Raw genomic sequence first — 53,524 nt, forward strand, 5'->3', positions numbered from 1 at the left:
AGGGCGTGCCTCCTGGATCGCGGGCGGGGCCGCGGAGTCGCGGGACCTGCTCCGGGAGACCCCGTCTAGTGGCACCGTGTGAACTCGTCGAGGCGCCGGACCATCACCGCCAGCATGAGCGGGAACATCGCGATGTGCGTGGCCATCATCAGCCCGCCGGCGTCGATGACGCCCAGCCAGAGCATGGGGTAGAGCGGCACGATCGGCGCGAACATGGCTCCGCACATCTCCAGCGTGCTCGCCCACCCGTGGCCGCGGTAGCGCATGATGGCGATCATTCCGATGGACATGTTCACGGCCATGATCAGATAGCCGAGTTCGGGCTGTTCCCGATGGTCGATGTCGAGACCGGCGAAGGACTGGAGCGCGCCGAGCGCGAACATCCCGATGAACATTTCGATGTAGTGCCGGGCGAAGCGGCGCCAGTCGCGGCGCGGGGACGCGGGGTGGGAGGTGGTCGTCCGGGTCATGGTGTTAGTCATGTACCGAGAGTCCTCGCGCGCCGACCGTACGGCCAGACAAGGAGAACCCATTGGTCTGGATACTTGGGAAGCCTGTCATTTTGACATAGGATGCTTCCCATGGACCGGCGGAGGACGATCGTCGTCGGCTACGACGCGGCGGAGCTGCTCGACATCGCGTGTGTGACCACCAGCCTGATCGTGGCGAACGCACACGGCGCGGCGCCGTCCTACGACGTGCGGTTGGCCACGCCCGGCGGTCATCCGATCACCTGCGGCACGGGGCTGACCCTGCAGGCGCACGAGGGACTGGAACGGATCATCGGACCGGTCGACACACTGGTGGTCTCGGGCGGGATCGGCCACGAAGCCGCCGCGGACAACACGCTGATCGTGGGGCACGTTCGCCGTCTGGCCGGGGAGAGCCGCCGTGTCGCGTCGGTGTGCACCGGGGCGGCCGTCCTGGCCGCCGCCGGACTCCTCGACGGCCGCCGCGCCGCCACACATTGGAATTGGGCGCGAGAGCTCGCGCTGAAACACCCGGATGTATCGGTCGACCCGGACCCGATCTTCATCCGGGACGGAAACGTCTCCACGTCGGCCGGGGTGACCAGCGCCCTGGACCTCACGCTCGCCCTGATCGAGGAGGACAACGGCGCCGACGTGGCGCGAGACGTGGCGAGGACGTTGGTGACGTACATGCAGCGGCCGGGAAACCAGGCGCAGATGAGCATGTTCACGGTGGCGCCGCCACCGGAGAACGGGCTGGTGAAGCGGACCGTGGACCACGCCGTACGGCACCTGGACGCCGACCTGTCGGCCCCCGCGCTCGCGGAGCGGGCAGGGGTGAGCGAACGGCATCTGACCCGGCTGTTTTTGAAGGAGCTCGGGCAGACGCCGGGGCGGTTCATCCGCCATGCCCGCACCGAGGCCGCCGCCAACCTGCTGATCTCCACCGACCTGCCGATGGCGAGCGTAGCCGCGCGGTGCGGGTTCGGCACGGCCGAGACGCTGCGTCAGGCGTTCATGGACAGGTACGGGATCCCGCCTTCGAGGTATCGCCTGACCCAGCGCCGCGCTTCGTGAACGGCGTCCCGGGCGGACGACGGTATCCGTGCGCGTCCCCCTCGGATCCTTTCCGGCCGGTCGGACGCGCGGAGCCGCCCCGTCCCGCTGATCGCGAGCGCCCCGCGCTACCGGTCCCCGCCCTCGGCCGGCGCGCGCCCGTGGGTGCGGTCGCGGTACCGCCACACGGCGCCGACCCCGAGCACCGCCAGCGCGATCGCGCCGAGGAAGAGGAGGTCGAGCCCCGTCCCGCTGACCCCCGAGAGCCACACCTGCACCCGGTAGCCGACGTCCGCGAACAGTCCACCCCCGAACAGCGACAGCGACGCGGTGCCGTCGTAGGCCAGGAACAGCACACCGATGAGGATGAACAGCAGCCCCGAAAGGGCGCTCGTGGTATGCGCCCGGACCAGCCCCAGGCGGAAGGATCGGCCGCGCAGCCAGCTTTTCCGGCCGAGGTCGAACCGGTCCCAGAACAGGGCGAGTAGGAACAGCGGCAGCGCCATGCCGAGCGCGTAGCAGGCGAGCAGGGAGGCGCCGCGGACCGCCCCGCCGGTGGCCGCCACAGTGAGCACGGCGCCCAGGACCGGGCCGGAGCAGAACCCCGCCAGACCGTAGACGGTGCCGAGCATGAACACCGGGACGGCTTCCGTTCGGCCGGTCAGCCGGCCCTGCACGCGCCGGGCGAAACCGAGAGAGAACCCCATGCCCGCGAGCTGCAACGCGCCGAAAACGATGATCGCCCATCCCGCGACGGCGATGAGCAGTTCCCGCTCGCCGTAGAACAGCCTGCTCATCAGCGACGAACCCGCGCCGAGCGGGACCAGTGCCACGCATAGACCGGCGTAGAAGACGGCCGTTCGGGCGAGCAGCCGGCCGGGGTCGCGGAAGGCGTAGGCGAAGAACGCGGGCAGCAGCAGCGCACTGCACGGGCTGAGCAGGGTGAGCACACCCCCGGCGACGGCCGCCAGGTAACCGATGTCGGTCATCGCCACCCCCGGGTCCCGCCCAGGGCGGCGCCGGCGGACCAGCGGCGCACGGGGGCGGACCGGGTACCCGTGGCGAGGCGGCAGCGGCGGCCCGGAGCGCCGGGTGGTCTGGGCATGGGCGGTGCCTCCCATATCGGAAAACGCGGCGGCGAGAACCGATGATCAGGGACCTGATCAGCGTCTCGACTCGGCACAATAGATCACATGGGTCTGACACCTGCTGATATCCGCAACAAGAAGTTCCGAACGGTGCGTCTGCAGACGGGGTACAACGAGCAGGACGTCGACGCGTTACTCGACCGGGTGGAGGCGACCATCGCGGCGCTGCAGGGCGGACCACTGCCCGATCAGCTCATCACCGCGGAAGAGGTCATGGCCTCCCGGTTCCGCAGCACGAAGCTGGCCACGGGGTACCACGAGGACGACGTCGACGAGTTCCTCGATGACGTGGCGGCCGATCTGCGCAGGCACGGGCTCGGCACGGTGGCGGACCGGCCGGCTCCCGGCACTCTTCCCGACCCGCCATCCCTCCGCAGGACACGCGGCATGGACTTCCCCCCGCCGCCGCCCCCTGCACCCGAGCCTCCCTCCGGGGAGCCGACGATGCGCCCAGAGGACGTCCGCAACCGCAAGTTCGCCACGACCAGACTGACCACCGGTTACAACGAGCAGGAAGTGGACGAGTTCCTGGACAGCGCCGAGGCAACCCTGAAAGCACTGCTGAACGGGCACCCCGAGGTTGCCCCGCTGACCTCCGTCCAGGTGGAGCGGGTCCGGTTCGCCACCACCCGCGCCCGTCCCGGCTACGACCCGACCCAGGTCGACGCGTTCCTCGACGAGCTCTGCGAGGAGCTGCGGCGGTACGAGGCACACTGATCGCGGCGCCTCCCGGAGGGGTCCCCGCACTCGCGTGCACGCCGGTGCAGGTCGCATCCCCGTCGCGAGGCGGCCACGTCAGCAACAAACCGTTCGACGGCCGCGATCCGCGCCTGTCCGCTCGGACAAAAACCCACCGATCTTGAGCTTTGCGTTCCTTCCTGACGCGCAAGATCGGCGGTGGGGTGAGGGCCGATGATGTCGATTCGGTTAAGCAACCCGCAAAACCGCCCGGGCTTTCCCGCGGTCCGGGACTCTTGGCACAGGTGAAGCCGAGATGACACGCCTCCCGCTCGGGCGTCGTCCGAGATAGAGAGGTCCCTCGCATGATCTCCAAGATCATCGCGGCCGCCGCCATCGCTGCGGCGGCCGCGGCCCTGTCCACCCCCGGCACCGCCGCGGCCGAGGAGGCCGGGCTGTCCGCCGGCCACGAGCTCGCGGCGGACTGCTCGACCCTGGACCTGGTGTTCGTCAACGAGACGACGCAGGACCATCGCGCGCGCTACCGGACCACCGATGGCAACAGCGAAAAGCTGGTGCCCGCTGGAGAGACCGCGACCGTCAGCCAAAGCGTCGCGCCCCTTCTCGAGGAAGGCTCCACCGAGGTCCCGTACTCCTTCGGCGAGGAGGAGGACACTCACCGGGTGCACGACATCGTCGACCTCACCGGGTGCGATACCGAGACCGGCGATGAGGACGGGGAAGCCGGTAGCGACAGCGGTGACGACGCCGGCACCGGCTTTGAGGACGGGGACGAGGGCAGCGGCCAGGGCACCGGAAACGGCGACGGCGGCGAGGACCGCGGCGGTACCGGCACGAGCGACGGCGGTTCGAACGCATGGGCCGAGTGGATCGCCACCCTGCCACGGGCCCCGGAGGGGATGAAGCCCGGCCGGTTCTGCCGCACCGAGGACCGCCTGGTCACGATCTACGCCTACACCGACACCTCGGTGCTGCAGTGCGTCGACAGGAACGGGTACCGGTGGATCGAGTTCGGCACCCTTGAGGACTTGGTCCCGCCGCCCGAGGACGAGGAGAACGAAACGGGAGCCTCCAGCGGCGAGGGGGGCGAGAAGCATGCGCCCGGCGGGGAGAAGGCCGACGAAGGGAAGGACGTCCCCGACGCCTCCGCCAAGGAGGCCGGTCAGCTTCCCGTGACCGGTCCCGCCCTGGCCGGGCCGGCCGCCGCGGCCATGGCGGCTCTCATCGGTGGTGGCGCGGCGATGTACCTCGCCCGCAAGCGCGCGGCCGCGGCCTCCGGCGGCGCGGAGGACTAAGCGCATCCTCGCCGCCCGCGCGGCCCGACCACCACGGAACCCGCCCCGCTCCTTCGCGGGGCGGGCCATCCGCTCCCCTATCCCAAAGGAGATCCGCCATGACCATGCGGCCCCACCAGCAGTACCCGCCCCAGCACCCCCAGGTCGGCGCGGCACCCCACCAGGCCGGGTTCGTCAAGCGCCGCAGCCCCGTGGGCGTGTGGCTTGGACTGCCCCTGATCACCCTCGGGATCTACCACCTGGTGTGGTACTACAAGATCCACGCCGAGATGGCCGATCTCAGCCCGCGCCGCACCGCGCCGGTGGTCGGGCCGCTGCTGGTGCTGATCCTGCTCGGCTGGACGGCGATCGCGCCGCTGGTGTCGTACTACCGCTGCGGTACGCGGATCCGCGACGCCCAGGAGAACGCCGGAGTGCAGCCCACCTGCTCCGGCGGGCTGGGCCTGCTGCTGATGTTCGTGTTCGGCCTGGGCGTGCTCTACTACCAGACCGAGCTCAACAGGATCGCCGAGTAGGCCCGGCCACTCCTGTGATGGTCGGAGTCGCGCAGCGGCGGGATGGTACGCCCGAATGCTGCGCGGCTTCCGACCGATCGCGGATTCCCGATGAACCCGCAGGTCACAGTTACGCCGTGTTCTCACCCGCACGCAACACTACGGAAAGTAGTATATGACTACTTGACGTAGCCGAGGCGCACTGCGCCCTACCGCGCCGGCATTGGGGAGGGAACACCGGATGGTCCACGCACGACCCTCGCGGGAAAAGGGGGACACCGCCCGGCTCTCCGCCCTCCATCATGAGCGCCGCACGGCCCGTTTTCCGCACGGTCGGCCGGCCGGCATCCCGTACCGGCCCTGCCCGCCCCCCGAGACCGACCCCCTTACCCAGAGCCCGGTCGTTCCCCGCCACCCGTGGGAGCTTCCACTACTGGTCGCGGCGGTCGCGGTCACCCTCACCATCGTCGTGTTCGCGCTGCACACGCTGTGGACGAGCCTGACCGACCCCCAATGGCCGCTTCTCGCCCTGCTGGCCCTGCCCGCCGGGTTCTGGGCCGTGCGCGGGCTGCTGCACGCGGAACAGCGCGCGCAGTCCATCAAGATCTCGCCCACCCAGTTCCCCGAAGCGCACCGGGTGATCCGCACCCTGAGCGCGCGGATGGGGCTGCGGTCGGCACCCGACGCCTACGTCTGCCACAGGGGCGGGCGCCTGAGCTCGGCGGCCTCGGGACACGGCCTGCGCCGCTACATCGTCATCTCCAGCGACCTGTTCGAGGTCGGCGGGCGGCTCCGCGACCCCGCCGCGCTCACGTTCGTCGTCGCGCACCAGCTCGGACACATCGCGGCCGGCCACACCTCGTTCTGGCGGCGGCTCGGAACGTCGGTCGCCGCGGTCGTACCCGTCCTCGGGGCCTCGCTGTCGCGCGCGATGGAGTACACGGCCGACGACCACGCCCACGCCTACTGCCCCGAGGGCGCCCACGCCGTGCAACTGCTCGCCGGCGGCAAGTACCTCTACCCCCGGATCAACCTGGGCGAGATGGCGGACCGGGCGCGGACCGAACGCGGACCGTCCCTGTTCCTGTACAACCTGTTCTCGCACCGTCCGGTGAACATCAAGCGCATGGCCGCGATCCGGGACCGCAGCAGTCCCGGGCGGGTCTTCCTGTGACCCGGTGAACGGAGCGCGCGGGCCCGGCTACCCGGGCCGCAGCTCCGACAGCAGGAGGTCGGCGAAGTACCCGCCGATGTCCGCTCCGCCCAGCTCACCGGCGGAGCGGTACCACATCCCCAGGTGGTGCACCGCGCCGAAGTACTGGTTGGCCACGATGTCGGACGGGACATCGGTGCGGAAGACCCCTTGGCGCTGGCCTTCCTCGATCAACTCGCAGAACCGCTCGTGGTACTGGCGGCGTTCCCCGCGGACCTCGCTCTGCCGCTCGGGCGACAGCATGTGCAGCGAGCGGAAGTAGATCACCATGTCGTCGAGGTTCTCCACCGTGGTCCGCACGACGTCGGCGGCCGCCTCGTGCAGGCGCTCCCGCACCGGCCCCCCGGCCTGCGCGCGCTCTTCCAGCCGGCGCATCTGCATGGCCAGGACGCGCTGGTAGACCGCGAAGAGCAAGTCCTCCTTGGAGGCGAAGTAGTGGTACATCGCGCCCTTGGTGACACCGGCCGTGTCCACGAGCTCCTGGACCGAGGTCCGCTCGACCCCTCGTTCGGCGAACAGCCGGGTGGCCGCCGTCAACAGCCGCTCGGGAACCGGCGCGGAGTTCTCCGCGCCGTCTGAACGCGTATCGGCCGCGTCCGCGGCCGCCGCTGTATCCGCCATGGTCACCATGTCTCCCGCGCTTCGTGGCTGTCCTCGATACCAACATACCGATTGGTCGGTTCCGGCCGGACGGTCGGACGGCGCGACACGCCGAAGAAACCGCGCCAGGCCACCGAAATGGCCGGAATGCCCGCAGTTCAACAAGGCGCACCCGCGAACCGGTCGGCGAGCGGGCGCCCGGACCCCGCATGGAGGTCTAGTGTGGGACACGCCGGTCGCCGACGAGAGACCTCCTGGGCTGTCGAACTTATGTTCGATAGACTGTGCGTGTGAGTCTCTTCAACGAACGGATCGACGTCAGATCGACCACTGGCGGTCATCCCGCCCTCTTCGCCTGGCGAGGCCATATGTACCGGGTACGGCGCGTCATCGGTAGCTGGAAGGCCGGTCCGGACACCCCCGGCACCGACGGGCAGGGCACCGGTTCCCGCCTGATACGGGTAGCCACCGAGTCGGAGCAGGGCGAGCACGGCATCGCCGACATCACATGCGACACCGCGACCGATCGCTGGACGATGCGCCGCCTCTGGGGGTGACCCCCCGCTCCAAGGGGCGGGGTCGCGGCCCGGCCCCCTTGGCCCCCTCCCGCGTTTTTGTGCGTCTACGATGTCGGTCGATGCGCATTCTCGTGGTCGAGGACGACGACCGGGTCGCGCGAGGACTGGTCACCGCGCTGCGCAACTCGTCCTACGACGTATGCCGGGTCGCCACGGCCGAAGGGGCACTGCGTGCGCCGACGGCCGATGTCGTGCTGCTCGACCTCGGCCTTCCCGACGCCGACGGCATCGACCTGCTGCGCCGGCTGCGTGAACGCCCCGAGACAGCGATCATCGCCGTCACCGCGCGCGGTGAGGAGCGCGAACGGGTCCGCGGCCTGCGCCTGGGCGCCGACGACTACGTGGTCAAGCCTTTCGGTGTCTCCGAGCTGCTGGCCCGCATCGACGCCGTCCTGCGCCGCACACGCGCCGCACGCGCTGGCACCGGCGAGACCGCGCCGCCGATCCACGCCGGACCGCTCACCCTCGATCCGGGCTCCCGCGAGGCCGACCTCGACGGCACCCCGCTCGCCCTGCCCCGCAAGGAGTTCGACCTGCTCGCGCTGCTGGCCTCCCGCGCCCCCGCGGTGGTCGACCGCGACACCATCCTCGACCAGGTGTGGGAAGCCACCTGGGAGTCGTCCACCCGGACCCTGGACACCCACATCGCGAGCCTGCGCGGCAAGCTCGGCGGCAGCGGCACCGTGCGCATCCAGACCGTGCGCGGTGTCGGCTATCGCCTGATCGCCCGGCCGGGGTGAGCCGTGCTCCGCCGACTGCTGGCCATCCTGCTACCGCTGACCTTCCTCCTGGTGGCGGCGCTCGTGGTTCCGCTCGGCACCGCCATGGCGCAGCGGGAGACCCAGGAGGTCTACGTCGACCGGCTCAGCGACGCCGGCCGGTTCGCTTCCCTCTCGCACACCGCCCTGCGTACCGGACGCACCGACGCCCTGCGCGCGGAGCTGGAGCGCTACCAGGAGCTGTACGGCATCCGGGTCCTGGTCGCCGACCCCTCCGGCGATGTTGTGGCGGCCTCGCAGAGCGGCGGGACCATCGCCGGTCTGCTGGACGCCCCCGACGCGCGGCAGGCGATGACGAAGGCACGGGCCGGTGTGCGGCCCGAGCCGCCGCCGGTGCTCTGGCCGTGGAAGGACGATCCGCTCGTCGTCGCGGAACCGATCGGCCGCGACAGTGAACTTGTGGGGGTGGTGCTGCTGGTCTCGCCCGCGGACGGTCTCCATTCCGCGATCCTGGCGGGCTGGGCGTGGCTGGCGCTGCTCAGCCTGGTCCCGCTGGCCGGACTCGCCGCGGCGACCTGGCCGCTGTCCCGCTGGGCGCTGCGGCCCGTGCACCGCCTGGACGGCGCCACGGCCGCGATCGCGCACGGCGACCTGTCGGTGCGGGTGGACGCGGCCGGCGGACCGCCCGAGCTCCGACGACTCACCGGCTCGTTCAACGCGATGGTGGACGCGGTGGAGAGCTCGTCGCAGCGACAGCGGGCCTTCGTCTCCGACGCCTCGCACCAGCTACGCAACCCGCTGACAAGCCTTCGGATGGCCGTGGAGAACCTGGCCCCCTTCCTCAGCGGCCCCGAGGCGCGTTCGGCGCACGAGGACGCTGTGGAGGAGACCCGGGCGATGCACCGCACGCTCAACTCGCTGCTCGCGGCCACCCGGCTGGAGAGTTTCGGCGCGGCCGAACCCGCGGACCTCGACAGCGTGCTCGCCACCCGCGTGCCGCGCTGGCAGGCACTGAGCACCGAGTACGGCATCACGTTGCGGACGCGCGTCCCCGAAGGGGTGCGGCTCCTGGCGCCGCCCGGCGGCCTCGGCAGCGTGCTGGACGAGGTGATGAGCAACGCGATGCGGCTGTCGGGCGGCACCCGGGTGGAGCTGCGTGCCGAACCGGACGAGCGGGTCGAGCTGCACCTGGCTGACAACGGCATGGGGCTCAGCGACGAGGAACGCGAGAGCGCGCTGCGCCGGTTCTGGCGCGCCCCGAAACACCAGAACCTCGAAGGCACCGGTCTGGGCCTGGCGATCTGCGCCGACCTCGTCCGATCGGCCGGCGGCGAGCTGCGGCTGGAGCCCGGGCTCCCGCGGCCGGAAGGCGGTGGCCACGGGCTGGACGTCGTCCTCGCCCTGCCCGCTGCCCCCGCGTCCTCTCCCTGACCGCCGCGAACGGCGGCCCCGCGGAAGTGTTCAGGACTTCTGGGCCCGGAACCAGCGTTCGGCCCCGGGATGCAGCGGTATGGGGCCGGTCGCGATCCCGGTGCGGACGTTGAGTTGAGCGGCCTCGGGGCGTTCGGCCGCGATCTCGGAGGCGCGGGTGAAGACGGTGCGGGTGATCGCCTCGGCCACGTCCTCCGGCAGGTCGGCGCGGGCCAGCAGTATGTTCGGGACCGACAGGGTTCGGCAGGCCGGGATGCCGTCGTAGGCGGTGGCCGGGATTGTCGCGGGATAGTACGAACCGGGATAGGTCTCGGCGAGCTCGTCGGCCTGTTCGTCCAGTTCCAGGCACCGCAGCCGCTGCTCGGCCGCCAGCCCGGTGATCGCGGGCGTGGGGATACCGGTGAGGGAGAACATCGCGTCGATCTCCTCTTCTCCCAGCGCCGCCGCGGAGTCCGCCTGGTCGAGAAGGACGTCGTCCACCTCGACCCCGGTCAGCTCCAGCAGCCGGCGCCCCGTGAACTCGGTGCCGGAGTCCCGGGCGCCCAGAGAGACCCGCAGGCCGGCGATGTTCCCGAACTCCGCTGCGGCCGAGGCGGCGGGCACGACCAGGTGCAGGTAACTGTCGTAGAGCCGGCACAGCGCGAGGAGGCCCTCCGGTCCCGCTTCACCTCCGGCCAACGCGGCGTCCAGGCTGGAGAACCCGACGTGCGCCCGGCCGGACTCGAGCAGCCGCAGGTTCTCCGCCGACGCGCCGGTGTCCAGGACGGTGATCTCGGTGCCGGGCATGGGGCCGCTGAGTTCCGCCGCGAGGGCCGCGCCGACCTCGCGGAACACCGCCCCGGGCGGCCCGGTGACCAACGTCAGCTCCGGATACTCGACGGTGCCGCTCCGGCCGCATCCGGCGAGCGCGGCCACCACCGCCCCGAGGATGGCGGCGCGCCGGCTCGGCCACGCTCGTTCCACGCGGGCAGCCTAGTACCCCGGCCGCCGGGGGTGACCACGGTGCCGGCCGGTAGGGCGATGAGTTTTCCCGCCGCCCGGAGTCTTTTCTTCGTCACCACGATCGGAAACGACCACTCAAGGAAGGATGACCGGTTATGACCACCACACACACCCTCGGTGTCTCGGGCGGACGCCTGTACTACGAGGTCCGCGGCACGGGGCCGCTGCTGCTGGTCATGGGCTCGCCCATGAACGCCGCGGCCTTCGCGCCGCTGGCCGATGCGCTCGCGGGCGACCACACCGTCGTCACCCACGACCCGCGCGGCATCTCGGGCAGTGTTCTCGACGACCCTGAGCAGGACTCCACCCCTGAGCTGCGGGCCGACGACGTCGCCGCCCTGCTGGGCGCCCTCGGCGCCGAGTCCGCCGACGTGTTCGGCAGCAGCGGCGGCGCGGTGACCGGGCTCGCGCTGGCCGAGCGGCATCCCGCACGGGTGCGCACCCTCGTCGCGCACGAGCCTCCCCTGCTGGAATTGCTTCCCGACGCCGCGGAGCAGCGCGCCGCGACCGACGACCTGATCGCGACCTTCCACCGGGACGGCTTGGGAGCGGCGTGGCTGAAGTTCATGGCCAACGCCGGCTTCGGCGGCGATGCCGAGGACGCCCCCGCTCCACCACCGGGAGAGCCCTCGGAGCAGGATCTCGCCGACGGCGCCCGCTTCTTCGCCCACGAGTTGCGCGGCACTGTCCGCTACGTGCCCGACACCGCCGCGCTGGCGGCCGGCCCGGCCCGTGTCGTCGTCGGCATCGGCGCCGCCTCGAGCCACCTGCTCACCTATCGCACCTCCACGGCGCTGGCCGCGCTGCTCGGCACACCGCCGGTCGAGTTCCCCGGCGACCACGGCGGCTTCCTCGGCCAGCCCAAGGAGTTCGCCGAGGCGCTGCGGAAGGTGCTGACGAGCGGGGAGTGAACGGGCCGTCGGCACGTCGGCGCCGCGCCCGTTCCGTGCGGGGCACCCCCGCGGACCGCGGTCGTCCCTCCGGCCGACGCGGGGGGCGACGGCGAGCACGGCCGGCGATGCGCGGTCGGAAAGAGCGCGTCGGAACCCGCCGGACCGCCGTCGAACCCCACCCGAGCGAACCGACCCGCCGGCCTGACCGGGCGGCTCGCCCATGACGACACCCTGAATCACGGAAAGCGATGATCGAGCCACTTTCCGTTGTTTAACGTCAGGGGAATCTGAAGTTTCCGGCCGCCGCATTGCGTGCGCCGCGGCACAGTGACGACGATCACTACACCCCCAGCGCGCAACGCACTGGAAACCCGGCGGCAACAGCGACGTTGCCACGGTTTCGCCCTCCCCGGAACGCCGCCACCGGCCGTACGCGAACGGCGCCCCGTCTCTCGCCTGCCGGCCACGCAAGGAGGATTCCCCCTGATGTCGACTGGAAAAGCAGAAGTATCGGACACCCGTGCCCCGGATCCGCGCACCACGGTGCAGGGGAACGCCCCCGATGACGGCGTTCCCACGGCCAAACTGGTCGGCCTGGCGGTCGGGCTGCTGCTCGCCGCCGCGATATACCTGCTGCTGCCGGACTCCCTGCCGGGCCCGGCCAGGACCACCGCCGCCGTCGCCGCGCTGATGGCGGCGTGGTGGGCGACCGAGGCCATCCCGATCCCCGTCACCGCGCTCGTGCCGCTCGCACTCTTCCCCGTGTTCGGCGTCACCGACATCGGGAGTGCCGCCGCGCCCTACGCGAACGACGTCATCTTCCTGTTCATGGGCGGGTTCATGCTCGCTCTGGCGATGCAGCGCTGGAACCTGCACCGCCGCATGGCGCTGAGTGTCGTCGCCGCGGTCGGTTCCAACCCGCCCAGGTTGATCGGCGGGTTCATGCTCGCCACCGGGTTCGTCACCATGTGGGTGAGCAACACCGCCACCACGATCATGATGCTGCCCATCGGGCTGGCCGTGATCGGAATGGTCACCCAGCTCCGCAACGGCAAGACCGACCCCAACTTCGCGACCGCGCTGATGCTCGGCATCGCCTACGCGTCCTCGATCGGCTCGGTGGCCACCCTGATCGGCACCCCACCGAACGCGCTAATGGTCGGCTACCTGAGCGAGAACCACGGCATCCACGTCGGGTTCGGCCAGTGGATGATGGTCGGCCTGCCGCTCGCCGCGATCTTCCTGGTGATCGCCTGGGTGGTGCTGACAAAGCTCATCTATCCGCCCCAGACCCAGGACCTCAGCGCGGGACGGGAGCTGATCCGCGAGGAGCTGCGCGAGATGGGCCCGATGTCCCGAGGCGAGCGGCTGGTACTGGCCGTGTTCGTCACCGCCGCCCTGTCGTGGGTGTGTATCCCCCTGCTCGCCCAGAACGCGACCATCAGTGGCGTCCTCCCCTGGCTGGAGTCCATCAGTGACGCCGGCATCGCCATGGCGGTCGCCATTGCGCTCTTCATGATCCCGGTGGATCGCACGTGCAACGAACGGCTGCTCGACTGGGACACCGCCGTGCAGTTGCCGTGGGGGATCCTGCTGCTGTTCGGTGGAGGGCTCACGTTGTCCACACAGTTCACCGAGACCGGACTGAGCGCCTGGATCGGTGAGCGCGTCGAGCTCCTCGGCGGGGTCCCCACATGGGTGCTGGTCGCGGTAATCGCCGGCATGGTGCTGCTGCTGACCGAGCTGACCAGCAACACCGCGACCACCGCCACGTTCCTCCCGGTCATCGGCGGGATCGCGCTCGGCCTCGGTATGGACGTGATGCTCCTTGTGGTCCCGGCCGTCCTCGCCGCCTCCCTGGCCTTCATGATGCCGGTCGCGACCCCGCCCAACGCGATCGTGTACGGCTCCGGCCACATCCGGATCGCCCAGATGGTGCGGAGCGGTTTCTGGCTGAACATGATCGCGCTGCTGCTCGTCCTCGGCACGATCTACGCCATCGCGGGCCGCGTGTTCGATCTCGCGCTGTGACCTCCGGCCCCCACTGGCGCCCGCGCGTACCGCGCGGGCGCCTCTGCCGCGAGGAGACGGCCCCGGCCCGCGGTGCGGCGGGGCCTCTCCAGGTCACTCGGGGCACACGTACCAGGCTTCCCCGTCATCGCGGGCGTGCCGGATCCGGCGCAGGATGCGGGTGTTCAGCTCGGGCAGGCCGTCAGGGGCGAACCAGCGGACGTCCAGGGACTCGTCCTCGTCGAGCCGGGGCGCCCCGCCGACGGCACGGCAGCGGAAGGCGATGTCGAGGAACTGCACCCGGTCGCCGTTGGGGTAGGTGAACGGCGGCTCGGTCACCACACTGGCGACCCGCTCGACCTCGACGTGCACCCCCGTCTCCTCGAATACCTCGCGGACGAGCGCCACAGCGGGCTGCTCTCCCGGTTCCAGGATCCCGCCGGGTGTCGACCAGCGGCCGTCGTCGGCGCGGCGGTGCAGCAGGATCTCCCCGGAGTCCCCGATGACAACGGCCGTCACTCCCGTCAGCCAGAGCAGTTCGTTCCCGACGTGCTTGCGCAGCCTGAGGATGAAATCCGGGGTCGGCATGCCCTCGACCCTACTTCCCCACCGTTCCGGGAGAGGTCCACACGGCTTCGCTGGCGGGCCCGGGACCGTCCACACGCACGATGCCATGCCGTGGGCACCCGCTGGGGAACGGGCGCCCACGGCATGGCATCGTCATATGGCTCCGGCGGCGAGGAAGGGTGGCTAGCCGACTTCCTTCTTGGCCTCCAGCGCTCCATGGCATTGACCGCCGCCGCGACGGTCCGATGTACCGGCACCTGCCGGTGCAGCCCGACGAGGCGTACGACTTTCGTGACCCTTTCGTTCGGCGCTGCCAGCGCCAGGCTCCCTCCCCGCTCCTTGACAGAACGGTAGACGTTGATGACGACGTTCAGTCCGCTGGAGTCCATGAAGTCCAGGTCAGACAGGTCGAGGATCAGCCACGGCCCGTGTTCGTCTACAGCTGACAGAACATGTTCTTGGAGGTCGCCAGCTGTTGCGATGTCGAGGTCGCCTTCGACCTGAACGATCACGCTACGGTTGTCGACCCGGGTATTCAGCCCAAGCCTGTGCACGTTCACTCCTCCAGCCCCACGTGGTGATGAGGGGTCCCCTTGCTCAGCATACGGAGAATGACAGGATCCGCCAGGGGGGTTGGCCGCACGATCGTATCCCGGCCGTCGCTGCCTGCTGCTGACAGTGGCCGGAGGCGCTGAAACGGCTTGGCGCGATCCATTTCCCGCCTGCTCCCGTAAGACTCTGACCACACACGGTATTAGCTGAACGGGCCGACGGGAATGCCGGCGCGAAAGATATTTTCTCCTACACAGGTCACACCGGGCAGAACACTTATGTGGTCCGTGTCATGTTCCGTCCGCGTGCCCGTACCCGGTTTCTCTCCGGAAACACTCAGCGAGCCGGCCGTCCTCCACTGCCGCCGGAGCCCCGTTCGCCGCTCCGGTCCACGAACTCCGCGAGCAGGCGTTCGGCAGCGAGGGTCGCGGGAAGCTCACCGGAGCGCACCGCGGCTTCCAGCTCCGGGGTGAGCCGTCGAACCCCCTGGTCGCGCAGTAACCGGTCCAGCAACCGTTCGCGTACCTGAGCCCACATCCAGTCCACCTGCTGCCGGCCGCGCTGTTCGGCGAGCGCCCCGGCCTCCTCCAGGGCGCGGCGGTGGTCGAGCACCGCCCGCCACACCTCGCCCAGTCCTTCGCCGGTGAGACCGCTGCAGGTGAGCACGGGCGGACGCCACGAGGGGTGGACCGGCTGCAGCATCCTGAGGGCGCGCGAGAGCTCGCGCGCGGCTTTGCGGGCCTCGCCGGTGTGCGGGCCGTCGGCCTTGTTCACCGCGACGACATCGACGAGTTCCAGCACGCCCTTCTTGATGCCCTGCAGTTGGTCGCCGGTACGGGCCAGGGTCAGCAGACAGAAGGAGTCGACCATGGTGGCCACGGCCGCCTCCGACTGTCCGACGCCCACCGTCTCCACCAGGACGACGTCGAACCCCGCCGCCTCCATGAGCACTATGGTCTCGCGGGTGGCCCGGGCGACACCGCCGAGCGTGCCCGCTGTCGGCGAGGGGCGCACGAACGCGTTGGGGGCGACCGCCAGATCCGGCATCCGCGTCTTGTCGCCGAGGATGCTGCCTCCGCTGCGCGAGGACGACGGGTCGACGGCCAGCACCGCGACCCGGTGCCCCTCATCCGTGAGCCGGGTGCCGAGCGCGTTGATGAACGTGGACTTGCCCGCCCCGGGCACTCCCGTGATGCCCACCCGGTGCGCCTTGCCACTGTGCGGAAGCAGCCTCGCCAGGAGCTGCTGGGCCAGTTCGGCGTGATCGGCACGGCGCGACTCCACCAGGGTTATGGCGCGGGCCAGCGTCGGGCGGTGCCCGGCGAGTACACCTTCGGCATAAGAGTCGATGTCGATGCCACGGGTCATCCGCCGCGCCCAAGACGTTGGTCGAGCTGGTCCAGCAGCCCCACCGCGGCCTCGGCGATGACGGTGCCGGGCGGGAAGATCGCCGAGGCGCCGGCCTCGTACAGCGCGTCGAAGTCAGCGGGAGGAACGACGCCGCCGACCACGATCACGATGTCGTCGCGGCCCAGTTTCGCCAGCTCCTCGCGCAGCGCCGGAACCAGCGTGAGATGCCCGGCGGCCAGCGAGGACACCCCGATGATGTGCACATCACCCTCGACCGCCTGGGCCGCGGCCTCCGCGGGCGTCTGGAACAACGGACCGACATCGACGTCGAAGCCGAGGTCGGCGAAAGCGGTGGCGATCACCTTCTGGCCGCGGTCGTGGCCGTCCTGGCCCATCTTGGCGACCAGGATCCGGGGGCGGCGCCCCTCGTTCTCCTCGAACGCGGCGACCCGATCGGCGACCACCCGCATGGCGGCGGAGGTGTCGGCGTCACCGGAGCGTCCGGCTTCCTCGCGGTACACACCCTGGATGGTACGTACCTGGCCGGTGTGCCGGTCGAAGACCTTCGCCATGGCGGCGGAGATCTCGCCCACGGTGGCCTTGGCACGGGCGGCGTCCACAGCGGCGGCGAGCAGGTTGTTCTCCAGCGTGGCGCCGCCGGGGTCGGCGGCGGCCGCCGCGGTGAGCCGGTCCAGCGCGGCACGGGTGGCGACCTCGTCGCGCTCCTCGCGCAGCCGGCGCAGCTTCTCCAGCTGCTCGCCGCGGACCCGGGTGTTGTCGACCTTGAGTACGTCGATCTCGTCTTCGGTGTCGGGCCGGTACTTGTTCACCCCGATGACCGGCTGCTGCCCGGAGTCGATACGGGCCTGGGTGCGGGCGGCGGCCTCCTCGATGCGCATCTTCGGAATGCCGGCGTCGATGGCCGCGGCCATGCCTCCGGCCTCCTCGACCTCGGTGATGTGCGCCCACGCCCGCCGGGCGAGCTCGTAGGTCAGGCGCTCGACGTAATAGCTGCCGCCCCACGGGTCGATGACGCGCGTGGTCCCCGACTCCTGCTGCAGCACCAGCTGCGTGTTGCGCGCGATGCGCGCGGAGAAGTCGGTGGGCAGGGCCAGTGCCTCGTCGAGGGCGTTGGTGTGCAGCGACTGGGTGTGCCCCTGGGTCGCGGCCATGGCCTCCACGCAGGTCCTGACTACGTTGTTGAACACATCCTGCGCCGTGAGCGACCACCCGGATGTCTGGGAGTGCGTGCGCAGGCTCAGCGACTTGGCGTTGTGCGGGTCGAACCCCTTGACCAGCTTGGCCCACAGCAGCCGGGCGGCCCGCAGCTTGGCGACCTCCATGAAGAAGTTCATCCCGATCGCCCAGAAGAACGACAGCCGCGGGGCGAAGGAGTCCACCTGCAGACCGGCCGTGCGTCCCGCCCGGATGTACTCCACGCCGTCGGCCAGGGTGTAGGCCAGTTCCAGGTCGGCGGTGGCCCCAGCCTCCTGCATGTGGTAACCGGAGATCGAGATGGAGTTGAACCGCGGCATCCTCTGCGATGTGTAGGCGAAGATGTCGGAGATGATCCGCATGGAGGGCTGCGGCGGATAGATGTAGGTGTTGCGGACCATGAACTCTTTGAGGATGTCGTTCTGGATGGTCCCCGCCAGCTTCTCGGTCGGAACCCCCTGCTCCTCGGCGGCCACGATGTACAGCGCCATCACCGGCAGCACCGCGCCGTTCATGGTCATCGACACCGTCATCTCGCCCAGCGGGATGCCGTCGAAGAGCTGGCGCATGTCGTAGATGGAGTCGATCGCCACCCCGGCCATGCCCACGTCCCCGGCCACCCGCGGGTGGTCGGAGTCGTAGCCGCGGTGGGTGGCCAGGTCGAAGGCCACCGACAACCCTTTCTGCCCGGCCGCGAGGTTGCGCCGGTAGAAGGCGTTGGACTCGGCGGCGGTGGAGAACCCGGCGTACTGGCGGATGGTCCACGGCTGGTTGACGTACATCGTCGGATAAGGACCCCGCAGGTAAGGGGCGATTCCCGGGTAGCCGCCGGCGAAGTCCAGTCCGTCGCGGTCAGCGGGCGTGTACAGCGGCTTGACCCCGATTCCCTCGGGGGTCTCCCACACCAGCGCGCTCGGGTCCTTGCCGGTGCTCTGTTCCACGGCCCGGGCCCACCGCTCGGACGCGGCACCGTTCCCGCGGAACGCGGGCGTACCGGGAGCGACGTCGCTGAAGTCCGGGATTCCCCGGTGGACGTTCCCGCTCATTCAGCTACCCCCAAGGTGTCGAGAAGCTCGTCAAGCAGCCCCAGCGCATCGCAGTCGGCGAAGAGGAAACCGTCCACACCCGCCGCCGCGAGGTCGTCGGAGGGCTTCCCCGCGAGCAGTACCCGTTCGGCCCCCGCTTCCTTCAGTGCCCGCACCGCGGCCGCGGCCTGCTCCGCGTAAACGGCGTCGCTGGAGCAGAGGCAGGCCAGGCGCGCATCGCTCTCGCGGAACGCCGCGACCGCCTCGTCGGCGTCCCCGCACGTACGCCCGCCCGCCGGGGCGATCCCGCCGGACCGCAGCAGGTTGCCGACGAACGTGGCGCGGGCCGTGTGCGCCGAGGCGGGGCCGAGCGTGGCCAGGAAGACCGCCGGCCGGGCGCCGGTAGCCGCCAGGTGGGCGTCGGAGCGGTCGCGCAGCGCCTCGAAGTCCTCGGCGTAGCGGCGGCGCGGCAACGCGTTCGCGGCGGCGGGGCGCCCCTCGTCGTCGGGGGTGGGGGCGGGCCGCTCGTCCAGCTCCGGAAACTCGCTGACACCGGTAAGGGGGTCGCGCCGGTGGGCGATGTTGCTCCGCCGCTGCTCCCAGACCTCGTTCACACGCTCGGTGACCAGACCGGAGGAGAGCGCGGCGGCCATGCCGCCGGCGGCCTCCAGCTCCTGGAAAAACGCCCAGCCCTGGGCATAGAGGTCAGCGGTGAGCCGCTCGACGTAGAAGGAACCGCCGGCGGGGTCGATGACCCGGGCCAGGTGGGACTCCTCGACAAGGAGTGACTGCGTGTTGCGGGCGATACGGCGGGCGAAGTCGCCGGGCAGGCCGAGAGCGGAGTCGAAGGGACGCACCGTGATCGCGTCGGCACCCGCGACCCCCGCCCCGAAACACGCGAGCGTGGTGCGCACGATGTTCACGTGCGGGTCGCGGCGGGTCATCATCGCCGCCGAGGTCACCGCGTGCTGCCGCATCGTCCGGTGTTCCGCGGCCAGCCCGCAGGCCTCCGTTACCCGGTCCCACATGGCTCGGGCCGCGCGGAGCTTGGCGATGCTCAGGAACTGGTCGGCGGTCGCCGTGTACCGGAACTCCAGCCGTTCGGCGGCCTCGGCCAGGCCCATTCCCGCCTCGGTGAGTGCGCGCAGGTAGGCCACACCCGCCGCCATGGACGCGCCGAGCTCCTGCGCATGGGAACCGCCGGCGTCGTGAACGGGGGCCCCGTCCACTGTGACCAGGCCCAGCAGGGGGTAGCGGGAGGTGTACTCCGCCGCCAGGCGCGCGGCCGGGGCGAGATCGGCCGGCTCGCCGCTGCGAGCGGCCACACTGATCGGGTCGATCCCCAGGTTGCCGCGCACGGTCTCCGGGGCGTAGCCGCGTTCGGCCCACGCGCTCAGCAGTGAGGCACAAGCGGTCTCGTAGTCGGCGCCGCTCTCGAGCATGACCGGGGCCATCTGCAGGTGGACATCGGCGAGCACCTCGCCTATGCCCTTGGCCGGAATCCTCTCGGCCCCAGCCACCAGCCACAGGGAACTGGCCCCGTTCTCCAGGTCGGCGAGCACCGCGCGGCGCGCCTGGGCGGGATCAGGGTCGGTGTGCAGCTGCCGGATGTCCCAGCCCGCGCTCAGCACCCCCTCGGCCCGCCCGCCGCGCGTGAAGGGCTCCACCCCGGGAAAGCCGGAGTCGAGGCCCTCGTCCCCCACGTACAGGGGCTGATCCTGATCCCCTCGTAGGTGGCGCTGGCCAGCAACTCCTCGGGCTCCGACTCCGCCTGACCGGTGTCGCCTCCTGTCTTGCGCAGCACCCCAGCGACGAGTTCGCGCCATTGCTCCTGCGTAGCCTGGGGAAACTCCGAGGCCAAGGGGAGTTCGGGCGGCTCTGGACCCGCTGCGCCATTCTCCGGCATGTTCATATTCCGAGATGGTAGAGAACGACGTTCACCCAAAGCATCAGTGGGTCCACAAATTGTGGACTCCGCAGGTAGAACCCCGCACTCCTCCGGCCCGACCTCCCTGTGCGGGCGGCCGGGATGCGGGCGGGCCGCGCCTACCCCGTAGCTCGGCCGGCCTCCTTCCTCCTGCTCCTCTTCAGGGCCGAAGACGAAGCGCTGCCGGTCCCACACGACGATGGCGTGGCCGTCGTCGGTGACGGCCTCCACGTAGGAGGTGAGATCGTCGGCGACGGGCTTCTTCGTCTCGGCCTCCAGGACGACCTGGGAGGTTCCGTCGTCGGCGTCGCGTGAGCTCCCGTAGATGTGGCCGTCCAGCGAGAACGCCGGGGAGATGGACCGTTCGGTTTCGTCATCGAACCGCCAGCCGACCTCCCCTTCGACCAGGTCGATCCCGATCATCGGGGTCTCTCGGCTCGCTTGGGGCAGCAGCAGGGTATGGGTCGCGGAGTCGTACACGGTGCCGGGAACCCGGACCGTGTTGAAACCGTGGTCGGCGGGGTTCACACCGGGCTCCACCAGGGACCACACCAGCTCACCGCTTTCCAGGTCATGCAGTGACAGCCGCGACGGCTCCTCCGGGTGGCTCCAGCGCACCAGCACGGTCGTGCGGGTCTCCTCGGCACCGCCGCCCTCGTCCTCGGCGCCGTCCGCGCTGTCCTCCTCCCCCGCAGGAAGCTCGTAGCCGCCGACGAGCTGCGGGCGAGGCCTCGGGACGGCCGACCCCCCGGCGAGCTCCTCGTCGTCACCGGCGATCCCCCACAGCAGCTCTCCGGGGGCGTCCCCGGCATCGCGCGCCTGGAGCAGGCCGGCGCCGTCGTGGAGGAAGAGCACATCCCCCTGCGCCCCCACGGGGACCCCCATCCGATCGAGATCAGGGGTGTCGTCCGGATCGTCCTCGGCGTCCTCTTCGGACTCCTCCTCGGCGGCGTCTTCCGGTTCCTCGAAGGTGAAGTCCCAGATCTCCTCGCCGTCCGTGTCGAGGACCGCGAAGTCGCCGTAGGGGTCGTCGGCGCTCCACTCCTCCGGCCGGCGCAGCACCAGACCGTCGAGATAGATCTCGCGGTCGGCCCCTCTCCAGACCGTCTCGCCCTCGTCGTCCAGTACCACCGTGGTCCTGGATCCGTCGTCGTCTTCGCTCAGGATCAGCACCTCGGAGCCGTCGCGGTCGCGCCCGAAGCCGCTGACCCGGTGCGCGCCCTCCCACAGCTTCTCGCCGTCGCCGGCGCGCTGGAGCACGTGCCGCTCCTCGCTGTTGGAGCTGAACAGGAACGCGTTCCCGAGGGACTCGATGCGTACGCCGTTGGCGTCGTCGAGGATACCGGGCCCCTCGGACTCGGGGCCGTGCAGGAACCGGAGCGGCTTTCCGCTCACGCCCGGCGGGAGCTGCGCATCGTAGACGGTGGGCAGCGGCCGCGGTGACTCCTCCGCCTCCTCAGACTGCGGCCCATCGGTGCAGGCCACACCAGAGACGACCAACCCGACACCGGTGACTATCGTCAACGGTGCACGCCGCCAGTGGGGCATGCTGGTCTCTCCCTAGGACGATTGCAGGTAGCAGAAATCCTAGAACGCCACGGCTTCCCGAGATACGCCCGTTACCCGGACCATCGCAGTCGGCCCGCCATGGGACCATACCCGGTCGCCGGGCGTGTCAGAACGCCGCTTCCACCTCGATCGTTGTCGTGCCCTGGACCTCGGATACGGCGCTGCCGCCGGTCGTCTCGGCCAGCCGCCCCTCGAACTCCGGGAGCTCGGACTCGGCGATGGCGACATCGAATTCGACGTCGGTACCGTAGCGGACCTGCCGCACGTAATGGCGGGACTCGCGCAATTCGCTCTCCAGCCTGCCGGCCCTCAGGTAGTCGGCGATCACGGTGACGACAAGGAGGACGCGCCGCTCCAGCACTCCGACGTCGCCGACCGCGGCGGACACCGCGTTGCCATAGGCGCGGACCAGCCCGCCGGCCCCCAGTTTGACCCCTCCGAAGTAGCGGGACACGACCGCGACGGCGCCGGTGATCCGGCGGCGCCGGAGCACCTCCAGCATCGGAACACCCGCGGTTCCGGCGGGCTCGCCGTCGTCATTGCAGCGCTGCGCGTCACCGTTGGAACCGAGCACGTAGGCGGTGCAGTTGTGCGTGGCGTTCCAGTGCAGCCTGCGCCGTTCGGCGATGAACGCCCGCGCCTCCTCCTCGTCCGCCACGCGCGCGAGCGCGCAGACGAAGCGGGATTTTCTGATGTCGAGCTCGTACTCGCCACCGCGCTTGATGGTCCTCATCGGTCTCTGATGCGCGCTCCCCGGCCTCGCTCGTGGAAGGGAAGTCGAAGCTCCCTCATCCTACGCCGGGCGCCGCCGCCCGCCGGCGGGACCTCCCGGGGCCCGGGAGGTCCCGCGGCCGGGTCAGACGGACAGCCCGAAGACCCACATCGCGATCGAGTACATCGTCAGCAGGACAAGGACCACCGCGACGAGGTTCAGCCAGACGCCGCCCTTGACCATCTGCCCGATGCGCACATAGCCGGAGCCGAACACGATCGCGTTGGGCGGCGTCGCCACAGGCAGCATGAACGCCAGCGAGGCCGCCAGGGCGACCGGGACCACCAGGGTCATGACGTCGAGCCCCATCCCCAGGGCGACCCCGGCCATGACCGGGACGAAGATGGTCGCCGTCGCCGTGTTGCTGGTCAGCTCGGTGAGCAGCAGCACCAGCGCGGTCACGACCAGGATCAGCACCCAGCCGGGCACTCCGCCCAAGAGCTCGACCCGCTCACCGATCCAGTCGCTCAGACCGGTGTCGCCGAACTGGGCGGACAGGCTCAGCCCGCCGCCGAACAGCAGCAGGATGCCCCAAGGGAGCTGCACCGCTGTCTGCCAGTCGAGAGCGGCGACCCCGTTGCGGGCGTCCACGGGGATGACGAACAGCGCCACCGCGACGGCCATGGCGATGCCGGCGTCGTCGATACTCGCCAGCCAGGGCAGGGCCCCGCCGATGGTCTCGGTCCCGGCCAGCAGCGGGATCGTGATCCAGGACAGCGCGGCCAGGACGAAGACGACCAGCACCGTCCACTCGCCCCGCGACATCGGCCCCATCTCGCGTAGCTGGCCGCGGACCAGCTCGCGGCCGCCGGGCAGCTCCTTGATCTTCGGCGGGTAGATGAGCCGGGTCAGCACCAGCCACGCGATCACCAGGAACACCAGTGCCAGCGGGAGGCCCACCATCATCCACTGGCCGAAGCCGATGCTGATGCCCTGCTCCTCCGCCAGGTAGCCGACCATGAACGCGTTGGGCGGGGTGCCGATGATCGTCGACACCGACCCGATCGAGGCGGCGTAGGCGACCCCCAGCATCAGCGCGGTGCCGAAGTTGGGGTCGGTCCTGCCGTCGCCGAGCTGGGCGACGAGGGTGAGCACCGACAGCGCGATCGGCAACATCATGATCGCGGTGGCGGTGTTGCTCACCCACATGGTGATGAATGCGGTGGCCAGCATGAACCCGGCGATCAGCATGACGGGGCTGCTGCCTATGCTCGCCACGACGCTCAGCGCGATACGCCGGTGCAGGTTCCAGCGCTGCATGGCCAGGGCGAGCATGAACCCGCCCATGAACAGGAAGATGACCTCGTTGGCGTACGGCGCGGCGACACTCGTGATATTCGCCTCGGCCAGCATGACCGGGAACAGCACCAAGGGGATCAGCGCCGTGGCCGGAATGGGGATGGCCTCCGTCATCCACCAGACGGCCATGAGAGTGGCGACGGCCGCGGTCCTCTTACCGTCCTCGGCCAGGGAATCAGGCAGTACGAGGTAGACGCCCGCGGCCAGCACAAGACCGAGTACCAGCCCCACACGCCTGCGGACCAGCCCTCCGCCGTCCTCCGAAGCGCCGGGGGTCGGGAGTTCGGGGGCGCCGGCCCCGGAGGTATCCGAGCTCCGCACGGACTCCGTCGACATTCGGGACCTCCTCAACGGCTGTTGTGGTGCAGATTACTTCCCGGTGGGATCGTCACCACTCACCGCGCGACCAGGCCTGATAGCGGGTATCGAAGTCGCAACGAAGCCCTTTCGCGTGTCGCGGCCCTTCCTTCCCGTAATCTTACGAACACTTTGGGTAGCGTAAGCGGCGGATTCTGAGACCCTTCGACCAAGCTTGGAGTGCCGACTTGCTCGACACACGATTCGTCATTGGATTGGCCCTGTCCTCACTGCTCGTCGCGGGTTGCGGCGGCGGAGCCGATGAAGCCGACACCGAGGAGGGCGGCCAGGACACGGCTCTCGACGCCCAAGAAGGGGCGCAGGAGGGAGAGGGGGCGGCCGCTGAAAAGGAGGGCCCCACCGAACTGGCGTCGCTCTCCGAGACGTTCGAGCCTACGGGGACGGAGTCGAGGCCGCCGCCTACGACGAAGAGGCGGTGCCCGAGGGGGCCACCATCGACGTCACGGTCACCGAGGAGAGCGAGGGCTCCGCGTACACGGTCGCCGTGACCGGCCTCGAAGCCGACCGGGACTTCGGTGCCCACCTGCACACGGACCCCTGCGGTGCGGACCCCGCCGACTCCGGCCCGCACTACCAGGACGAGGCCGACCCCGAGGCCGACGCCGACACCCCCTCCGCCAACCCCGAGTACGCCAACCCGGAGAACGAGGTCTGGCTGGACTTCACCACCGACAGCGAGGGCAACGCGGCGCAGCAGGCCAAGGTCGACTGGCTGCCGCGTGAAGGCGAGGCCAACTCGATCGTGCTCCACGAAGAGCACACAGCGGAGGAAGAGGGCGAAGCCGGCCAGGCCGGTGACCGCCTGGCCTGTGTGAACGTGCCGCTGTAACGCGAGTGAAGGCGGGCGGCCCGGGCCGCCCGCCGCTACCCGGTGACGAGCCGACGCAGCGCCGTACGCTCGACCACTGTCCATGCGGTGGTCGTCGCCAGGTACAGGCCCGCGGCGAGCGGAACGAAGGCGGCGACGACCACCGCGCCGAACGACAGGTAGGACAGCACCCCGGCGCCGGGAAGCGCCGGTGCGCCCGTCTCCGCGCTCGCGGCGAGCGCCGGGAGCGCCAGCAGGCGCCGCGACAACCAGGCGATCCCGGCGAGGACCCCCAACAGAGTGGCGAAGACCAGCATGTGCGGCCCGGTTCCGGCCGCGAGGCTCCCCGTGAGCGTCGCCCCCAGGGGGACTCCGCCGAGAGTGTGCGTGAGCAGCGTGTTCGGCGCACCGGCAGCGGCCACGCCGGCGAACACGCCGTACAGTGCGGCGAAAACCGGTACCTGCGCGAGCATGGGCAGGCATCCGGCCAGGGGGGAGACACCCTCGGCGGCGTAGAGCCCCTGCTGCTCGGCGACCAGACGCTCGCGGTTCCTGCCGTGCCTGCGTTGCAGCTTCCGGAGCTTCGGCGCGAGCCGCGCCCGGGCCTTCTCACCGCGGACCTGCGCGTAACCGAGTGGGAGCAGCGCCACGCGGACAAGGACGGTCAGGCTGACCACGGCAACGGCGGCGGCCGCGTCCCCGAAGAGTGGGGTGAAAGCCCCGGTAAGCGTCATGACAACGGTGAAGGCCGCACCCATAGCGGCCGCGATCGGCGGAAAGCCGTACATGGCAGAGCCCCTCGTCTGACGGGAGGAAACCGGAAAAGGACACAGACGAGGTGGCCACGCGTCAGCGCGGTCGAGGAAAGCAGGATGCCCCCACGGGCCGGGGAGTCGCGAACGCGCCGGTCTACGCGGCCACCGGTGCCGCTCCCGGCGCTCGGGGACGGGGCTTGCCGGGGGTACCGGGGTGGCGAACGGGGGCGACGACAGCGCGTTCGGCCCGGCGCAGCACGGCGCCGCAGCGGGAAACCCCGCCGTCGAGAAGCGGCCACGCGCGGATGCCGCGCACGGCCATCCAGGCCAGTGCGGCCCCGATCGCGACGACGGCCAGTGCGGTGAGGGCCCCGGCTGTCGGGAGGGAGCTCAGCGGCCAGGCGCTCTCCGCTCCGAAGAACAGGAGGTGGAGCAGCGTGTAGATGGCGGCCACGTGCACCTCCCCGGCGTAGCCGCGCCGATCGCGACCGGATTGCGGACGACGCGGGTCGTCCCCAGCATAGCTCGGGTGGGCGAGACGCGGCCGTGCAAGGCACGCACCGGCGGCCTGCCTGATGTGGCGACACGCCGACGGGAATTCCATCCGATCACCCTCAGCTATAGCTAAATACAAAGAGTGATATTGCCCCCACCCTACGAGGGAAGATAGCCGTGCCGATCCGTCCCGCGAACCTCGCCACCATGTCCGCCACCATCGCGGGAGCACTGGGTGGTGTCCCAGCCGGCGAGAGCAGGCCCCCAAAGGTGACACTGACTTTCGAGTCGGGTTATCAGCAGGTCATCGACGGCGGCGGCTGCCGGGTCCTCACCTCCGGGGAGGGCGGGGTCACCGCGATCGACACCGAGTCGCCCACCAAGTACGCGCTGTTCGCGGGTACGAACTGCCAGACCGGACGGGCAGTCGCCTCCGGCAGCGGTTCCGTGCGCTTCGGTGATCCCGTCCTGGCCGGGGCCATCGTTCTCGGCTGACCCCCGTTCGCTGGGAGGACGCGCCGGCACGGGCGCGGACCCCCTGGCGCCGTTTCACCGGAGCCACGCTGCTCACCCGCGGTTTCCGCCCGCTCCCCGGGCCTTCCGTCCGGCGCCTCGGGGCGGGGCCGAGTGGCGGCGGCCGACCGCGCGCCTTTCGAGAGAGCACACGCCGGACCATGACGCTGGAAAGTATCCGATGAACCGGAAACGGGGAGGAGCGGGCGCACCCGCGCCCGCTCCTCCCTTCTCGGGGTTTACAGAGCGCCTCCGTTGCGATCAGGCGACCCGCCGTGCCCCCGTGTACTGGCCGTCCCAGTAATTGGCCATGTTGACGACCTCGACGCTCCGCCCGGGCTTCGGGGCGTGCACCATCTTGTTGTCGCCCACGTATATCCCCACGTGGCTCGGCCCGGAATAGAAAAAGACCAGATCCCCGGGCCTGAGGTCGGAGCGGTTCACCGACGTGCCTCATTGATCTGGTCAAAGGTGGTTCGACTGAGATCCTTGCCGACCTGTTTGTAGACCCATTGCACCAGGCCCGAGCAGTCGAACGCGTCCGGCCCGGCTCCCCCTCTCCGGTAGGGCTTGCCGATTTGGTTCTGCGCGTGCTCGACGACGCTGGCAGCACTGCCGCTCGATTCCTGGGTGGTCTCCTCTACAGCGACCGGCTCCGCGGGTTCGGAGTCGGCCGGCCCCGCGGACTTGGCGGCGGCCGGCGCCGCGGAGGCGATACCGAACGCGGCCGCCGCCGCCACCGCCGATAAGGTCACTGCCGCCTGGGTCATGCGCTGCGGTCTCTTCCATGCGCGAGGCCGCTCGCCAACGGTGCAGGTACCCATGTTTCCCCCTATGGACGGCCCAATTACCGCATCCCAATAATGCGGTTGGACTTATTCGCAAGGGAAACACAAACAACGACACCGTCCAGTATTCACGCATCCACAGGCGTGTCGCAATGAAATCTAGAGAGCACGGGACACCGTAAAAACGCCCAATGGAAACATTTTAAAGATGGCCACGACCAGGGAAAACGTGCAACATAAAAAGTTTTCACTCCGCATCTCGGAAGAACGCCAACACCATGCGATAAACGGAAACTTCACAACGCCCCACTCACCACATCTCAGGAATCGACCTGATATGTCCTCTTCTCCCGGTCGATCCCGGAAAAGTGGGTGTTCTCCCGTTGCGCACGCGCTCTGCGGGATCCGGCGACGGAAAGGCCACGCGGAAAAATCCGGTCGCTCGCCCTCTCTCACGGGGTCCTGCGAGACCGGAAGGCATCCGGCTCGGCCGCCGGGTCATACGGCGGCGAGGGCCACCCGTTCTCCGTCGACGCGGACGCCACCGCCCGATACCAGGCCGGAGCATCCCGATCGCCTCGCATGACCGCAAGCCCGCGATCTGTCTCCCGCGTCCACTCCACGACAGCTTTGACCAGTACGCGAATCGTTCCCTTCAGCACTGCGGCACCCCCGAACTTAGTTGCCATACCAGTCGGTTTACCTCTGACATCAAGGGTAGCTACACCGGTATGTATAGTCAAGGATTCCCGGTCGGGGAGGGGTACAGACTCGCGGGACCGCGGGGAGCCGCCGACCGGGCACCTACCGCCCGGCCCGGCTACAGGTAGCGGCGGAAGCCCTCGGCGGAATTCTGGAAGCCCAATGAGCGGTAGAACGCGTGGAGGCCGTCATCGGCACCGTGAGAGAGCAGTTCGATCTTGTAGCAGCCCACGCGGGACACCCGTTCCACCGCGTCCTCCATGAGCGCCCGCCCCACACCGCGCCGGCGCATCGCCGGGTCGACCACGACGTTGTCGATGATCGCCCACGATTGGGCGTCATGCGTCAGATTGGCGATCATCACCAGGTCGAGCGTGCCGATGATCTGCCCGCGGCGCTCGGCCACCAGAACGGTGCGATCGGGGTCGTTCTCGATGCGCGTCCAGGCACGCACCGCAGCCGAGGACATACGGACGGTGCTAGTCTGCGCCGGCGTCGCGTCGCCTAGTTCACGGAGAAGCCGCAGAATAGCGCCGAGGTCAGAGCGAATGGCCGCACGGATAATCATGGCTCCGGGCATCGTAGCCGACCTCGGGCGACAGGACCGACGTCCCCCTGCAAGTAGGGATAAAAGGGCGCCGGGGCGGAGCCTCCGCTACCGCCTCCGGCACCCCCACAGCCCGACCAGCCGACCATTCCCATCCGGTTGGGTGGACACGCGGCCTCTCACGATCTCCACGTGGTCTACCCACCTCGAGGTCAGGGCCTTATGATGCGCACGCCCTCGGTGGCCTCGCTGTTCATGGGCTTCTGCGGTATCTGGCCTTCGGGAGCACGGTAGACGCCCGTGATCCCCGGCCCTCCGGCCGCCTGCCCCGGCTGCTGAACGGCCTCCTCCGGTGCGGGAGCGTCGACGCGCGCGCCCTGCGGCGGCCGCGACGGGGTGTTGCGCACCGGCTGGGAGGCCATCTTCTGCTGCGTCTCCGAGCCGTCCGCGGCACCGGAGTCGAACTTGACGGTGGAGTCACCGCCCTGCTCGGTCGAGGAAGGGTCGAGCTTGACGGTCTGCTCTCCCTCCTCCTGAACCTCCTGGGCGGCCTTGCCGGACTTTCCCTGCGGCGCGGACTGCTGGGCGGCGGAAGCACCCTTCGACGCCGCAGCGCCCCCTTGTCCGTCCTGGCCCTTCGCGGGCTGCGCGGTGGAGGCGTCGTCGGATGAGTTCGCGTTCTGCTCCGCCTCGACCTCCTCCTGGGAAAGGCCGGTCTCCAGAGGGCCGGCCTCCTTCTCCGCCCTCAGCAGTTCGGCCAGGGTCCCGTGCATGTCGCCCAGGCGGCGGACGGCTTCGTCATGCGTCGCAGTGAGCGTGGCCAGGCGCCGGTCAGCGGTGTCGTTGATCTTCTTGGCGCGGACCTCGGCGTCGCTGACGCGCCGCTCCGAGTCCTGCTTGGCCTGGGAACGGAGCTGCTCGGCTTCCTTCTTGGCCCCGCTGACCATCTCGGTGGCCTCGGATCGGGCGCTGGAGACCACGCGCTCGGCGTGCTCCTCGGCGTCCTTCACCCGCTTGTTGGCCGCTTCCTCGGCTTTCTTCCGGATCGACTCGACCTCGTCGTCGATCTTGGAGCGCTTGTCCTTGGCCTCCTCCTCCGCTATGCGCAGGATCTCGGCCATACGTGCGCTTATCTGCTCGTGCTCAGGCTTCTCCGCGGCCTTCTCCTTGACCTCGGCGAGCTCGCGGCGCAACTGTTCCAGTTCGTCGTGCGCCCGGGCCAGCCGCTCCTGAAGATCGCGGATCTGGTTGTGGTTGCGCACGACGAAGTCGTCGACCTGACGCTTGTCGTAGCCACCCTTGCGCACGGTAGGGAAGGCGTCTTCTCGGAGTAGATTCGGCAGAATCTCAGTGCTGTGCTCGTTCATGTCCTAATCAACCAGGTCGGCTGCAAGTCGGGGGAGGTACCTCGGCCCCCTGTGTGTTATTCCCATGACACCCCGAAACCACGTCCGTGACCTCCATTTCCCTGATACTCGGGGTGTCTCGGACGACGACGACAGAGGTCCGAGTCATGTGCGAAGTGTGACGTAGCGAACACCTTAGGGGCGACCACCGTAACGGCCCGTCCTCGCCTCTTCAATGGGCTGGACGAACCCTGTCGCCATCTTGTGACTACCGTGTTCGTACTCTTACTAAGGTATGCGCGATCTTGAACGCCCAGTGCGGGACGCGGATCATTCTCGTCCTCTCCCGCCCCCCGCACAATGGCCGTAGGAGGCCCAAGATGACCGGTCCCCTCGTGGGAGACGCCCCGTTCGGCGAACCCGACATCCACCCCGAAGCCTGGATCGCCCCCGGAGCCATCGTCATCGGGCGGGTCCGCATCGGCGCCGCCAGCAGTGTCTGGTACGGCTCCGTGCTGCGCGCCGACACCGAGGACATCATCGTGGGCGAATACTGCAACATTCAGGACCAGTGCGGGATGCACTCCGATCCCGGGGAGCCCGCCGTCCTGGCAGACCGGGTCAGTCTGGGGCACCAGGCGATGGTCCACGGGGCCGTGATCGAGGAGGGTGCGCTGATCGGGATCGGGGCGAAGGTGCTCGGTGGGGCCCGAGTCGGCAAGGGCGCGCTCGTCGCGGCGGGTGCGCTCGTCCCCCCGGGGAAGACCGTCCCGCCGGACACCCTGTGGGCGGGCGTGCCCGGCAAGGTGGTCCGCGACCTGACCGACGACGATCGCGGGTCGTTCGCCTCGACCCCGGAGAAGTATGCGGGCTACGCAGAGGAGCACAAAGCGGTCCGCTGGCGCGGATAACCCGGTCCCCGGCTCCCCCGGTTGCGGGCCACCGGCTGCTCGCCCGCCCCCGGGGGCCCGATCCCCGCTCACAGCGGTCGCCGCGGGCCGCGGATCCCCAGCTGAACGAAGGGAAATAGCACCACGGATTCGATCGCCCTAGTCCCATCGGTGCCCGGAATACGGTGGAACGGTACCCCCAGGTGACTACATCGGCCGTGGTCCGAGAATGGTCCCTATGGGTCATGCGCCGCGGAGCTACCCGAGCGTAGCCTTGATTCTGAGGCGCGATGCCCGAGCGGGCCGATCGGCCTGATGCACCGGACCGGCGATGATGCCAGTGGTACGGACGTTCCTGTGTCCGGGGAGGTCAACACGGGCCGGAGGTGGCCGCATAGCGCTGTTCGATGGAGGTGGGCGCGGTTGGATCACAGCATCGATCCACGCCTTCACGATCACGTCGCACTCGCCGAGATCGAGCTCTACACCGAACTCCTGACCGCCGTGGCAACGGCGGAGTGCAGCCTCACCCTCGACGAGATCGACCGGGTACTGGGGGTGCGCCCCGTGCGGGAACCGGATCCCCCGCCCATGCCCTCGTTCTGCACGCCGCGCCGGTCCCGCGTACCCCGGCGATCGCGGCGGTGAGGGCACCCGCGCACCCGAACGTTCAAGGGCGGTGCCGCGCTGTCGCGCGGCACCGCCCTTGACGAGCTCTCCCGACCAGAGCGCTAGGCCTTCTCCGCCTCCACCTCCTCGGTGGTGGGGCGCCCGTCCTTGACCGAGCGGAGCAGCAGCTGGGAGACGTCGACGACCTCCAGGCTCTCCTTGGCCTCGCCCGCGGACTTCTTCTCGTTGATCGCGTCGCCGAGCATCACCTGGCAGAACGGGCAGGCGGTGGAAACGGTGTCGGGGTTGGTGGTCAGCGCCTCGTCCACGCGCTCGGTGTTGATGCGCTTGCCGATGCGCTCCTCCATCCACATCCGGGCGCCGCCCGCGCCGCAGCAGAAGCCCCGCTCCTTGTGCCGGTGCATCTCCTGGGTCTTGACACCGGGCACCTGCGCCATGATCTCGCGGGGCGGCGTGTACACCTTGTTGTGGCGGCCCAGGAAGCAGGGGTCATGGTAGGTGATGTTCTCCTCGACCGGCTGCACCGGGGTGAGCCTGCCCTCGTCCACCAGCGTGGCCAGCAGCTGGCTGTGGTGGACGACGTCATAGTGGCCGCCGAGTTGCGGGTACTCGTTGCCGAGCGTGTTGAAACAGTGCGGGCAGCTCGCGACGATCTTCGTGGCACCGGCCTCGTTCAGTGTCTCCACGTTCTGCTGGGCGAGCATCTGGAAGACGTACTCCATGCCCAAGCGGCGCGCGGGGTCGCCGGTGCAGGCCTCCATCCCGCCGAGCACCGCGAACTTCACGCCCGCCATGTGCAGCAGTTCGGCGATCGCCTTGGTGGTCTTCTTGGCGCGGTCCTCCAGGGCGCCGGCGCACCCCACCCAGAACAGGTATTCCGTTCCCTCGGGCAGCGTGTCCTCGACCACGGGCACCTCGAAGTCGAGCTCGGAGATCCAGTCGAGGCGCCTGTCCTCACTCATGCCCCACGGGTTGCCCTTGTTCTCCAGGTTCTTGAGCAGCGTGTTCGCCTCAGAGGGGAAACTCGACTCGATCATCACCTGGTAGCGGCGCATGTCCATGATGTGGTCGATGTGCTCGATGTCGACCGGGCACTGCTCGACGCAGGCACCGCAGTTGGTGCACGCCCACAACTCGTCGGGGTGGATGACCCCGCCCTCCTCCTCGGTGCCCACCAGCGGCTTGCCGAGCAGGGAGAGGACGTCGTCGTGGATGTCCGGGGTCTCCTCCGTCGTCCCGTTCAGCAGGTAGGGGGCCTTCTCGTAGGCGTGTTCCCGCAGGTCCATGACGACCTTCTTGGGGGAGAGCGGTTTGCCCGTGTTCCACGCGGGGCACTGCGACTGGCACCGCCCGCACTCGGTGCAGGTGGTGAAGTCGAGCAGGCCCTTCCAGGTGAAGTCCTCGATCTTGCCGGCCCCGAATGGGTCCTCGTCGGGATCGGCCTCTTCGAAGTCGAGCGGCTTCGTGCCCGACTTGTCCATCATCGGCTTGGCCGCACCGAGCGCGGGGGCGCCGTCGGCGTTGCGCTTGAAGTAGATGTTGACGGGCGCGGTGAACCGGTGCCAGCCGATGCCCATCGTCATGACCAGCCCCAGGACCAGGAAGAACATCCAGGAGATGATCAGTTTGAACGCCGCCACGAGCGCGAGTCCGGCCTCGCTCGGGGGCAGCGCGGCTCCGACCGCGTGCGAAATGGGGGTGACCCACACGGGGAACGGGAAGTCGTCCAGCGCGACCTTGAAGCCGCGGATCACGAAGATCGAGGCGAGCAGGCCGACGATGTAGGCCTCGATGTAGTAGGCGTGCCAGTGCCGGGAGTTCGCGAACCGCGATTGGCGACCGATCCGCCGGGGTCCGCGAACCTGGCGGTAGATCGCCAGGCCGGTGATCGCGACCAGGCTGATCCCGGCGATGGCCTCCATCGCCAGGCCGTAGATCATCCAGTCGTGGATGACCGGCAGATGGAAGTGCGGGTTCCACACCTCTCCGTGCGCCTCGGCGACGGTGAACACCAGAGCGGGAACGAGACCATGATGAACCAGTGCGCGACGCCGATCCAGCGCCATTTGAGCATGCGCGTGTGCCCGAGCGTCTCGATCACCGTGGTCGTCAGACGCTGACCGAACGGCCCCTTGCGTTCTGGTTCCACCGGACGGCCGACGCTCACGGTGCGCACCATATGGCGGATGCCAAAGGCGAACACCGCTGCACCGACCACGGCGAAGGCGGTCGTAATGATTCCGAGAATCATGTAGAGCATCGCCCGCGGCCTCCCAACGTGCTGTCGTGCTCTGATGCGCCACACACCAGATGCCGGACACATGTTACTAGCGAGTAATCAATGGTGCGCCATCCCCTCCGCACGGGCGGACGACCGGCGCGATCAGGTCGCACTCTACGTTAGGCGAGGCCGACCGGACCCGCCCCCTCAGGTTCACCTCACACAGCCGTCCTACCTGGTCACCCCCTGGAAACCTCACGGACACACCCGACCGCGCCCGGCACCGGCGCCCTCCGACGGCACCGGACGGCGTGCTTCACCCGGCCGCGAGGAAGCCGCCCCAGCCGGGAACAACAGCCCGGCCTCATCCGTTTACAGAGGTGTCGATCGACTATGAGTCGTAGCGACTCAAGTGATTTGACAGCATGAACCCGGCGAAGCAAACTGGCGCCTGTAAGACTCAACTTTGACGGAGGACGTACTCATGGCACGAGCGGTCGGAATCGACCTTGGGACGACGAACTCGGTCGTCTCGGTCCTGGAAGGCGGCGAGCCACGGTGATCGCCAACGCCGAGGGCGCCCGGACCACTCCGTCCGTCGTTGCCTTCGCCAAGAACGGCGAAGTGCTGATGGGCGAGGTCGCCAAGCGTCAGGCGGTCACCAACGTCGAGCGGACGATCCGGTCGGTCAAGCGCCACATGGGGACCGACTGGAGCACCGAGATCGACGACAAGAGCTTCAACCCGCAGCAGATCAGCGCGTTCGTGCTGCAGAAGCTCAAGCGGGATGCCGAGGCCTACCTGGGCGAGGAGGTCACCGACGCCGTCGTCACGGTCCCGGCGTACTTCAGCGACTCCCAGCGCCAGGCCACCAAGGAAGCCGGGCAGATCGCGGGCCTCAACGTCCTGCGCATCATCAACGAGCCCACCTCCGCGGCGCTCGCCTACCACCTTGAGAAAGAGGACGAAGCCACGATCCTGGTCTACGACCTCGGTGGCGGCACGTTCGACGTCTCCCTGCTCGAGGTCGGCGACGGCGTGGTCGAGGTGAAGGCCACCAACGGCGACAACCACCTCGGCGGCGACGACTGGGACCAGGCGGTCGTCGACTGGCTGGTCGAGCGGTTCAAGAACGCCAACGGTGTTGACCTCTCCAAGGACAAGATGGCGCTGCAGCGCCTCCGCGAGGCCGCCGAGAAGGCCAAGATCGAGGTGTCCAGCTCCAGCGAGTCCTCCATCAACCTGCCCTACATCACGGCGTCGTCCGAGGGCCCGCTGCACCTGGACGAGAAGCTCACCCGGGCCGAGTTCCAGCGGCTCACCAGCGACCTGCTTGAGCGCACCAAGGCACCGTTCCATCAGGTCATCAAGGACGCCGGTATCAGCGTTGACCAGATCAACCACGTGGTCATGGTCGGCGGTTCGACCCGGATGCCCGCGGTCGTCGAGGTGGTCAAGGAGCTCACCGGCGGCAAGGAGCCCAACAAGGGCGTCAACCCCGACGAGGTCGTCGCCGTCGGCGCCGCGCTCCAGGCCGGTGTGCTCAAGGGCGAGGTCAAGGACGTCCTGCTGCTCGACGTGACCCCGCTGTCCCTGGGCATCGAGACCAAGGGCGGCGTGTTCAGCAAGCTCATCGAGAAGAACACCACGATCCCGACCAAGCGCTCGGAGATCTTCACGACGGCCGACGACAACCAGCCCTCGGTGCAGATCCAGGTCTACCAGGGCGAACGCGAAATGGCCCAGTACAACAAGAAGCTGGGCGTGTTCGACCTGACCGGGATTCCGCCGGCGCCTCGCGGCGTCCCGCAGATCGAGGTCACGTTCGACATCGACGCCAACGGCATCGTGAACGTCACCGCGAAGGACCTCGGCACCGGCAAGGAGCAGTCGGTGACCATCTCCGGCGGCTCGGCCATGAGCAAGGACGAGATCGACCGGATGGTCCACGAGGCCGAGCAGTACGCGGAGGAGGACCGAAAGCGCCGCGAGGAGGCCGAGGTCCGCAACAACGCCGAGTCCCTCGTCTACCAGACCGAGAAGGTCATCAAGGACAACGAGGACAAGATCCCGGCGGACGTCAAGTCCGAGACCGAAGGGGCCCTTGGCGAGCTCAAGAAGGCGCTTGAGGCACCGACATCGAGGCCATCCGCTCGGCGAGCGAGAAGGTCGCACTGGCCAGCCAGAAGATCGGTTCCGCGATCTACGGGCAGGGCGAGCAGGCGGGTACCGCTCAGGGGGCCGACGCCGGCGACGATGCCGGAGCCGGATCCCAGGGCGACGACAGCGACGTCGTGGACGCCGAGATCGTCGACGAGGAGAACGAGAAGCGGGACGGCAACGCCTGAGTCGTAGGACGCGGAAGGCAAGGAGGCGCAGCGAATGGCGCTGCCGGAGAACGAGAACGGTCACGAGCAGCAGGGGCCGGTGATCCGCGACAAACGGCGCATCGACCCCGAGACCGGTGAACTGCGCACACCGGAGGGGGCGGAAACGCCCGCTCCGGGCTCCGCGGAGGCCGAGGGCGGAACGGTCGACGTCGACGCGGCCTCCGAGGCCATCGGCACTGCCGGCGTCGCCCAGGAGACGGAACTCGGGGCTGTGCAGCAGCAGCTCGTCGAGCGCACCAACGACCTCAAGCGGTTGCAGGCGGAGTACGCCAATTACCGCAAGCGGGTCGACCGTGACCGGGCCACCGTCCGGGACCAGGCGCTCGCCCAGGTGGTGGGCGAACTGCTGCCCATACTGGACGACATCGGCCGCGCTCGCGAGCACGACGAGCTCAACGGCGGGTTCAAGTCCGTCGGCGAGTCGCTGGAGGCGCTCGTCACCAAGTTGGGGCTGAAGAAGTACGGGGAGGCCGGCGACGAGTTCGACCCGAACGTGCACGAGGCCCTGACGATGGTGCCCTCAGCCGACGTCACCGTGCCCACGGTGATCGAGGTGTTCCAGCCCGGGTACCTGATCGGTGAACGGGTACTGCGTCCGGCCCGCGTCGTGGTGGCCGGTCCGGGTGAGGAGAGCGTGGAGACGCCCGGAGATGCCGTGGCCGGAGCCGAAGCGGCGGGGCCTCCGGAAGCTCCGCCGGCGGAGCCAGGTGAGCCCGCCTCAGGCCCAGAGGCCAACGGCGAGCAGCAGAAGTAACGGATGATCCGCCCCGGGCACGGCACAGCGCCCGGGGCGGACATCTCCGGGTCGGGCGAGGCCGGACCTTGACGGACAAGAGCGCGAAGCGGGGAGAAGGCAGACGTCGATGAGCACCAAGGACTACCTGGAGAAGGACTACTACAAGGTCCTCGGAGTCTCAAAGACGGCCACGCAGGACGAGATCAAGCAGTCCTATCGCAAGCTCGCGCGCGAGTACCACCCTGACGCCAACAAAGGAGACTCCGAGGCCGAGAACCGGTTCAAGGAGATCTCCGAGGCGTACAACGTCCTCTCCGACGAGAAGCGGCGTAAGGAGTACGACGACGCGCGCTCGCTCTTCGGCGGCTCCTACCGGCCGGGCGGAGGCACCGGCACGGGAGGCTTCGACCTGGGTGACCTGTTCGGTCAGGGCACCGGTACCAGCACGGGAGGCGGCGAACGGCTCAGCGACCTGTTCGGCGGGCTGTTCGGCGGCCGCGGCCGGACGACTACGCAGGCGCGCCGCGGAGCCGACGTCGAGACCGAGACCCGGCTGACCTTCTCCGAGGCGGTCACCGGTGTCACCAGATCGTTCCAGTTGACCAGCGAGGCCGCGTGCTCCACCTGCAAGGGCACCGGAGCGAAGGCCGGATCGACCCCCCGGGTGTGCGCCAGATGCTCGGGCACCGGCCACGAGAGCAAGAACCTGGGCGGGTTCTCCCTGTCCGAACCCTGCAGCGAGTGCAAGGGACGCGGCCTCGTCGTCGACGACCCCTGTCCCACATGCAGCGGAAGCGGGCGCGGCAAGAGCACCCGCACGATCCAGGCCCGGATCCCGGGAGGCGTCTCCGACGGCCAGCGGATCCGGATCAAAGGCAAAGGAGCGCCGGGAGAACGCGGGGGACCGGCCGGAGACCTCTACGTGGTGGTACATGTGCAGCCGCATTCTCTGTTCGGCAAGTCCGGCGACAACCTGACGATTACCGTTCCGGTGACCTTCCCTGAGGCCGCGCTCGGCGCCGATGTGCGGGTCCCGACGCTCAACGGCCTTCCGGTCACCGTCAAGATCCCTCCGGGCACGCCGAACGGGCGCACGCTCCGGGTCCGGGGCAAAGGGGCGACCCGCCGCGACGGCACGACGGGCGACCTGCTCGTGACCGTCGAGGTCGCGGTACCGCAGAGCCTCAGCAGCGACGCTCGGGAGGCCTTGGAGAAGTTCCGCGCCGCGACCGCGGACCAGGACCCGCGCCAAGGGCTTGAAGCGCGGGCGAAGGGGGCGGGAGAACAATGAACAACCCCGCGTTCGGCGACGACACCCCGGTCTACGTCATCTCCGTCGCCGCCGAGCTGTCCGGCCTGCACCCGCAGACGCTGCGCCAGTACGACCGGCTCGGCCTGGTCTCTCCCGGCCGGGCGTCCGGGCGCGGTCGCCGCTACTCCATGCGCGACATCCAGATGCTCCGCGAGGTGCAGCGGCTGTCCCAGGAGGAGGGCATCAACCTCGCCGGGATCAAACGCATTCTGGAGCTCCAGCGCGAGGTCGCGGAGCTGCGGGAGCACATCTTCCATCTGCACAACGAAATGGAGGCGGCGCGCAGCGCGGTCTCCCGGCGCGAGTCGGGGCGCTCTCCCGGCGGCGAACTGCTGCCGGTGCGTCGGGCGCGCGTGACGATCTTCAACACTTCGCCTCCGCCCGAGCAGAACCGATAGCCGGTTCCGACCGTGGTCGTACCGCTCGGGAGGGGCATCCGGGCGGTATCCCGCCGCGGCGCGCGGCGCCGCGGCGGCCGACCCGGTCGACGAGAACGAACCAGACAACCGTGCAGCGACTTTCGTGTGAAGGGGGCGGCGCAGCATGGACTTCAAACTGACCCGGAAAAGCCAGGAAGCACTGTCAGCGGCGATCCGGCGCGCGACCGCGGACGGCAGTCCGCAGGTCGAACCGGCGCACTTACTCACAGCACTCGTCAACCAGGGCGAGGGGATCATCCGTCCCCTGCTCAAAGAGGTCGGAATCTCCCCTGACGAGCTGAACACCAAGGTCGAGCAGGCCATTGCCGGCCTGCCCAAAGCGGCCGGCAGCACGGTGAGCGCACCGGCCAGCTCGCGCCAGCTCATCGTCTCGATGAACACCGCCGCCCAGCGGGCCCAGCAGATGGAGGACGAGTTCGTCTCCACCGAGCACCTGCTCGTCGGGTTGGCCGCCGACGGCGGCGAGGCGGGGCGCATCCTGCGCGACGCCGGGGCCACCCCCGAGGCGCTGCTGGAGGCGTTCGAGCGGGTGCGCGGCAGCGGCCGGGTGACCTCGGAGAATCCCGAGGAGACCTACCAGGCGCTGGAGAAGTACGGGGTCGATCTGACCCAGCAGGCGCGCTCAGGCGCCCTCGACCCGGTGATCGGGCGGGACTCCGAGATCCGCCGCGTCGTCCAGGTACTCTCCCGCCGCACCAAGAACAACCCGGTGCTGATCGGCGAGCCCGGCGTCGGGAAGACCGCGGTCGTGGAGGGTCTCGCCCAGCGTGTCGTGGCGGGCGACGTACCGGAGTCCCTGCGCGACAAGCGGCTGATCGCACTGGACCTGTCGGCGATGGTGGCCGGCGCGAAGTACCGCGGCGAGTTCGAGGAGCGCCTCAAGGCCGTCCTGAACGAGATCAAGGAGAGCGAAGGCCAGATCATCACGTTCATCGACGAGCTGCACACCATGGTCGGTGCCGGCGCGGCCGAGGGCGCGATGGACGCGGGGAACATGCTCAAGCCGATGCTGGCGCGCGGTGAGCTGCGCATGGTCGGCGCGACCACGCTGGACGAGTACCGCGAGCGCGTCGAGAAGGACGCGGCGCTGGAGCGCCGCTTCCAGCAGGTGCTCGTGGACGAGCCTTCGGCGGCCGACACGATCGCGATCCTGCGCGGCCTCAAGGGGCGCTACGAGGCGCACCACAAGGTGCAGATCGCGGACTCGGCGCTGGTGGCGGCGGCCACCCTCTCGGACCGCTACATCACCGCGCGGTTCCTGCCGGACAAGGCCATCGACCTAATCGACGAGGCGGCATCGCGGCTGCGCATGGAGATCGACTCGCGGCCGGTGGAGATCGACGAGCTGCAGCGCACGGTCGACCGGCTGAAGATGGAGGAGATGGCGCTGGAGAAGGAGTCCGACTCCGCGTCCGTACAGCGGCTGGAGCGTCTCCGCGCGGATCTCGCCGACCGGCAGGAGGAGCTGAACGCCTCCTGGCCCGCTGGGAACAGGAGAAGGCGGGCCTGAACCGGGTCGGTGAGCTCAAGGAGCGCCTGGACGACCTGCGCACCCAGGCCGAACGCGCCCAGCGCGACGGGGACTTCACCGAGGCGTCCCGACTGATGTACGGGGAGATCCCGCAGGTGGAGAAGCAGCTCGAAGAGGCGTCCTCCGCCGCGGAAGAGGAAGAGGAGTCCCAGCATGACAGCGCGCCGCCGGCCATGGTCAAGGATGAGGTCGAGGCCGACGACATCGCCGATGTCGTGTCGTCGTGGACCGGTATCCCGGTCGGGCGGCTGATGGAGGGCGAGACCGCCAAGCTGCTGCGCATGGAGGAGGAGCTCGGCAGGCGGCTGATCGGGCAGTCCACCGCCGTCACCGCGGTCTCCGACGCCGTGCGTCGCGCCCGGGCCGGCATCTCCGACCCGGACCGCCCCACCGGCTCGTTCCTGTTCCTCGGCCCCACGGGTGTCGGCAAGACCGAGCTGGCCAAGGCGCTGGCGGAGTTCCTGTTCGACGACGAGCGCGCCATCGTGCGCGTGGACATGAGCGAGTACTCCGAGAAGCACTCGGTGGCCCGGCTGGTGGGGGCGCCGCCCGGCTACATCGGCTACGAGGAGGGCGGCCAGCTCACGGAGGCGGTACGGCGCCGCCCGTACACCGTGGTGCTGCTGGACGAGGTGGAGAAGGCGCACCTGGAGGTCTTCGACACGCTGCTCCAGGTCCTGGAGGACGGCCGCCTCACCGATGGCCAGGGACGCCTCGTGGACTTCCGGAACACGCTGCTGATCCTCACCTCGAACCTGGGTTCGCAGTTCCTGGTCGACCCGTCCCTGGAGAACGGGGTCAAGCAGGAGAAGGTGATGTCGATCGTCCGCACCACCTTCAAACCGGAGTTTCTGAACCGGTTGGACGACGTCATCATGTTCGACGCGCTGTCGACGGAGGAGCTGACCCGGATCGTCGACCTGCAGGTCGACAAGCTGGCCGCACGGCTGGCCGACCGCCGGCTGGAGCTGGAGGTCACCCCGGCCGCGCGGGAGTGGCTGGCGCTCACCGGCTACGACCCGGTCTACGGCGCCCGTCCGCTGCGCCGCCTGGTGCAGGCCTCGATCGGCGACCCGCTGGCGAAGGCGCTCCTTTCGGGCGAGCTGCAGGAGGGCGCCACGGTCATGGTGGACCTGGACGAGGAAAAGGACGCGCTCACTGTCGGTGCCGCGGGCAGGGAGGACGCGGCCTCCTCCTGATCCGCGACCGGCACGACAATGGGGCCGGCGGAACGTCGGCCCCATTGTCGTGTCCACGGCGTGCCACGCCCCGCGCAGGCGCGTGCGGCGGCTCCGGCTGGCCGCCGCCCTTCGAGGGAGCAGGAACGGAACCGCCACCACCCCTTGTTGAAAACGGTTTTCATTGTATGAGATGATCCGGGTACGGCACATAGAGTGCTACCCGCCCGGCTCCGGGGCTCCCGACACCGCCCCGGAGCCGGGCGGGGCTCAACGGGACGCGTCCGAGACCGGTCGGCGGAAGGGAAGCGGAATGGACGAGCCGAACCGGGCGGCCGCATCTGCGCCCCCGTACGCATCCCAGGAGTCGTGGGAGCTGCGGCAGAGCCTGCCGGATCCGCTTCCCGCGGACGTGATCGTCGCCGCGAACCGGCCCAGGGAGAATGTGGCCTCGCATCGGAGCTACAGCTACAACGGCTGGGATTTCGACGTACCGCCGGGCGTGTTCTCCCCGGGACTGACCAGCCAGGTCGTGTTCGACCGGCTGCTCGACGGCACCATCCCCCTCGCGGGCGGGCGCTACGCCGTCATGGGGTGCGGACTCGGTGTCGAGACCGTGATCGCGGCGAAGCGGGGCGCGAGAGAGGTCTACGCGCTGGATCTGCACCCGGAGAGCGTCCGGAACACCACCGCCCACTACAAGCGCCTGGCCGGAGAGCACTCCGGCACCCGCCTGATCCCGATCACCTCCGACCTGTTCGACCGGTTCCCCGAATCGGGCGAGGTCGACGTCGTCACCTTCAACCCGCCCGCAGTCAAGGAGGCGGTCAGCGACGATCCCGACATCGTGCGCAACATGTGCGTGGGGAGCGGCGTCGTGACGCGCTTCTTCGACCAGATCGCCGAACGCGACCTGCTCGCCCCCGGCGGCGAGGTCGACGTCGTCATCTCGAACACCTCGGAACTGCGGAAGATCACCGGGCACGCCCTCGACCTCGGTTTCTCCCTTGAGACCGCCCACAGCCAGGGATGGGACGGCAGCGACGTGCGCACCTACCTGTTCCGGCTGCGGCGGTAGCCTCCGGTCGGCTCCCGGCAGCCGCGACTGCGACGCCCCCTGGCCGGCTGGTCAGGCGCCGGGAGCCTCCCTCTCTTCGCTCCGCGAGTCCGGCGGCCGCGCCGGGGCGCCCACTCCCGCGGACCGGCCGACCTCCCGAGGCGGATCACCCGGTCCCTCCGGCCGGCACCCCCGGCCGTACGGCGCCGCACGGCCGTCCACGCAGCGGCCCCTTCCCTGGCGGCCCCGACCCCGCGGAACCTCACACGAGACGGAAATCCTTGCCGGTGTGCGCGTATCCACACATGCCCGAGGGCCTCCCTCCTAGCGGACTCCTCCTACTAGGTAGTAACATTATTTTGTTACTAACCAGTAGATCGCGTGTACAGACACAGCGGCCACGACACAGCGGAGCGCGCCATGACGCACTACAAGAGCAACCTCCGTGACCTCCAGTTCAACCTTTTCGAGGTCTTCAAGCGCCAGGACGTGCTAGGCGACGGCCCGTTCGAGGAGCTGGACGAGGACACGGCTCGCACCATTCTTGACGAGGTCAACCGGCTCGCCACCGGGGTCGTGGCCGAGTCCTTCGAAGACGCCGACCGCAATCCCCCCGTCTTCGACCCGCAGACGAGCACCGTCTCCACCCCCGACAGTCTGAAGAAGTCCTACCGGGCCTACATGGACGCCGGCTGGTACAACCTCGACCTGCCCCAGGAACTGGGCGGTCTCGGCGCACCCCGCTCCCTGGTATGGGCGGCCGCGGAGCTCATCCTCGGCTCCAACCCCGCGGTCCACATGTACGCGGGCGGTCCGGGCTTCGCCAATGTTCTCTGGCTGGAGGGCAACGAGGCGCAGAAGCGGTTCGCCGAGCAGGCGATCGAGCGCGGCTGGGGCGCCACCATGGTGCTCACCGAGCCCGACGCCGGATCCGACGTCGGCGCCGGCCGGACGAAGGCCGTCGAGCAGGCGGACGGTACCTGGCACATCGACGGTGTGAAGCGGTTCATCACCTCCGCTGAACAGGACATGACCGAGAACATCTTCCACCTGGTCTTGGCGCGTCCCGAGGGCGCCAAGCCCGGAACGAAGGGTCTCTCGCTGTTCCTGGTCCCGAAGTACCTGGTCGACGAGGACGACTCCCTCGGCGAGCGCAACGGCGTCTACGTGACCAACGTCGAGCACAAGATGGGCCTCAAGGCGTCCACCACGTGCGAGCTGACCTTCGGTGCCAAACACCCGGCCGTCGGCTACCTCGTCGGCGACAAGCATGACGGCATCCGGCAGATGTTCCTCATCATCGAGTACGCCCGGATGATGGTCGGCACGAAGGCGATCGCCACGCTGTCCACCGGCTACCTGAACGCCCTGGAGTACGCCAAGGAGCGCAAGCAGGGCGCCGACATGACCCAGATGTCGGACAAGACCGCCCCGCGGGTCACCATCACCCACCACCCTGACGTGCGGCGCAGCCTGATGACGCAGAAGGCCTACGCCGAAGCGCTCCGCGCCCTCGTCATCTACACCGCCTCCCAGCAGGACGCGGTGCAGATCGCCCAGCACAAGGGCGAGGACCACAGCGACATCGAGGCCCTCAACGACCTGCTGCTGCCCATCGTCAAGGGGGTCGGCTCCGAGCGCTCCTACGCGCTGCTCTCCGAGTCGCTGCAGACCCTGGGCGGCTCCGGTTACCTGCAGGAATACCCGATCGAGCAGTACATCCGCGACGCCAAGATCGACACCCTGTACGAGGGCACCACGGCGATCCAGGCGCAGGACTTCTTCTTCCGGAAGATCGTGAAGAACAACGGCAAGGCGTTCGGGCAGCTCGTCAGCGAGATCAAGGCCTTCGCCGACAGCGATGCCGGCAACGGCCGGCTCAAGGACGAGCGCACCGCCCTCGCCGAGGCCACAGCCGACGTCGAGCGGCTCGTCGAGCTCATGGTGGGCGACACGATGCGCGCCGCCGAGGAGCCCCGCGAGCTGTACAAGGTGGGCCTGAACACCACGCGCCTGCTGATGGCCGTCGGCGACATCGTCCTGGCTGGCTGCTGCTGCGCCAGGCCGAGGTCGCCCTGTCGGCTATCGACGGCGCCGATCAGGCGGACCAGGACTTCTACACCGGAAAGATCGCGGCCGCGCGGTTCTTCGCCGGCCAGGTCCTTCCGCGGGTGGCCGCGGAGCGCAGGATCGCGGAGGACACCACGCTGGATCTCATGGAGATCCCCGAATCGGCCTTCTGAGCCGGTCTCCCCTCCCGGCCAGGAGGCATGGCCGGTAACACGGAGCGGGCGGGGCGGTCACCGCCCCGCCCGCTCCGCTTGTGCGGTCTGCCGGGCCTCCCGCCGCGGCGCGGGCAGTGGGAGCGTCCGTAGCGTGCTCGCTGACGCGGGACGGCGGGAATCCCCATGAAAAAAGCTCACTGCGGGCGCCGCCTCTTGGTGATGGCATACTGCGATGCGGGTAGTCGTAGAACGTGGGTCGGCCTCCTCCCCTCAGCCGAAGCGGAGGGCGTCCCGCGCGGGCGCAGTCGCCGCACTCCTCGCGGAACGCGCCTGTGGACAACGGCAGATCACACCTCATGACGCGCCGCGGAGGCAGCCAATGGGTATCGGGCTCGGGATCTTCCTCATCGTCATCGGCGCCGTGCTGAAATTCGGCATCACCGCCGATGTGGCCGCGCTCGATCTGGACGCCATCGGGGTCATCTTCATGGTGGCCGGAGCCGCGGTCGTCATCCTGACGATCTTCATGATGATCCTGCGCCGCGAGCAGCCGCACCACGAGCGGGTCGACAGCGACGGCGACGTGGTCTGAACCGGCCGCTCCCCCGCCCGCGGACCGGATCGTGCACGACGACGCGCAGCAGCCGGCACCTCCGCCTACCGCCGCACCCGCGGGTAGCGCCACAGCTGGACGATGAGGACGAGCGCGGCGGCGACCGTCGTCGCCGCGACGGGCAGGAAGGCCAACTGGAAGGCGGGGCCGCTGGGCGGCTCCGGCAGCGCCTCCAGGATCAGGCCCGCGCCCACCGTGGTCAGCACCACGGCGAGGAAACCGCTCATGTTCACCAGGCCGGCCGCCACCCCGGTCCGGTGCGCGGGAACCCCGTCCCGGGCGAAGTCGAACGACAGGGGCGCCGCCATCATCATCGCCGCGGAACAGCAGGCGAGGTGCGCGACCACCACCGGCGCGGGTGGTGGACCCCCGGGCCACGCGACGAGAGCGATCCAGCCCAGGCTCAGAAGCACGGCGGAGACGAGCACGGTCGGTTTCCGGACACCCGGCCGGCGCCCGATCAACGCCCCGATCACGGGCGACGTCCAGAGGGTGGCGACCCCGAGCACGGTCAGCACCAGGCCCGCCGCAGCGGGGGCGAAGCCCATCCCCGCCACGAGGAACGGGTAGCCCCACAGTGCCGCCAACATGGTGTAGGGCGCCTGCATGACAATGTGGTTGGCCATGCCCACGCGTGACCCGCGCGCCTTCGCTGCCTCGACCAGGCTCGCCCAAACAGGGAGCGGCTTGCGCGCGTGCCCGTCCCGCATCCCGGCAGGACGGTCCCGCACGACAAGCAGGACCAGCAGCACCATCACCGCGGTCACCGCGCCCGCACCGAGAAACGCGGCGGTCCAGCCGAGCCCGCGCAGCGCCGCTGACAGCGGGACCACACTGGCGACCTGGCCGAGTCCGCCGATCATCCCGGTGAAGGCGCTGACCAGAGCGTACTGCGACCGCGGGAACCACAGCGCGCCGAGCCGAAGGACGTTGAGGAAGGTCACCGCGTCCCCGGCACCGATGAGCACCCGCGCGGCGATCGCCACGTGGATGTTCGGGGCGACGGCGAACAGCACGACGCCGGCCACCATCGCCAGCAGCCCCATCAGCAGCGTCCGGCGCGGCCCCAAGCGGTCCGCCAGCAGCCCTGCGGGCATCTGCAGGACGAGGTAGACCACGAGCTGCATGACGGGGAGCGCCGACAGCAGCGCCGGTCCTACCTGGAAGCGCTCCTGGGCCTCCAGCGCGGCGACACCGAGCCCGTTGCGGTGGAACATCGCCAGGAAGTAGACGCCCACGGCGACGGCCCACACGAGCCACGCGCGGACACCGCCGGGCGGCTCGACCGCAGTAGTGGTCGGCAGGGTCCGATCATGGGAGGAATGAGCGGAATACTGTTGCGGCTGAGGCGGTGCGGCGGTACTCACCGGCGCGCCCCCAGCATCGCGCCCGCGGCGTCCATGTGCGCCTGGACCGCCTCGCTCGCGGCGCGGATGTCGCCGGCGCGGATCGCGTCCATGATCGCGGCGTGCTCCCGGATGTTGCCCCGCAGCCGCTCCACGGTGCGCGCCCCCTCCTCCATCATCCGCAGCTGCCGATCGCGCAGCGACTCGTAGAGGTCGAACAGGACCCGGTTCCCGGCCGCTTCGACTATGGCCCGGTGGAACTCGCGGTCGGCGAGGACGAACGCGCGCTTGTCGGTCTCAGCGGTCGCGCGCATCTCGTCCAGATGCTTGGTGAGGGTCGGCACGAGCGCGGCACGCTCCTCCTCACCGGCTCCGGCGACCCGCTGGGCGGTGAAGCCCTCGACGAGCCTGCGCGTCTCGATCACGTCGTCGATCTCCGCCTGCGACACGGGCACGATCAGCGCGCCGCGCTTGGGGTAGAGGCGGACGAGGCCCTCGCCTTCGAGCCGGAGGAGCGCCTCGCGCACCGGGGTACGCGAGACTCCGATGCCGGTGGCGATGTCGCCTTCGCTGATGAGCTCACCCCCGGCGTAGCGGCGGGTGAGGATGGCGTCCTTGGTGTACCGGTAGGCACGGTCCGTTGCGGACAGCTTCGTATCCATGTCGTATCTATGCTAATGCCGACATGACCGGAGACTGCTGTGATTCCTCTTACGCCCCCGCGATGGACACATCACCGACCGAAGAGGGCACGCCGGCCTCCGGCACGGCATGAAAGGCGCCTTGAAAACGAGAAAACACACTCAGTCACAAACGAATCTCTGGTAGTGATTTTTTAACCACGTTGGATATTAGGCCTTTTCGACACGGAATCCGTTTCAACGAAACCCCTAACAAGCGAATCAGGGTTCCACTGACCGATTCAGGCCACCCGCCGAAGCGGACAGGACTACTAAAGACGCACTCTGAACTGCGGCAACGGCACCGCATCCGCCCCCTGGCCACGTTCCGCTCTGTGACGTGCACTACATCCGACGAACTCTCCCCCTAGGGGGCCATTGCTGCTACGATCCGGAACGCAAAGAATAACTGTGAGGTAACGACCCACCTAGTTGCCTCATTACCTCAATCTTTGTGGAGATTCCGGACCACCGTCCCCCACGGCGCCTTCCCCTCTCTCAAACGGCGCCGGAGCGGTACGGTCCCGCTTTGGGCCGCGCCAGCGTGGTCACATCGACGGGGCGGCGCCCCCACCGCCGGTCCCTCCGAACAGTAGGAGATGTCCTTGAGCCACTGGCGCCTGAACAACCCTCGGTCCTGCCGCGTGAAATCCGCCCTGGCGAGCCGGGGCAAGCACCGGCCGCGTCACGCCTTCTGCGCCGAGCGTGCGATCTCGGCTCTCTGGGACGAGTTGATCTCCGTGGCAGCACGCCCGATGTACCGCGCCGGTTCGACGGACCTCGCCGTGATGTCGGTGCGCTGCGGGATCAACGTCTGGTGCCGTGACGGCAAGTTCTACTGGAACGATCTCTTCGGCATGACGGTCACCCATCCCGCCAGCGATCCCGCCGGTGCCGCCGCCCGCCTCCGTCCCTTCCGCTGGAGCGCCGAGCGCGACCGTCACGCCCTGGACCTCGCCCCCGCCTGATCTCGGCGCCGGCCGCACGCCATTAGGCGTCGCCCGCGCACGAAGCGCCGTCGACCGCAGCAGCGCGGCGGTCCGGATGTTCCCGGCCCGCCGCGAATCCCGTCTCCGGCTTGTGGTGATCAGGGGTCGATCTGCCCACCGACCTGCTCCGCGACCTCATCGGCGAAGGTGGTCACCCTGGTGTAGAAGCCCAGACCGCCGTCCTCCTGGCACTCCTGCACGCTGAAGGACACCACCCCGGCCGGCCTGTCGTCGATCACCAGCGGCCCTCCGCTGTCGCCCGCGCAAGCGTCCACGTTCGCGCCCTCGCCGCTGACCCCGTTCCCGCAGACGTAGGACTCGGCGTCGTAGGTCAGGTCGGGCTCGACGACCCCGGTGCGCTCCCCGTCGGAGGGGAGCGCTCGGACCGACACCGCGGCGGCGCCGCCCATGGGCCGGTGTGGGGAGGGGCAGAGCGTGCTCGGGGCAAGGGAGTGTCACACGCTTCTGCTCACCGGCCGGGAGAAAGGTCGATGTGGGGGTCGACGGCGCCGCCGCGGTGATCGGCACGCCCCGAAGCTAACCCGGTGCGCACCGCGGCGGGTATCCGCCATGAGGCTGGATTTCATACCCTCCGAAAGACGGAGGCCGCTCCCCGGAAAGGCGGATCCGCGCTCGGTCAGCGGGGCCGCCCTTCCACTGTCCTCAGCGTCGCGGACCCTCGGCGCATGCCGGGCGGTGCGCTCCCCAACGACCGCGGTGCCCTGCGACGGCGCGGGAGGAGATCAGGGAACCGGCGCGGGTCGCGGCGGCCGCGACATGCGCTCGCCGGGATGTCCGGAGCCTGGGGATACGATCGTCGGGGGACCGCCTCAAGGAGGTCTTCTCCCCTTGGGCACGCTCACGTCGATGGCAACCTGCGCGGACCCGCTGTGGAAGGAAAAAGGAGAGCGACCGGCTCCCACCGGCCGCGCGAAGACGCTATTCGGACTCCTCCTCCGCCTCCTCCTCTTCTTCCTCTGCCACCTCCTCTTCCTCCCGCTCCCGCTCCTCGCGTTCCCGTTCGGCCTCGGCGCGCGGCCGCGCGTTCGGTGCACACTTCGGGAGCGGACGCGGAGCCGCCGTCGACGGCCACGACGGTGAAGCAGTACTCGGCCACGGTGTCGTCCGTGGTCACCTGGGCGACCTCGGCTCCGGGGCCGGTCCTGGCCAGGGTCGCGGGGTCGTGGTCGGCTATGCCCCCGACCACGAAGTAGCTGGCCGTCCCTCCGGAGTTGTCTGTCCAGCGCACCTGTACGCTGCTGAGGCTGTCCTCCAGCCGTACCTCGCCGGGTTCGGGGACGTCCGGTGGCTCCTCGGAGGCCGGCGACGGGTCCGGGCCGGCCTGCTCCTCCGGCTCCGCGCCACCGCTGCCGCCCGATCCGCCGCCGTCCTCGCCCTCCTGGTCCGCCGCGGCGGCCACGGACAGCGGCTGCGAACCTTCCCCGTTCAGTCCCGGCCCGGGGTGCACGGCCGCCGTCACCGCCGTGGCGCCGGCGACAACGATGATGGACGCGACAGCGGCCACGATGTGCAGGTGCCGGCGCCAGCGGGGTGCCCGGCCGGGTGCGAGGTCGCTGTAATCGGGCCACTCCTCGCGGCTGTCCTCCTTCTCGCTCTCCAGAGCGGGCAGGGACAGGGCGTTCGCTCGGCCGGTCCACCTCTCCAGCCGGAACCAGCCGCGCTGGGCGAAGAGGTCCTTGTTCAGCGTGACACCGCACAGCCGTGCGACCAGGTCGGCCGTGAGCCCGATGGTGTCCTTGGGGTTCGACCCGAGGCCGCTTGAGCCCGCGGGCGGGGTGGCCTCCGGTCGGGGGGGGGACGCGGCGGCCGGAGGACGCTGTTCCGCGCGCCCGGGGCCGGACGGCTCCGGCGTCCCCGGATCCGGGGACCGCGACTCCCAGGGCCAGGGCTTCGAGGGCGGGGGTGCCGGCGGCTCGGGTTCCGGGCGGCGGCGCCTGATGCCCCCTCTCAGCGACGTCGCGGTGGTGTTCGGATCCTGCGGCGGTGCCTGCGGCCCGGTGGCCGGGGTCCCCGGCTCTGCCGGGGGCGGGGACGCGGCGGGCCCCGCGGTCCGGGGGCCGGTCGGCCACTGAGCCGCGGGGGCCTCCGATGCGTGCTGCTGCATCCCGGTGCGCTCCAGGTCGGCCTCGAACGCGCCCGGGGTCGGGTAGCGCTCGGCCGGATCTTTGGCCAGGGCCCGCAACAGCACCTCGTTCAGTTCCCGCGGCACGTCGGAACGCGGTACGGGTCGTGCGGGGGTCCTTACCGCCAGCTGGGCGTAGGTCCGCGGATCGACGGGGCTCCCCTCGTCGGAGAACGGGGGATGACCGGCCAGCAGTGTCCACAGTGTGGAGGCGAGCTGGTAGACGTCGGGAGAGGGGCCGTGGGGCGTACCGCGCAGGATCTCGGGCGGCGCGTGGAACACCAGCTCAGAGCTGGTCCGCAGCTTCGGCGGCGGGGCGCCGATCTCCGCGGTCGCCCCGAAGTCGCTGAGCACGGCGGTGCCGCCGGCACGCAGGACGTTGCTGGGGACGACCTCGTTGTGCAGCCGCCCCTGGCCGTGTATCCCCGCCAGCGCCCCCGTGACGGCTCTCCCTACGCGGACGGCCTCCTGGACCTGAAGCGCCCCGCTCGCGGCGAGGATGTCGGTGTAGGAGCCCTCGGGGTAGAAGGGCATGACCGCCACCGGCGCTCCCGAGACCACGCGCGATGTCCAGCAACGGCACGACCCCGCGGGCGCCTGCCAGCTCCCGCAGCCGGGTGATCTCGTGGAGGCCCTGTTCCTCCTCCATCACCTTCAGGGCGACGGTCGCCTCACTGTGCGCGCTGACCGCCCGGTACACCCGGGCGCGGCGGCCCCGGTAGGCGAGGGCGAAGGAGTGGAAACCGTGCGCCCATTCGGTGGAACGCTCTCCACCGGACATCTCTGTGCTCTCTTTCCCTCGTCTGAGCGCGGTGGCCCGCCCCGCGCTTGGGCACGGAGCACTGACGGGTGTGGTCTCGGCTCGGCGCTGACCGGATCCGGCCGCTGTCCTCATCCGGCAGGGGCGCCCTGGCCGGAGGGCTGTTCGCCGGTCCCCGGCCCCAGGTTGCGGCCTGTCTGGCGTTCCTCGTTGATCTGCTGCTGCTTCTCAAACGCCGAGGCCACGGCGATCCCGCCGCAGATGATCGCGATGAGGATGACACCGCCGATCACCGCCGGCCAGACACGCTGCCGGCGGCGCCAGTACCGGCTGGAGCCATACAGCAGCGCCGCGCGCAACTGGCGGCGGCGCAGGGCGTCGGCCTGCAGCAGGTACTGCTCGGCGTTGGGGGTGAAGCGGAACGCTTCCGGCACCATCGGGTCGGCATCAGGGGGTGCCGGAGCCTGCGGTGGTGATGGAGAGGGCGGAGAGGACACGGGCTGGAGGGCCTAGAACAGGTTGTTGGGGTGCTTCGACAGCTTGGCGTAGTTGTGCGCCGCGCCGTCGGTGGCGTCGATCAGCTTGGCGAACGCGCTGTTCACCGACGCGGACTGGCTGTCGAATTCCTCGGCCTTGGCCTTGAACTGCTCGTTTCCCGAGCCCTCCCACTTGTTCACCGTGGTCTCGGACTGGGTCTTGATCTGCTCCATGATGCCCTGGAACCGGGCCAGGTGCCCCTGCTGGTCGGCCGAGAGCTCCTGCAACCCGCCGACGTTGCCGTACACCTCGTAGCCTGACACGCCTGTCTCCCTTCGACGTTGCTGTCCTCGCTGGTCGGGTGGCTAAGCCATCCAGCTCTCAGCCGTTGATCGGCCGCGCGAGGCCGCCCAGCTCACGGCCGGTCCCACCGAAATCGTCACCGGATTCAGAGTCGGTCCAGTTGACCTGCTTCTGGCCCTCGTTCAGCTTGATCCCGTTGTTGCTGTACCAGGTCATGAGCTCGTCGAAGCGGGTCGTCAGCTCGTTGCGCGCCTCGCGGAACTTGGCCAGGGCGTTGCCCTGGAGGGAGTCCGCGTCCCGGTCCATGTCCTGGATAAGACTGTTGAGCTGCGAATACAGCCCTTCGGATTCGATACCGAGATCCTCACCGCCCCTTGACAGGGCATCCGCTTCTGTCAGACCAACGTGATCGGCCATGGGGTTTCCCTCCGAGTGATTCGAGTGAGCAAGGGCCTTACCACTGGATGCGCGCGAACTACCAGGTCAGGACATATGCGCCAGTGAAGTGAATACCAGCGTGAGCCCCCTGATCACGCGGAGAACGACGTTAATAGCACCATGTCACCCGGTCAACGAGAGGCCACGCACCGCTTCCGGAACCGGTTCGCGCCCCACGGGGTCCGCGTGGTAGCGCTACCGCTTGCCAGATCAACCGATAGCGGCGAAAGCCGAACATCCTTCACCTTCTGCTGCTCGGCGGGGACAAGCGCTTTCGGCGCATCGCGTTTCCACCTTCCAAAACCCCTCAGCCGGTCCGACGAGAAACGGAGAAGCACTGTGAGCGGCAACGAAGTCGGCGTGAACGTCGAGGACGCCTACGAAAAGGGGCGGACGCCGAAGAGTACGCGGCGGGATTCACGGGCCTGGAAGCGGACTTCGAGGACATCCTGGTCTCGGCATCGAGAAGTTCCGGTGACGCCCCCGGCGTCGTGGGCTGGAAGAAGTTCCTCGATTCACAGGGGGAGTACATGCACGACGTCTCGAAGCACGGCCAGTCGATCGCGAACAACATCAAGTCGGGGGCCAGCCAGGCCGGCCACAACGACGACGAGACCGGGAGCGAGTACTCGGATGCGGGATCGAACCTCGCCCGCGACATCAACAGCGGGCTTCCGCCCCAGGTCCGGTGACCGGGCCTGTCCTGACCGGACTTTCGATTAGGAGGGGCGCCGGTGTCTCAATTCTCCCCGAAAGAGTGCGATGCCAGTGTCGAGGGGCTGCGGAACGGCTCCGAGAAGATCACGGGCCTGATAGAGCGGATCACCGGGAAATCCGGAGATCTGAACGCGCTCTTCAACGACTCCGCGAGGGAGTTCTCGGACCTCATCGCCGACGACCTGAAATCCGTCGCCGAGGACAACCGCGGCGCCTGGGAGAAGGCCATATT

42 protein-coding genes and 8 pseudogenes are annotated in these 53,524 nt (G+C 69.4%); 25 read left to right on the forward strand and 25 right to left on the reverse strand.

Annotated features, from left to right (window positions below):
• Positions 1-65: 65 nt before the first annotated feature.
• Positions 66-482 (reverse strand): hypothetical protein, encoded by a 417-nt coding sequence (locus tag VS93_RS14355; RefSeq protein ID WP_052745758.1) that lies wholly within the window; start codon positions 480-482, stop codon positions 66-68.
• 99 nt (positions 483-581) lie between these two features.
• Here VS93_RS14355 and VS93_RS14360 point away from each other — a divergent pair, with 99 nt between their 5' ends.
• Positions 582-1,547: a GlxA family transcriptional regulator gene (locus VS93_RS14360; protein ID WP_052745759.1), complete on the forward strand. Its 966-nt coding sequence runs from the start codon at positions 582-584 to the stop codon at positions 1,545-1,547.
• Between the two features lie 107 nt (positions 1,548-1,654).
• Here the strand turns inward: VS93_RS14360 and VS93_RS14365 are convergent, their stop codons facing one another.
• Complete coding sequence (locus VS93_RS14365) at positions 1,655-2,515, reverse strand: cytochrome c biogenesis CcdA family protein (RefSeq protein WP_046470478.1); 861 nt, start codon at positions 2,513-2,515, stop codon at positions 1,655-1,657.
• A 204-nt stretch (positions 2,516-2,719) separates the two neighbouring features.
• Between VS93_RS14365 and VS93_RS14370 the strand changes: the two genes are divergently transcribed.
• From VS93_RS14370 to VS93_RS14385, 4 genes are all read left to right on the forward strand, one after another.
• Positions 2,720-3,391, forward strand: a complete 672-nt coding sequence (locus VS93_RS14370; RefSeq protein ID WP_046470447.1) for a DivIVA domain-containing protein — start codon at positions 2,720-2,722, stop codon at positions 3,389-3,391.
• Positions 3,392-3,717: 326 nt separating this feature from the next.
• Positions 3,718-4,668, forward strand: coding sequence for a hypothetical protein (locus VS93_RS14375; protein WP_046470448.1), 951 nt, complete (start codon positions 3,718-3,720; stop codon positions 4,666-4,668).
• A 98-nt stretch (positions 4,669-4,766) separates the two neighbouring features.
• A complete protein-coding gene (locus VS93_RS14380) occupies positions 4,767-5,183 on the forward strand; it encodes a DUF4234 domain-containing protein (protein WP_046470449.1) in 417 nt (138 codons plus the stop codon).
• Positions 5,184-5,403: 220 nt separating this feature from the next.
• Complete coding sequence (locus VS93_RS14385) at positions 5,404-6,336, forward strand: M48 family metallopeptidase (protein WP_082126889.1); 933 nt, start codon at positions 5,404-5,406, stop codon at positions 6,334-6,336.
• Positions 6,337-6,363: 27 nt separating this feature from the next.
• Here VS93_RS14385 and VS93_RS14390 read toward each other — a convergent pair whose 3' ends face one another.
• Positions 6,364-6,996 carry a TetR/AcrR family transcriptional regulator gene (locus VS93_RS14390; RefSeq protein ID WP_046470480.1) on the reverse strand — a complete coding sequence of 211 codons (633 nt, stop codon included), beginning with the start codon at positions 6,994-6,996 and terminating at the stop codon, positions 6,364-6,366.
• 269 nt (positions 6,997-7,265) lie between these two features.
• Between VS93_RS14390 and VS93_RS14395 the strand changes: the two genes are divergently transcribed.
• The 3 genes from VS93_RS14395 (at position 7,266) to VS93_RS14405 (ending at position 9,703) form a co-directional block, all read left to right on the forward strand.
• The gene (locus VS93_RS14395; RefSeq protein ID WP_046470450.1) at positions 7,266-7,532 is read left to right on the forward strand and encodes a DUF6504 family protein; all 267 of its coding nucleotides are present in this window, start codon (positions 7,266-7,268) and stop codon (positions 7,530-7,532) included.
• Between the two features lie 80 nt (positions 7,533-7,612).
• Positions 7,613-8,293, forward strand: coding sequence for a response regulator transcription factor (locus VS93_RS14400; RefSeq protein WP_046470451.1), 681 nt, complete (start codon positions 7,613-7,615; stop codon positions 8,291-8,293).
• A 3-nt stretch (positions 8,294-8,296) separates the two neighbouring features.
• A complete protein-coding gene (locus VS93_RS14405) occupies positions 8,297-9,703 on the forward strand; it encodes a sensor histidine kinase (RefSeq protein WP_046470452.1) in 1,407 nt (468 codons plus the stop codon).
• A 30-nt stretch (positions 9,704-9,733) separates the two neighbouring features.
• Here VS93_RS14405 and VS93_RS14410 read toward each other — a convergent pair whose 3' ends face one another.
• On the reverse strand, positions 9,734-10,666 hold the full coding sequence (locus VS93_RS14410) for a TAXI family TRAP transporter solute-binding subunit (RefSeq protein ID WP_046470453.1): 933 nt from the start codon (positions 10,664-10,666) through the stop codon (positions 9,734-9,736).
• A gap of 134 nt (positions 10,667-10,800) precedes the next feature.
• On the opposite strand from VS93_RS14410, the gene VS93_RS14415 reads away from it, so the two are divergent.
• Positions 10,801-11,616: an alpha/beta fold hydrolase gene (locus VS93_RS14415; protein ID WP_046470454.1), complete on the forward strand. Its 816-nt coding sequence runs from the start codon at positions 10,801-10,803 to the stop codon at positions 11,614-11,616.
• A 468-nt stretch (positions 11,617-12,084) separates the two neighbouring features.
• Positions 12,085-13,629, forward strand: a complete 1,545-nt coding sequence (locus tag VS93_RS14420) for an SLC13 family permease (protein ID WP_046470455.1) — start codon at positions 12,085-12,087, stop codon at positions 13,627-13,629.
• Positions 13,630-13,722: 93 nt separating this feature from the next.
• Here the strand turns inward: VS93_RS14420 and VS93_RS14425 are convergent, their stop codons facing one another.
• The 7 genes and pseudogenes from VS93_RS14425 to VS93_RS14460 all read right to left on the reverse strand — a co-directional run bounded on the left by VS93_RS14425 (position 13,723) and on the right by VS93_RS14460 (position 24,220).
• Positions 13,723-14,196 (reverse strand): NUDIX hydrolase, encoded by a 474-nt coding sequence (locus VS93_RS14425; protein ID WP_046470456.1) that lies wholly within the window; start codon positions 14,194-14,196, stop codon positions 13,723-13,725.
• Positions 14,197-14,358: 162 nt separating this feature from the next.
• Positions 14,359-14,729 (reverse strand): annotated as a pseudogene (locus tag VS93_RS28180) (STAS domain-containing protein).
• 334 nt (positions 14,730-15,063) lie between these two features.
• Positions 15,064-16,095: a methylmalonyl Co-A mutase-associated GTPase MeaB gene (gene meaB / locus VS93_RS14435; RefSeq protein ID WP_046470458.1), complete on the reverse strand. Its 1,032-nt coding sequence runs from the start codon at positions 16,093-16,095 to the stop codon at positions 15,064-15,066.
• Complete coding sequence (gene scpA / locus VS93_RS14440) at positions 16,092-18,338, reverse strand: methylmalonyl-CoA mutase (RefSeq protein WP_046470459.1); 2,247 nt, start codon at positions 18,336-18,338, stop codon at positions 16,092-16,094. The genes meaB and scpA overlap by 4 nt, the downstream gene beginning before the upstream one ends.
• Positions 18,335-20,229: pseudogene (locus tag VS93_RS14445) on the reverse strand (methylmalonyl-CoA mutase family protein). The gene scpA and the pseudogene VS93_RS14445 overlap by 4 nt, the downstream one beginning before the upstream one ends.
• A gap of 1,690 nt (positions 20,230-21,919) precedes the next feature.
• Positions 21,920-22,546: a YigZ family protein gene (locus tag VS93_RS14455; RefSeq protein ID WP_046470460.1), complete on the reverse strand. Its 627-nt coding sequence runs from the start codon at positions 22,544-22,546 to the stop codon at positions 21,920-21,922.
• Between the two features lie 123 nt (positions 22,547-22,669).
• Entirely contained in the window at positions 22,670-24,220 is a 1,551-nt protein-coding gene (locus tag VS93_RS14460; RefSeq protein WP_052745760.1) for an SLC13 family permease, read from the reverse strand.
• Between the two features lie 209 nt (positions 24,221-24,429).
• Between VS93_RS14460 and VS93_RS31695 the strand changes: the two are divergent.
• Positions 24,430-25,091: pseudogene (locus VS93_RS31695) on the forward strand (superoxide dismutase family protein).
• 35 nt (positions 25,092-25,126) lie between these two features.
• Here the strand turns inward: VS93_RS31695 and VS93_RS14470 are convergent.
• A complete protein-coding gene (locus VS93_RS14470) occupies positions 25,127-25,858 on the reverse strand; it encodes a YidC/Oxa1 family membrane protein insertase (RefSeq protein WP_046470461.1) in 732 nt (243 codons plus the stop codon).
• 121 nt (positions 25,859-25,979) lie between these two features.
• Positions 25,980-26,279 carry a DUF6412 domain-containing protein gene (locus VS93_RS14475; RefSeq protein WP_052745761.1) on the reverse strand — a complete coding sequence of 100 codons (300 nt, stop codon included), beginning with the start codon at positions 26,277-26,279 and terminating at the stop codon, positions 25,980-25,982.
• A 218-nt stretch (positions 26,280-26,497) separates the two neighbouring features.
• On the opposite strand from VS93_RS14475, the gene VS93_RS14480 reads away from it, so the two are divergent.
• A complete protein-coding gene (locus VS93_RS14480; RefSeq protein ID WP_046470462.1) occupies positions 26,498-26,815 on the forward strand; it encodes a hypothetical protein in 318 nt (105 codons plus the stop codon).
• Positions 26,816-27,094: 279 nt separating this feature from the next.
• On the opposite strand, the gene VS93_RS32535 is transcribed toward VS93_RS14480, so the two are convergent.
• The 4 genes from VS93_RS32535 to VS93_RS14495 all read right to left on the reverse strand — a co-directional run bounded on the left by VS93_RS32535 (position 27,095) and on the right by VS93_RS14495 (position 30,237).
• Positions 27,095-27,277, reverse strand: coding sequence for an NlpC/P60 family protein (locus VS93_RS32535; protein WP_156184843.1), 183 nt, complete (start codon positions 27,275-27,277; stop codon positions 27,095-27,097).
• The gene (locus tag VS93_RS32540) at positions 27,274-27,603 is read right to left on the reverse strand and encodes a C40 family peptidase (RefSeq protein ID WP_162231685.1); all 330 of its coding nucleotides are present in this window, start codon (positions 27,601-27,603) and stop codon (positions 27,274-27,276) included. The genes VS93_RS32535 and VS93_RS32540 overlap by 4 nt, the downstream gene beginning before the upstream one ends.
• 838 nt (positions 27,604-28,441) lie before the next feature.
• On the reverse strand, positions 28,442-28,891 hold the full coding sequence (locus tag VS93_RS14490; protein WP_046470463.1) for a GNAT family N-acetyltransferase: 450 nt from the start codon (positions 28,889-28,891) through the stop codon (positions 28,442-28,444).
• Positions 28,892-29,082: 191 nt separating this feature from the next.
• Positions 29,083-30,237 carry a coiled-coil domain-containing protein gene (locus tag VS93_RS14495; RefSeq protein ID WP_046470464.1) on the reverse strand — a complete coding sequence of 385 codons (1,155 nt, stop codon included), beginning with the start codon at positions 30,235-30,237 and terminating at the stop codon, positions 29,083-29,085.
• 359 nt (positions 30,238-30,596) lie between these two features.
• Here VS93_RS14495 and VS93_RS14500 point away from each other — a divergent pair, with 359 nt between their 5' ends.
• Complete coding sequence (locus tag VS93_RS14500) at positions 30,597-31,127, forward strand: gamma carbonic anhydrase family protein (protein WP_046470465.1); 531 nt, start codon at positions 30,597-30,599, stop codon at positions 31,125-31,127.
• A gap of 402 nt (positions 31,128-31,529) precedes the next feature.
• Positions 31,530-31,754 carry a hypothetical protein gene (locus VS93_RS14505; protein ID WP_046470466.1) on the forward strand — a complete coding sequence of 75 codons (225 nt, stop codon included), beginning with the start codon at positions 31,530-31,532 and terminating at the stop codon, positions 31,752-31,754.
• An 83-nt stretch (positions 31,755-31,837) separates the two neighbouring features.
• Here the strand turns inward: VS93_RS14505 and VS93_RS14510 are convergent.
• A pseudogene (locus tag VS93_RS14510) lies at positions 31,838-33,996 on the reverse strand ((Fe-S)-binding protein).
• A gap of 445 nt (positions 33,997-34,441) precedes the next feature.
• On the opposite strand from VS93_RS14510, the pseudogene dnaK reads away from it, so the two are divergent.
• The 8 genes and pseudogenes from dnaK to VS93_RS14550 all read left to right on the forward strand — a co-directional run bounded on the left by dnaK (position 34,442) and on the right by VS93_RS14550 (position 45,418).
• A pseudogene (gene dnaK, locus VS93_RS14515) lies at positions 34,442-36,305 on the forward strand (molecular chaperone DnaK).
• Between the two features lie 34 nt (positions 36,306-36,339).
• Positions 36,340-37,101 (forward strand): nucleotide exchange factor GrpE, encoded by a 762-nt coding sequence (gene grpE, locus VS93_RS14520; protein ID WP_046470467.1) that lies wholly within the window; start codon positions 36,340-36,342, stop codon positions 37,099-37,101.
• Between the two features lie 109 nt (positions 37,102-37,210).
• Entirely contained in the window at positions 37,211-38,374 is a 1,164-nt protein-coding gene (gene dnaJ / locus VS93_RS14525) for a molecular chaperone DnaJ (protein ID WP_046470468.1), read from the forward strand.
• Positions 38,371-38,793 carry a heat shock protein transcriptional repressor HspR gene (locus VS93_RS14530; protein ID WP_046470469.1) on the forward strand — a complete coding sequence of 141 codons (423 nt, stop codon included), beginning with the start codon at positions 38,371-38,373 and terminating at the stop codon, positions 38,791-38,793. The genes dnaJ and VS93_RS14530 overlap by 4 nt, the downstream gene beginning before the upstream one ends.
• 145 nt (positions 38,794-38,938) lie before the next feature.
• Positions 38,939-41,565, forward strand: a pseudogene (gene clpB / locus VS93_RS32760) (ATP-dependent chaperone ClpB).
• A gap of 292 nt (positions 41,566-41,857) precedes the next feature.
• Positions 41,858-42,622: a methyltransferase gene (locus VS93_RS14540; protein WP_082126891.1), complete on the forward strand. Its 765-nt coding sequence runs from the start codon at positions 41,858-41,860 to the stop codon at positions 42,620-42,622.
• Between the two features lie 399 nt (positions 42,623-43,021).
• A pseudogene (locus tag VS93_RS14545) lies at positions 43,022-44,844 on the forward strand (acyl-CoA dehydrogenase).
• Between the two features lie 361 nt (positions 44,845-45,205).
• On the forward strand, positions 45,206-45,418 hold the full coding sequence (locus tag VS93_RS14550; protein WP_046470470.1) for a DUF6458 family protein: 213 nt from the start codon (positions 45,206-45,208) through the stop codon (positions 45,416-45,418).
• Between the two features lie 65 nt (positions 45,419-45,483).
• On the opposite strand, the gene VS93_RS14555 is transcribed toward VS93_RS14550, so the two are convergent.
• Both VS93_RS14555 and VS93_RS14560 read right to left on the reverse strand, forming a co-directional pair.
• The gene (locus tag VS93_RS14555) at positions 45,484-46,743 is read right to left on the reverse strand and encodes an MFS transporter (protein WP_046470485.1); all 1,260 of its coding nucleotides are present in this window, start codon (positions 46,741-46,743) and stop codon (positions 45,484-45,486) included.
• Positions 46,744-46,802: 59 nt separating this feature from the next.
• A complete protein-coding gene (locus tag VS93_RS14560) occupies positions 46,803-47,447 on the reverse strand; it encodes a GntR family transcriptional regulator (protein WP_046470471.1) in 645 nt (214 codons plus the stop codon).
• Positions 47,448-48,070: 623 nt separating this feature from the next.
• Here VS93_RS14560 and VS93_RS14565 point away from each other — a divergent pair.
• Positions 48,071-48,433 (forward strand): hypothetical protein, encoded by a 363-nt coding sequence (locus VS93_RS14565; protein ID WP_046470486.1) that lies wholly within the window; start codon positions 48,071-48,073, stop codon positions 48,431-48,433.
• Between the two features lie 119 nt (positions 48,434-48,552).
• Here the strand turns inward: VS93_RS14565 and VS93_RS14570 are convergent, their stop codons facing one another.
• From VS93_RS14570 to VS93_RS14590, 5 genes are all read right to left on the reverse strand, one after another.
• A complete protein-coding gene (locus VS93_RS14570) occupies positions 48,553-48,846 on the reverse strand; it encodes a trypsin-like serine protease (protein ID WP_162231686.1) in 294 nt (97 codons plus the stop codon).
• 467 nt (positions 48,847-49,313) lie between these two features.
• Positions 49,314-51,131, reverse strand: coding sequence for a serine/threonine-protein kinase (locus VS93_RS32545; RefSeq protein ID WP_269082859.1), 1,818 nt, complete (start codon positions 51,129-51,131; stop codon positions 49,314-49,316).
• Between the two features lie 357 nt (positions 51,132-51,488).
• Positions 51,489-51,794 (reverse strand): hypothetical protein, encoded by a 306-nt coding sequence (locus VS93_RS14580; RefSeq protein WP_236700551.1) that lies wholly within the window; start codon positions 51,792-51,794, stop codon positions 51,489-51,491.
• Positions 51,795-51,866: 72 nt separating this feature from the next.
• Positions 51,867-52,157, reverse strand: a complete 291-nt coding sequence (locus VS93_RS14585; protein WP_046470474.1) for a WXG100 family type VII secretion target — start codon at positions 52,155-52,157, stop codon at positions 51,867-51,869.
• A gap of 58 nt (positions 52,158-52,215) precedes the next feature.
• Positions 52,216-52,554 (reverse strand): hypothetical protein, encoded by a 339-nt coding sequence (locus VS93_RS14590; protein WP_046470475.1) that lies wholly within the window; start codon positions 52,552-52,554, stop codon positions 52,216-52,218.
• 551 nt (positions 52,555-53,105) lie between these two features.
• On the opposite strand from VS93_RS14590, the gene VS93_RS14595 reads away from it, so the two are divergent.
• Both VS93_RS14595 and VS93_RS14600 read left to right on the forward strand, forming a co-directional pair.
• Positions 53,106-53,267 carry a hypothetical protein gene (locus VS93_RS14595; protein WP_156184845.1) on the forward strand — a complete coding sequence of 54 codons (162 nt, stop codon included), beginning with the start codon at positions 53,106-53,108 and terminating at the stop codon, positions 53,265-53,267.
• Positions 53,268-53,309: 42 nt separating this feature from the next.
• Positions 53,310-53,524, forward strand: a pseudogene (locus VS93_RS14600) (hypothetical protein); the annotation flags it as partial.

This window comes from Allosalinactinospora lopnorensis, assembly GCF_000981225.1.
Classification (GTDB): domain Bacteria; phylum Actinomycetota; class Actinomycetes; order Streptosporangiales; family Streptosporangiaceae; genus Allosalinactinospora; species Allosalinactinospora lopnorensis.

Bases quoted from the DNA above. Each gene is read 5' to 3' on its own strand.
- VS93_RS14385 (WP_082126889.1), top strand. From the start codon at position 5,404: ATGGTCCACGCACGACCCTCGCGGGAAAAGGGGGACACCGCCCGGCTC.
- VS93_RS14495 (WP_046470464.1), bottom strand. From the start codon at position 30,237: ATGAACGAGCACAGCACTGAGATTCTGCCGAATCTACTCCGAGAAGAC.
- VS93_RS14460 (WP_052745760.1), bottom strand. From the start codon at position 24,220: ATGTCGACGGAGTCCGTGCGGAGCTCGGATACCTCCGGGGCCGGCGCC.
- VS93_RS14355 (WP_052745758.1), bottom strand. From the start codon at position 482: ATGACTAACACCATGACCCGGACGACCACCTCCCACCCCGCGTCCCCG.
- VS93_RS14420 (WP_046470455.1), top strand. From the start codon at position 12,085: ATGTCGACTGGAAAAGCAGAAGTATCGGACACCCGTGCCCCGGATCCG.
- VS93_RS14560 (WP_046470471.1), bottom strand. From the start codon at position 47,447: ATGGATACGAAGCTGTCCGCAACGGACCGTGCCTACCGGTACACCAAG.
- VS93_RS14415 (WP_046470454.1), top strand. From the start codon at position 10,801: ATGACCACCACACACACCCTCGGTGTCTCGGGCGGACGCCTGTACTAC.
- VS93_RS14550 (WP_046470470.1), top strand. From the start codon at position 45,206: ATGGGTATCGGGCTCGGGATCTTCCTCATCGTCATCGGCGCCGTGCTG.
- VS93_RS14470 (WP_046470461.1), bottom strand. From the start codon at position 25,858: ATGTACGGCTTTCCGCCGATCGCGGCCGCTATGGGTGCGGCCTTCACC.
- VS93_RS14590 (WP_046470475.1), bottom strand. From the start codon at position 52,554: ATGGCCGATCACGTTGGTCTGACAGAAGCGGATGCCCTGTCAAGGGGC.
- VS93_RS32545 (WP_269082859.1), bottom strand. From the start codon at position 51,131: ATGCCCTTCTACCCCGAGGGCTCCTACACCGACATCCTCGCCGCGAGC.
- VS93_RS14370 (WP_046470447.1), top strand. From the start codon at position 2,720: ATGGGTCTGACACCTGCTGATATCCGCAACAAGAAGTTCCGAACGGTG.
- VS93_RS14400 (WP_046470451.1), top strand. From the start codon at position 7,613: ATGCGCATTCTCGTGGTCGAGGACGACGACCGGGTCGCGCGAGGACTG.
- VS93_RS14540 (WP_082126891.1), top strand. From the start codon at position 41,858: ATGGACGAGCCGAACCGGGCGGCCGCATCTGCGCCCCCGTACGCATCC.
- VS93_RS14365 (WP_046470478.1), bottom strand. From the start codon at position 2,515: ATGACCGACATCGGTTACCTGGCGGCCGTCGCCGGGGGTGTGCTCACC.
- VS93_RS14490 (WP_046470463.1), bottom strand. From the start codon at position 28,891: ATGATTATCCGTGCGGCCATTCGCTCTGACCTCGGCGCTATTCTGCGG.
- VS93_RS14375 (WP_046470448.1), top strand. From the start codon at position 3,718: ATGATCTCCAAGATCATCGCGGCCGCCGCCATCGCTGCGGCGGCCGCG.
- grpE (WP_046470467.1), top strand. From the start codon at position 36,340: ATGGCGCTGCCGGAGAACGAGAACGGTCACGAGCAGCAGGGGCCGGTG.
- VS93_RS14530 (WP_046470469.1), top strand. From the start codon at position 38,371: ATGAACAACCCCGCGTTCGGCGACGACACCCCGGTCTACGTCATCTCC.
- VS93_RS14390 (WP_046470480.1), bottom strand. From the start codon at position 6,996: ATGGCGGATACAGCGGCGGCCGCGGACGCGGCCGATACGCGTTCAGAC.
- VS93_RS14380 (WP_046470449.1), top strand. From the start codon at position 4,767: ATGACCATGCGGCCCCACCAGCAGTACCCGCCCCAGCACCCCCAGGTC.
- VS93_RS14500 (WP_046470465.1), top strand. From the start codon at position 30,597: ATGACCGGTCCCCTCGTGGGAGACGCCCCGTTCGGCGAACCCGACATC.
- scpA (WP_046470459.1), bottom strand. From the start codon at position 18,338: ATGAGCGGGAACGTCCACCGGGGAATCCCGGACTTCAGCGACGTCGCT.
- dnaJ (WP_046470468.1), top strand. From the start codon at position 37,211: ATGAGCACCAAGGACTACCTGGAGAAGGACTACTACAAGGTCCTCGGA.
- VS93_RS14360 (WP_052745759.1), top strand. From the start codon at position 582: ATGGACCGGCGGAGGACGATCGTCGTCGGCTACGACGCGGCGGAGCTG.
- VS93_RS14425 (WP_046470456.1), bottom strand. From the start codon at position 14,196: ATGCCGACCCCGGATTTCATCCTCAGGCTGCGCAAGCACGTCGGGAAC.
- meaB (WP_046470458.1), bottom strand. From the start codon at position 16,095: ATGACCCGTGGCATCGACATCGACTCTTATGCCGAAGGTGTACTCGCC.
- VS93_RS32540 (WP_162231685.1), bottom strand. From the start codon at position 27,603: ATGACCCAGGCGGCAGTGACCTTATCGGCGGTGGCGGCGGCGGCCGCG.
- VS93_RS14595 (WP_156184845.1), top strand. From the start codon at position 53,106: ATGCACGACGTCTCGAAGCACGGCCAGTCGATCGCGAACAACATCAAG.
- VS93_RS14580 (WP_236700551.1), bottom strand. From the start codon at position 51,794: ATGGTGCCGGAAGCGTTCCGCTTCACCCCCAACGCCGAGCAGTACCTG.
- VS93_RS14455 (WP_046470460.1), bottom strand. From the start codon at position 22,546: ATGAGGACCATCAAGCGCGGTGGCGAGTACGAGCTCGACATCAGAAAA.